Raw genomic sequence first — 57671 nt, forward strand, 5'->3', positions numbered from 1 at the left:
CTAGCAACGCACCTTTCGCGGCGTCAGCTTGCCCGCTTCGCGGGCCGGGCGCGCAGCGCCCGGCTTCCCGGGTGGCGATTGGGCCGTGAAAGGCGCGTTCGCGGCATCGGCGGGTACTGCGAAAGGCGCGTTCGCGGCATTGAGCGCCGGTAACGCACCTATCGCGGCATCACTGGTGCTGGCAACGCACCTTTCGCGGCGTCAGCTTGCCCGCTTCGCGGGCCGGGCGCGCAGCGCCCGGCTTCCCGGGTGGCGATTGGGCCGTGAAAGGCGCGTTCGCGGCATCGGCGGGTACTGCGAAAGGCGCGTTCGCGGCATTGAGCGCCGGTAACGCACCTATCGCGGCATCGCCGGTGCTAGCAACGCACCTTTCGCGGCGTCAGCTTGCCCGCTTCGCGGGCTGGGCGCGCAGCGCCCGGCTTCCCCGCGACGGGTGGCGCGTTCGTGGCATTGGGGTGTGCCGCAGAAGGCACGTTCGCGGCGTTGAGTGCTGGCAACGCGCCTCTCGCGGCGTGGGCCTTGCCCGCTTCGCCGGGCCGGGCGCTTCGCGCCGGCCCGGATGTCCTGCTCTCCGGTCGGCGCTAGGTCCCGGCCGAGTCAGCCCCGCACGGCGGCGGGCCGGGCGCGCAGCGCCCGGCCCGCCGAAACCCGCGAGTCACGCCGTGGCGTTCTCCGACAGTGTCCAGTCCGGGCGCACGTAGTGGCAGGTGTAGCCACCCGGGTGCTTGACCAGGTAGTCCTGGTGCTCCTCCTCGGCGTCCCAGAAGGTGTCGGCCGCCGTCACCTCGGTCACGACCTTGCCCGGCCACTTGCCGGACGCGTCGACCTCCGCGATCGTCGCCTCCGCGACGCGTTTCTGCTCGTCGTCCAGGTAGAAGATCGCCGAGCGGTAGCTGTCGCCGATGTCGTTGCCCTGGCGGTTCTTGGTGGTCGGGTCGTGCATCTGGAAGAAGAACTCCAGCAGCGCACGGTAGGTCGTCTTCTCCGGGTCGTAGACCACCTCGATGGCCTCCGCGTGGCCCCGGTGGTTGCGGTAGGTCGGGTTGAGGACCTCGCCGCCGGTGTAGCCCACGCGGGTGGCGACCACCCCGGGCTGCTGCCGGAACAGGTCCTCCATGCCCCAGAAGCACCCACCGGCGAGAATGGCGCGTTCGGTCGTCATCGGTCACCTTCCCTTTCTCTGGCCCTACCCCTCTCAGCGCGGACGACCGGGGCGTCCTTACCCGGAGGTGGGTCACCTCACAGTCATTCTCACCACCGGTGCAACCCGGCGGCACCCCGAGCCGTGGGAGGAGATCGGGCGCGCTCGCTCGGCGGCACCTTTTTGTCGGGGGTGTGCGCCAGAATGTCCCCGTGGCAGTTCCAGACAGTCAGTTCCTGCGGATGGTGGACCGGCTCGCCGACGTCGAGCGGGCGCAGGCCCGCGACTACACGTCCTTCAGCGTGCGCGGCAAGCGGTTCGGCTACTACTGGCCGCGCACGAAGACGGTCGGGCTGAAGCAGACGCTGTCGGAGCAGGAGGCGCTGGTCGCGGAGCGGCCGGACGTGTTCGAGGTGCAGTTCACGGCGGGCGGGTTCGGCTGGGTGGTGGTGTACCTGCAGGGCATCGACGGGGACGAGCTGACCGAGCTGGTCTACGAGGCGTGGCGGCTGTCCGCGCCCGACGACCTGGTCGACGCCAACCCGCTGCGGAGGGTGAGCCGTGGCAGGCGGTGACGTCGAGGTCCTGGCGGTCGCGGGCCACGACGTGCGGATCACCAACCCGGGCAAGGTGTTCTTCCCGGAGCGCGGGGAGACGAAGCTCGACCTCGCCCGGTACTACCTGGCGGTGGCCGAACCGCTGATGGCGGCCATGGGCGGGCGGCCGGTCATGCTGCAGCGGTTCCCGAACGGGGTCGGCAGCTCGTCGTTCTTCCAGAAGCGGGTGACCCCGACGAAGGCCGACCCGTGGCTCACGACCACCCGCGTGTCCACACCGAACGGCACGGTCTCCGACGCGCTCGTGGCGGTCGACCTCGCCCACGTCCTGTGGGCGGTGAACATGGGCTGCCTCGGGTTCCACGTGTGGCCGAACACCGCCGCCGACCCCGAGCACGCGGACGAGCTGCGCATCGACCTCGACCCGAGCCCCGGCGTCACGTTCCCGATGATCCGGGAGGCCGCGGCGGAGACGAAGGCGCTGCTCGACGAGGCAGGCGTCGCGAGCCACCCGAAGACCACCGGCAACCGCGGCATCCACGTCTACGTCCGCCTCGAACCGCGCTGGGACGGCTACCAGGTGCGGGCCGCGGCCGTCGCGGTGGCCCGTGAGCTGGAACGCCGCCGCCCCGACCTGATGACCGCCGCGTGGTGGAAGGAGGAACGCGGCAGCCGCGTGTTCATCGACTTCAACCAGAACGCCCCGCACAAGACGGTGTTCGGCGCGTGGTCGGTGCGCGCCAACCCGCACGCGCAGGTGTCGGCGCCGTTCACGTGGGACGAGCTGACGGCGATCGAGCCGCGCGAGCTGACGATGGCGACCGTGCCCGCCCGGGTGGCGGAACACGGCGACCCGTGGTCGGCCATGACACCGCAGTCGCTGGACCCGCTCCTGGCGATGTCCGAACGCGACATGGCCGCGGGTCTCATGGACGCCCCGTGGCCCCCGGTCTACCCGAAGATGCCGAACGAACCGCCACGCGTCGCCCCGAGCCGCGCCCGCAAGGAGCCCTGACGGACGGTCACCGGTCGGCGATCGCGGCCACCGCCTCGACCTCGATCAGCAGGTCCGGCCGGAACAGGCCCGCCACCTGGACGAGCGAGCTGGTCGGCGGGCGGTCGACGTCGACGAACTCGTCCCGCACCGCCCGCACCGCCGCCAGGTCCGAGGTGTCGACGACGTAGAAGGTGAGCTTGACGACGTCCGCCCACGTGGCGCCCGCGGCGGCGAGGGCAGCGCCGACGTTGCGCATCGCCTGGCGTGTCTGGGCCGCCCAGTCCCCGGCGGGCGCGGCGGTGCCGTCCGCGGCGATGGGCACCTGACCGGACGTCCAGACGAGCCTGCTGCCCGGTCCGATGCTGACCACGTGGCTGTACCCGTTGGGCTGGGGCAGCGTCGGCGGCGTGGAGAACTCGATGTCGGGCACGGCCGACATCCTAGGGCCGCCGATCACCGGTCATGGCCGAGACCGGGGCCTCGGCGTCGTCGGCCGCGTCCAGGAAGCCGCCCGACTGGTGTGCCCACAGGCGCGCGTACACGCCGTCCGCGGCCAGCAGTTCCTCGTGGCTGCCCTGTTCCAGGATCCGCCCGCGGTCCATCACGATCAGCCGGTCCATCCTGGCCACCGTGCTCAGCCGGTGCGCGACCACGAGCCCGGTCCGGCCCTCCATGATCCGCCACAGCGCCTGCTGGATCAGCACCTCGCTCTCCGAGTCCAGCGCGCTCGTCGCCTCGTCCAGCAGCAGGATCGGCGCGTCCCGCAGGATCGCCCGCGCCAGTGCCACGCGCTGGCGCTGACCGCCGGACAGCTTCACGCCCCGCTCGCCGACCAGGGTCTCGAAGCCCGACGGCAGCGTCTCCGCGAACTCGGTCACGTGCGCGGCCCGCGCCGCCGCCATGATCTCCGCGTCGGTCGCCGACGGGCGGGCGAACGCGATGTTCTCCCGCAGCGTGCGGTGGAACATCGCCGGTTCCTGCGGCACGTACGCGATCAGGCTCCGCAGGTCCGCCTGCCGCAGCCGCGCGATGTCCTGGCCGCCGACGGAGATGGTGCCGCCCTGGACGTCCATCATGCGCAGCAGCAGTTGCGTGAGCGTGCTCTTGCCGCCACCCGACCGGCCGACGAGCCCGACCTTCGTGCCGGCGGGCACCGCCAGGTCCAGCCCGTCGAACAGCACCGGCGCGCCCTTGTGGGCGAACCGCACGTCCGCGAACCGGATGTCCGCGGGCCCGGGCCGCAGCGGCTCGGGTGACGGCGGGTCCACCACGGTCGGCGGTTCGAGCAGCAGCTCGGTGAACTGCGCCGCCTCGGTCAGCGAGCTCTCGATCCGCCGGTAGATCTGGTTGAACTCGAACATGATCCGCGTGGCGCTGCTGAAGTACGAGAACGTCACGATGATCGCCTCGACGCCGAGCCCGCCGCCGGACAGGGTGATCGCCAGCACGAGGCCGGCCACGTTGGTGAGCACCGACAGCGGCGCGACCACCGTGTCGATCCGCAGGTTCGCGTAGTCCCACGACCGGATGGCGAGCCGCCGCTGCTCGGCGACCCGGCTGCGGTGCTCGGCCGCCTCCCGCTCCTCCGCCGCGAACGCGCGCACGGTCGCCATGTTCGTGAGGCTGTCCGCCACGTGCCCGGCCACCCGCGCGATCGCGGCCTCCCGCTGGTCGACGAGCGCCTGCCTGCGGCGCACCAGCGGCGCGATCACGCACCCGGTCACCACGATCAGCAGCACCAGCACCAACACCAGCACGGGGTGGTAGCGCCACAGCACCACCGACGCGAACCCCAGCGGCACGAGCGTCGCGATCACCGAGAACGCCATCGTGTCGACGAACTCCTCGAACCGCGACGCGAAGCTCAGCACCCGCTTGGTGAGCGAGCCCGCGAAGTTGTCGTGGAAGAACGCGGCGTCCTTCGCGAGCAGCTCGTTCATGCCGAGCACGTACAGGTTCTCGATCCCGCGCCCGTCCGTCCTGTTGAGACAGTGGATGCCCACGCGCCAGAACACCTCGGTGGCGAGCAGCGCGGCGGCGAACGCGAGCACCGACGGCAGCACGGTGGCGACCGTCACCGGCGCGCCGTCCGCGATCTTCCCGGCCAGGTCCGCGACGACCAGTGGCGCCACGTACAGCACGCACGTGTTCCCCAGCGCGGGCAGCAGCAGCGCGGGGATCGCGAGTCGTTTTCGGCGGCCCAGCTCCCGCCCGTAGCAGCGCAGCGCGAGCAGCACCGCGGTCTTGCGATCGGACACGGCGACCCTTCCCACAGAGTTCCCCCGGAATCACGCCGATGCCCCATGCTGCCGCACGGTCAGCCGCGCGGCGACCGAATATCGTGCGGGAGTCCAGTGCGGGTCGTCATCCTGTCCGGTGGGAGAGGGAGGTTCCGGTCATGCGATATGTGCTCGTCGGCGGTGGGGTGGCGGCCGCGGCGACCGCCGCCGCGCTGCGCAGGCGCGGGTTCGACGGCGAGATCGTGCTCGTGTCCGACGAGCCGGACGCGCCCTACGAGCGGCCGCCGCTGTCGAAGGACGTCCTCACGGGCGGCGACGTGGTGCCCGCACGCAAGCCCGAGTGGTACGCCGAGAACGACGTGGAGCTGCGGCTGTCGACGAGGGCGACCGCCATCGACACCGGTGCCCGCACGGTCCGGCTCGGCACCGGGGACGACCTCGGCTACGACGCGCTGGTCCTCGCGACCGGCATGCGGGCACGCAGGCTCGCCGGGTTCGACGGCGACCGGGTCCACTACCTGCGCACCGCGGCCGACGCCCGCGCGCTGCGGGCCGAGCTGGCCGCGGCCGAGCGGGTCGTCGTGCTCGGGGCCGGGTTCGTCGGCTGCGAGGTGGCGGCGTCCGCGGTCGCGCTCGGCAAGCAGGTCACGATCTTCGAGCCGGAGCCGGCCCCGCTGGCCCGTGTGCTCGGCGTGAAGATCGGCACGGCGGTGCTGGACATCCACCGGTCCCGCGGCGTGGTCGTGCGGACCGGCGAGTACGTCGAGTCGTGCACGCCGACGGCAGGCGGGCTGGTCCTCGACTCGAACCTCGGCGACCGCGTCGAGGCGGACCTCGTGCTGGTCGGCGTCGGCGCGCTGCCGAACGTCGAGCTGGCCGCCGAGGCGGGCATCGCGACCGGCAACGGCATCCACGTCGACGAGTACGGCCGCACCTCGGCGCCGGACGTGTGGGCGCTCGGCGACGTGGCCGCCCAGCTCCACCACGGCAGGCGGGTCCGGGTCGAGCACCACGACAACGCGCTGCGGCAGGGGCAGGTCGTCGCCGCGAACCTGACGGGCGAGCGGAAGCCGCACACCGACCCGCACTGGTTCTGGTCCGACCACTACGAGCACAAGCTGCAGTCCGTCGGCCACGTGCGCGACCTGGACGACCTGGTGCTGCGCGGGTCGGTCGAGGAGGGCGTGTTCTCGGCGTTCTCGCTCACCGACGGCCGCATCGACGGCGTGATCTCGCTGGGGCGGCCGGGTGACGTGCTCGCCGTCCGCCGCGCGCTGCACCTGCCGCACCACGTGACGGCCGACGAGCTGCGGGACGAGTCGCTGCCGCTCAAGCAGCTCCTGTCACGCTGAGGGGACCTTCTCCGCACCGCGGCGCCACGCCCGTCGCACGACCGGCAGCACGGCGACGACCACGAACGCGGCCAGGAGCGTGCCGGCGATGGGCCGGGTGAAGAACCCGGTCGCGTCGCCGTCGAAGATCAGCAGTGAACGGCGCAGCGAGTCCTCCAGCAGCGAGCCGAGCACGAACGCGAGCACCAGCGGCCCGGGGTCGAAGCCGAGCTTCTTCATCAGGTAGCCGACCGCGCCGAACACGATCACCAGCACGATGTCGAACACGTCGTTGCCGACCGTGTACACGCCGACCAGCGTGATCAGCACGGTGATCGGGGCGAGCACGGTCGCGCGGACCTTGAGGATCCGCACGAACAGCCCGACCAGCGGGATGCTCATGATCAGCAACAGGATGTTGCCGAGGTACATGGAGTTGACGACGCCCCAGAACAGCTCCGGCTCCTGCGACACGAGCTGCGGGCCGGGGCTCACGCCCTGGATCAGCAGCGCGCCGAAGATGACCGCCATGGTGGCGTTGGCCGGGATGCCGAGCGTCAGCAGCGGGATGAACGACGACGTGGCGGCCGCGTTGTTCGCGGTCTCCGGCGCGGCGACGCCCTCGACCGCGCCCTTGCCGAACCGGGACGGGTCCTTGGCGCGGCGCTTCTCCAGCGCGTACGCGGCGAGCGAGGACAGCACGGCGCCACCGCCGGGGAGGATGCCGAGGACGAACCCGATCACCGAGCCGCGGCCGATGGCACCGGAGGACTGCGCGAGGTCCTTCCTGGACGGCCACGCGTTGGCGACCTTGGCGGGTGCCTGCGCGGCGCGGTGGCGTTCCTCCAGGTTGTAGAGGATCTCGCCGAGCCCGAACAGGCCCATCGCGATCGGGACGAAGTCGATCCCGTCGGCCAGCGAGAGGTTGTCGAACGTGAACCGCTCGGCCGAGGTGAACCCGTCGCGGCCGACGGTGGCGAGCAGCAGGCCGACGCACGCGGCGACGAGCGCCTTGACCCGGTGCCCGCTGCTGACCGTCGAGACCAGCAGGATGCCCAGCAGCGCGAGCGCGGTGTACTCGGGCGGCCCGAAGTCCAGCGCGAACCCGGCGACCACGGGCGCGAGCAGCGACAAGGCGATGATCGACACGGTGCCGCCGACGAACGAGCCGATGGCGGCGATGCCCAGCGCGGTGCCCGCTCTCCCCTGGCGCGCCAGTTCGTGGCCGTCGAACACGGTCACCACGGACGACGCCTCACCGGGCAGTCGCAAGAGGACGGAGGTGATCGTGCCGCCGTACTGGGCGCCGTAGAAGATGCCGGCCAGCATGATGATCGCGGTCACCGGCTCGATGCCGAACGTGACCGGCAGCAGGATCGCGATGGTGGCGGCCGGGCCGAGGCCGGGCAGCACGCCGATCAGCATGCCGATGACGACGCCGATGAGGCAGTGGAGCAGGTTCGCCGGCTCGAGGACGACGCCGAAGCCGTCGATCACCGGGGACAGGTCCATCGTGCTCCTAGAACAGGTGCGGGATCGGCACGGCCAGCGCGGCCACGAACACGAGGTAGAACGCGACCACCACGCCGAGCGACGTGAGGATGGCGGCGCGCAGGCTCTCCCGGCCGAGGAACCGCAGCCACACGAAGCACAGCAGCGCGGCCGGGATCTCGAACCCGATCACCTCGATGACCGCGACGAACACGACCATCGTCGCGAGGCCGGCCAGCACGAGCCACGCGGCCGGGGTGAACCGCTCCGCGTCGTGGCTCCGGCGGACGGTGGCGAGCAGGACGAGCCCGAGCACGGTGAGCACGGCGCTCACGAGCAGCGGCCACGTGCCGGGCCCCGGCCTGCTCGCGGAGCCCGCGCCCATGGCCAGCGACCCGATCAGGGCGGCGACGCCCAGACCGGTGACCACGAGGGCGGTCACGGCGTTGCCGAGCACGCCGGCCGCGGGCGGCCGGTTCTCGTGCTCGATCTCCTCGACCTCGTGGATCGCCTCGTCGAGCGGGTGCCCGTGGGTGTCCCGCCCGGTCACTGCTCGGCGCCGAGGTCGATGCCGTGCTCCTCGACCACCGCCGTGTACTTGTCGAGGTTGCCGGTCCACTGCCCGCGCAACTCGTCGCCACCGACCTCGTTCGGCGTCAGCTGGTTGTCCTGGTTGAACTTCTTGTACGCGTCGGTGCCGAACGCCTTCGTGAACGCGTCGTTCAGCCGGTCGAGCACCTCCTTCGGAGTGCCCTTCGGCGCGAACACGGCACGGGACTGCTGCACCGGCACGTCGTAGCCCTCCTCGACCGCGGTCGGGGTGTCGGGCAGGTACGCCGGGCGCTGCTCCGCGAACGTGACGATCGGCGTCAGCGCACCGGCCTCGATCTGCTCGACCGCCTCGCCGAGCTGGATCGCGCCGACGTCGACCTGGCCGCCGAGCACCGCGGTCAGCGTCGGGGAGCCGCCGTCGAAGGGCACGGCGGTGGCCGTGATGCCGGCCTGCGCGAACAGCAGCGCCTGCGCCAGCTGGCTGCCGGTGCCGACGCCGGTGGTGCCGTACTTGATGGTCTTGCCCTTGAGGTCCTCGACCGTCCTCATGCCGGAGGACGGCGCGGTGACCAGCACGTAGTCGTCCTGGGAGATGCCGGTGACGATCTCGTAGTCGGCGATGTCCGGGGCCTCGCCCTCGCCGACGGCGAGCGGCGTGATGTAGGCGAGGCTGCCGTTGTAGATCATGAGCGTGTGGCCGTCGGCCTTCCTGCCCGCCAGCTCCTTGGCCGCGAGCGCACCGTTCGCGCCGGGCTTGTTCTCGACGGTGACGGCCACGCCGAGGTCGTCGGCGACCGTGTCGGCGAGCGCACGCGCGATGAGGTCGGTGCTGCCGCCGGGGTCCTGGCCGACGTAGATGGTCACCGGGTCGCCGCCGGGGTACGCCGAGCCGTCCCCGGAACCACCGCCGAGGTTGCCGCCGCAGGCGGTGAGCGCGAGCGCCAGCCCGACACCGGTCACCGCCACCCTGCCGACGCTGGTCTTCATGTTCTCTCCTTCGAGAAGCCCGACTCGGGACACCGGATTCGGGGAGCGTAATTTTCGGTGTCGATGCGTGTCCAAAACCCTTGAGGCATGGTCCTATACCTTTCCTGCATCGATGCCGTTCAGGTATCGAGCCATGCGCAACAAGCGTTGGACAGGCATCACGCGACGTTATTGCATAGTTGGCATGACCCCCGCCGCTGTTCTCGACCGGATCTCCTCGGTGACGCTCTCCTCGGTCACCCTGCCCCTGCCGACCGGCATCAGCGACGCGAAGGTGCTGACCGGCAGGCAGCGGCCGATGACCGAGGTCGCGTTCCTCGTCGCCGAGATCGGCACGGAGGAGGGCCACCAGGGCGTCGGGTTCAGCTACTCGAAGCGCGCGGGCGGCCCGGCCCAGTTCGCGCACGCCCGCGAGGTGGCGCCGGACCTGCTCGGCGAGGACCCGAGCGACATCGGCAGGTTGTGGACGAAGCTCGTGTGGGCCGGCGCGTCGGTGGGCCGCAGCGGTGCGTCGACGCAGGCGCTGGCCGCGATCGACGTGGCGCTGTGGGACCTGAAGGCCAAGCGCGCGGGCCTGCCGCTCGCGAAGCTGCTAGGCGCCCACCGCGACTCGGTGCGCTGCTACAACACCTCCGGCGGCTTCCTCCACGAGACGATCGAGCAGGTCAAGGACAACGCGACCCGCACGCTCGCGTCGGGCGTCGGCGGCATCAAGATCAAGGTCGGGCAGCCGGACTGGCGCGCGGACCTGCGGCGCGTCGCCGCGGTCCGCGAGCACATCGGCCCGGACGTGCCGCTGATGGTGGACGCGAACCAGCAGTGGGACCGGCCCACGGCCATGCGCGTGAGCACGGCGCTCGAGGAGTTCGACCTGGTGTGGATCGAGGAGCCCCTCGACGCCTACGACGCGGAGGGCCACGCCGAACTGGCCCGCGCGCTCACGACGGCCGTGGCGACGGGTGAGATGCTGACGAGCGTGGCAGAGCACGACGAGCTGCTGCGCCACCGCGCGGCCGACATCCTGCAGCCGGACGCGCCGCGCATCGGCGGCATCACCCAGTTCCTCAAGCTCGCGACGCTGGCCGACCACGCCCGCGTGGGCCTGGCGCCGCACTTCGCGATGGAGATCCACGTGCACCTGGCCGCCGCGTACCCGGCCGAGCCGTGGGTGGAGCACTTCGACTGGCTGTACCCGTTGTTCAACGAGCGCCTCGAGATCAGCGGGGGCCGCATGCACCTGTCGGGCAGGCCGGGGCTGGGCATCACGCTGAGCGAGCAGGCCCGCGCGTGGACCGTGGACAAGGTGACCGTCAAGGCGTGAGTTCCGTCCTCGCCGGCTTCGGGGCCCTGGTGGCGGTCATCGCGGTCGGCTGGCTCGCCGGGCGGGTGCGGGTGCTCGGCGACGGCGCGTCCGAGGTGCTGTCGCGGCTGTCGTACTTCGTCGCCACGCCCGCGCTGCTGCTGATCACGCTCGCCGAGGCCGACGCGGGGGTGCTGGTCTCGCCCGCGCTGGTCGCGACCGCGGGCAGCGCCGTGCTGTGCGGGCTCCTGTACGCGCTGATCGCACGCCAGCGGTGGCGCAGCAGGCCGGCCGAGCTGGCCACCGGCGGCCTCGCGTCGTCCTACGTGAACGCGGGCAACCTGGGTGTGCCGATCGCGGTCCACGTCCTCGGTGACGCCTCGTACGTGGCCCCGGTCCTGCTGTTCCAGGTGCTGGTGCTGGCACCGGTCGGGCTCACGGTGCTCGCGGGCTCGCGGGCGGCGTCCCCGTCCCGGCTGCGGCTGCTGACCCAGCCCCTGCGCACGCCGGTGGTGATCGGCTGCGCGCTGGGCCTGCTGGTGGCGGCGCTCGGCGTGCGGCTGCCGCCGCTGGTGTGGCAGCCGATCGAACTGCTTGCGGCGCTCGCCGTGCCCGCGGCGCTGCTGGCGTACGGCATGAGCCTGCACGGCGCGCCCCGCCCGGCGACGGGCGACGGCGCCGGGCCGGTGTGGCTGGCGGTGGTGTTGAAGACGGTCACGCAACCGGTGCTGGCGTACGTGCTGGGGCGGTGGGTGGCGGGGCTGGAGGGCACGGCGCTGATGGCGGTGGTGATCACGTCGGCGCTGCCGACCGCGCAGAACGTGTTCGTGTACGCGACCGCCTACGACCGCGGCACCCGCCTGGCGCGGGACGTGGTGCTGCTGTCGACGGTCCTGTCGGTGCCGGTGCTGGTGGCCGTCGCGGTGCTGCTGGGGGCGCGATGACCACCCCGCGGGAGCGGCTCCCGCGGCGGCCGACGAGGTCGTGTAACGGAACCGTCACGGCCACGCCCCGCCCGGGCAAAGGGCGGCGGCGAACCTGGACGGCATGAGTGCCAGACCCAGCTCCTGGACGCACGAGCTCGTCGAGCTCGCCGCCCTCTTCCTCGCCGTCGCGGCGGCCGACCTGTTCGCCAACTCGGTCGCACACGTCTCCCGCGGCGTCGTCGTGCTCACCGCGCTGGCCGTGCTGCTCCTGGTGTGCGCCGTGGTGCACCACCGGGTCCGGCACCGCCCGCGCCCAGCCCGCGCACCGGAGCCGGAGCCGGAGCCCAGGTCGGACACCACCACCTGGCGGGTGCGCGCCACGGTCCGCGACACCCCGGGCAGTCTCGCCGGTCTCGCGGCCGGGCTGGCGAGCCGGGACGTGAACATCCTGTCCGTGCAGGTACACCCGGTACCGGACGGCGTGGTCGACGAGTTCCTCGTCGAGTCCCCGGCGCCGGCGGCCGAGATCGCCGGCGCGGTCGGGCTCGGCGGCGGGCGGGACGTCACCGTGACCGCGGCCGACACCCACGACCTGGTCGACATCCCCACCCGGATCCTCACGATGATCACCGAGGACGTCACCGACGGCGTCGACCTCGCCCGGTCCGTCCGCACGCTCGTCGGCGAGTGCGCGCTGCGCTGGGACCCCGACGGCGAACCCACGGACGGGCCGGACGGCGCGACCATGCGGTTGCGCGACCCGGAGGGCGGCGTGCTGACGGTGACGCGGCCGGGCCCGGCGTTCACCCCGGCCGAGTACGCGCGCGTGCACGCCCTGCTCGACCTGGACGGCGAGTTCGCGCGCTGGCTGCGGGCGCAGCACTCCGCGCTGCTGCTCGCGTCGGGCGAGGAGCTGACCGTGCGCCAGGCGTCCGCCGACGACGTGCCCGCGTTGCTGGCCATGCACTTCCGGTGCAGCAGGCGGTCGCGGCGGCTGCGGTACCTCGGCGGCGGCGCCCGGCCCACCGCCGCCGACCTGACGAGGATGGTGAACCGCAGGCACGGCCGCACCCTGGTCGTCGCCCACCCGGACGGCGACCTCGTCGCGATGGGCAACCTGATGCACGACGGCGACGACTCGGAGGTCGCGCTGCTCGTCGAGGACGCGTGGCAGCGCAGGGGCATCGGCTCGGTGCTGCTGCGCAGGCTGCTGGCGACCGCGCCGGACGGGCGGCCGACAGTCGCGGTCACCGAGCACGACAACGCCCCGATGCTGGCCGTGCTGCACCGGGCGGGCGCCGCGCTCGACCACGTGGAGACCGGGGTCGCGCACCTGACGCTGCCGGGCCGCTGAACGGGCCCGGACATGGGAAAACCCTGCGGTGCTGCCAGGTCGGGGGTCCGCCAGCACCGCAGGGTCACTCAGATCATCGCACCGGCCCCGCCCGTTGTTACAACCTCCTTGTCACGCGGCGGGAACTTGGCCACCCTCGTCGGGGTGCCGACCACCCACGCCATCGACCTCGAGACCGTGACCGTCGCCCGGCTGCTGCGGCTGCTCGCCGACGGGCACGTCACGAGCGCGGACCTCGTCCGGGCCTGCACCGACCGCATCGCCGCGCTGGACGGCGCCGTGGGCGCGATCCGCGCGCTGAACCCGGCCGCCGCGGACGAGGCGCGGGCCGCCGACGAGGCCCGCGCCCGCGGTGTGCGGGACCGGCCGCTGCTCGGCGTTCCCGTGCTGCTCAAGGACAACGTCGACGTCGCGGGCATGCCGACCACCGCGGGCTCGGTGGCGCTGGCGGCGTCGTACCCGGCGGCCGACGCCACGCTGGTCACCGGCCTGCGGGCGGCGGGCGCGGTGGTGCTGGGCAAGACCAACCTGACCGAGTTCGCGAACTTCCTGGCCGACGGCATGCCCGGTGGGTACAGCTCGCTCGGCGGCCAGGTGCTCAACCCGTACGACACCGCCGAGTCGCCGAGCGGCTCCAGCTCCGGCTCCGCCGTGGCCGCCGCCATGGGGTACGCGCCGCTCACGGTCGGCACGGAGACGTCCGGCTCGATCCTGTCCCCCGCCGCGTCGAACTCGGTCGTGGGCATCAAGCCGACGGTCGGGCTCGTCAGCCGCACCGGGGTCGTGCCGATCGCCGCCGGCCAGGACACGGCCGGGCCGATGACGAGGACCGTCGCCGACGCGGCCCGCCTGCTCACCGCGCTGACCGGCGTCGACCCCGAGGACGCCGCGACGGCCGCCAACCCCCTCGCGGACCACGACTTCACCCGTGACCTCCGCGCCGATGCCCTGCGGGGCGCCAGGATCGGGGTGGTGCGCGACCAGGTCCCGCCCGGCACGACGGACAGCCGCGTGCTGTGGGACGCCGCGGTGGCCGTGCTGCGGGAGCAGGGCGCCACGCTGGTCGAGGTCGACCTCGACACCGACGAGGGCTTCGACTCGACCGTGCTGAACTACGAGTTCAAGCGCGACCTGAACGCGTACCTCGCGCGCCTGCCCGCCGGCGCGCCGGTCCGCACGCTGGCCGACGTGATCGCCCACAACGAGGCACACGCCGGCGTCGCGTTGAAGTTCGGGCAGGCCCGTGCGCTGGCGGCGCAGGCGATGGACCTGTCCCCCGGCAGTGCCGACACCGCGCGGCACGACGCCGACCGGGCGCGGGACCTGGTCGAGAGCCGCGATCGGCTCGACGGGATCATGGCCGGCCACGACGTCACGGCGCTGCTGTTCGCGGGGGCGGGCGGCGCGAGCATCGGCGCGAAGTCCGGGTACCCGTCGGTCAGTGTGCCGGCCGGTTACCTGGCCGCGAATCGGCGGCCGTTCGCCATCGCCCTGCTCGGATCGGCGTGGAGTGAGCCGGAACTGGTCGGCTACGCCCACGCCTACGAGCAGGCCGCCGGTGTGTGGCGGCCGCCTTCCGTGATCAATCCGACGTTGTTCCGGCGTGGTGCCCGGACAGGCGCGTCCAGGACACCCGGCATGTCCTGAACGGCGCGTTCAGGTCACCGGGCGACATGAACGCGCCGTTCAGGACAGCGGCCCGCGGCCGAGGTCGAGGCGCTACGACAGCGGCTCGATCCAGATGTTGCGGAAGCGGGGGTTGGCGCCCGCGTCGCCGTGGTCCTGCAGGCGGATCGACTGTGGGGTCGCGTCCTCCGGGAGGCTGTCGCCGGTACCGCCGTCGACCTCCACGTCGTTGTGCACCAGCACGCCGTTCCACACGACCGTGACCCGGGCGTTCGCGACCTTGGTGCCCGCGCTGTCGAACCGGGCGGCGCGGAACGTGATGTCGTAGGTCTGCCACGTGCCGGACGCGGTCGCGGCGTTGGTGCTCGGGGCGCGCTTGTTGTAGATCGAGCCCGCCTCGTTGATCGCCGGCGGCTTGCCGAACGACTCCAGCACCTGCACCTCGTACCGTTCCTGCAGGAACACGCCGCTGTTGCCGCGCGCCTGCCCGGTCACCTCCGGCGGGTACTGCGGCTCGTACCACTCGACGTGCAGGCGGAAGTCGCCGAACTTCTGGCGGGTGCGGATGTCGCCGCCGAGCGACTCCATCGAGCCGCCCGAGACCGGCCACGTCGCCGCGCCGCCGGCGCGGGCCTCCCACGCGTTCAGGTTCGTGCCGTCGAACAGCACGATCCGCTGCCCGGGCGCGACGGTGAGCTTGTCGAGGTTCACGTTGCCACTGTCGCCCGTGTCGTAGCGGTAGACCACCGTGTTGGTGCCCGCGTTCAGCGTCACCGGCTCCGTGTGGGTGGCCCACGTGTCCCAGTTGCCCGTGCTCGCCAGCGGCACCTGCTTCACCTTGGCGCCGTTGACGTACAGGCTCACGGTCTTGGTGCCCGCGAACGGGTTCGGGCCGTTGGAGTACCGCAGCGCGAGCGTGTGCGTGCCCGCCGCCGCGGCGCTGACGGCGAACGACGTGGTGGCGCCCGCGTTCCAGTACCCGTCGACGAAACCGGTGCCGGAGTAGCCGGTGTGGTCGGTGTTCACGGACGCGCCACCGGACAGGCCCGCGGTCTCGGCCTCGTAGTCGGTGGCCCGCCCGGCCGTGCCCGCCAGCGCGTTCAGCGTGTACCAGGCCTCGGTGCTCCACAGCGACGCGCCGGACTCGGCCGCGAACGGCCGGGGCGACCGCACGTGCACCACGTGCCCCGCCAGCAGCCCGGAGATCTTCAGCGTCACCTTCCTGCGGTCCGCGGACGGGGTCGCCGAGGTGACGGTGAGGGTCCGCTCGTCGACCTTCGGCCCGCCGTAGGCCGCGGTCGGCACGTACCGCCACTGCCGCACCTGGTACTTCGCCACCAGGTCCTGGACCGTCGCGGCGGACAGCGGTTGCGTGTACTCCAGCTCGAAACCGCCGTCGACCGCGCGCATGGCGAGGATGTCGAACGCGGTGGTGCCGTTCGGCGTGAGCTTCTGCAGCCCGTACGACAGCTTGCCGGGCTGGCCCCAGTTGCCGCCCGCGCCGATCCCACCGGTGTAGATGGCGCCGTCGGGACCGAGGCTGATCCGGCTCACCCCGGCCTCGAGCCCCTGCGTCATGCGGAAGACCGCGCCCTGGTACTCGCCGTTGACCTTCTCCAGGTACCCGCGCTGCAGGCCGCCGTAGGTGACGTCCCCGAACACGAGCTGACCGGCGAACGGACCGGTGGTGAGCTGCACGGGGTTGCTCGGCGAGTTCGCGATCTCGTTCTGCGGCAACCACAGCACCGGCTGGGTGACCGGCCGGTCGTCGAACGGGCCGTCGGGGTTCATGTAGTGGTTGAAGAACCGGTCCTGCTTGATGTGCAGCAGCTTCGACGACGGCAGCCAGCCGCCCTGGTTGTCGGTGACGAACACGTCACCGTCGGGCCCCCAGCCGATGCCGTGCGGCGTGCGCAGCCCGCCGGCCACATAGGACACCGCACCGGTGGCCTTGTTGACCTTGATGGTGGTGCCGCGGTTGGGCGCCGGCTGCGGGTCGGTGGTGGCGCCGCCGAGGTTGATGGCGACCGACAGGTTCAGGTAGAAGAAGCCGTCCCGGTACAGCAGCCCGAACGCGAACTCGTGGAAGTTGCCGCCGAACGGCCAGGTCGCGATCGTGCGGTAGTTGTCGGTGACCCCGTCGCCGTTGGTGTCGTTCAGCTCGGTGAGTCCGTCTTTTTCCGAGACGTACAGCTTGCCGTCGACGTACTTGATGCCCATCGGCTCCTTGAGCCCGGACGCGATGCGCTGGCGGGTGACGCGGGACGGGTCGGTGTTGCCGGTGACGCCGCTCAGCAGGTAGACCTCGCCGAGCTCGTTGTCCGAGCCACCCCAGGTCGCGATGGCGAGGCGGCCGTCCGGCAGCCAGTCCATGGCCGACACCTGCGGCTCGAACCCGGCGGGCCGCAGGTTGGTGAGCGTGTAGCCGGGGTGCACGCCGGTCAGCGGGAGCCCGTCACCTGGTGAGTCGCCGCCTGCCTCGCACTCCTTGCGGCCCGGCGCGGTCACCCGCACGACGCCCGCGTCGGTGGACAGGACGCTGTTCGGCACGACCGTGTACGCGGACGCGCCCGGTGGGCGCCACTCGAGGGTGATCTGCTGGCCGCCCGCGTTGTCGAAGTGGTCGATGCGCAGGGCGTGGTAGCCGGTGGTGAGGGCGACCGAGCCCTCGGCGGACGTCGGCGCGTGCAGCCCGTCGTGGTTGACGACGGTCGAGCCGTCGATGCGCAGGCGCGACCCGTCGTCGCTGGTGATGCGGAAGGCGTACGTGCCGGCGGTGGCGATGTTGATGTTGCCGATGACCTCGGACTGGAAGAAGTCCGCGACGCCGAACTCGGTGCCGCTCCAGTTGATGGTCGGCATGAGCTTGTCGACGTTGGGCGTCTGCCCCGCTTTCAGCGTGCAGAGCTTGGACAGTTCTGTCTGGAGGTCGTAGACCCGGAGCGTGACGCCGGGCTCCTGGGGCGGCACGGCGGCCGCCGACGCGGAGCCGGGCAGGACCGCGAGACTGGTGAAGGTGACGAGGGCAGCAAAAAGCCCACCGATGGACCGGCGCATGTCTTCTCCCGAAGGGCTGGATGCAGGGGGTCACAGCCGCGTTACGAACCGTAGGACCACTTTTGTAGACGGTCAACGAAAGTCGGTCGAGGACATGCAAAGTTACGTCAAACGGACGCAATAGTCCGACGGGTAGCCAAATACCCGGCGATCAGGACGGCGTGAAGCCTTCCTCGGTGTGCTCGTGGAGCGGCTCCGGAGGTGCGGTTTCGTCGGTCTCCGTCTCCGGTTGCCTCACCTCGCGGGCGTACTCCTTGGCTTCCTTGATCTTGCGGTCCACCTCGTCCAGGTCCGGCTCCGGCATCGCCCCTCCTCGGTTCGCGGGTCGTCCCGGCAGGGCTACCACGCCCGGAGGGCGCGAAACTGCCACCGGCGGTGGTCGATCGACTACCGGCCGGAGCGGTCGTTCAATCGTCAACCTTCTCAGGTTGCAACCTGTTCCACCGGCCAGCGATTGGCGGTCAGCCGGAAGCTCGGCATGTCGTCGAGGGAGAACACCGCCTCGTAGGTCCGCTCGTAGCCGGTGTGCGCGATGCGCCAGCGGCCGTCGTCGTCAAGGCGGTACCGGTCCTCGTAGAACGCGGCGCCCGTGATCACCACGCGGTGCGCCACGGCGATCACGGTGTCCTGGAACGCCCACCGCCCGGTCGCCTCCCCGCCGTCGACCGCGATCTCCGGATGGGTGGCGAAATGCGTGGTGACCATGCCCGCGCCGAGGTTCTCGCGGAGGAACGCGACGAGCGGCGCCCTGCCGTCGAAGTGCAGCGGGCCGCCGCGGACCGGGGTTCCGTAGTCCGCGGTGGCGTCCACGCACAGCGTGTCGGCGAGCCCCTCCCAGTCCTTGGTGTCGACGCAGCGGAGGTAGCGGTACTTGAGGCGCTTGATCTCTTCCAGCACGACGAGGTCCATGCGTCCAGCTTCCGCCGGAGGCCGCCGCAACACAAGAACGTGTTCTTGTTTGATCAAGCAAGGTACTTTTGCTGTTGATCAACGAAAGTATGCACGTATTCGCAGAAAGCGTGCGATACTTCACGCCGAAGTCTTCACGCAGCTGTCACAAGCAGCTCACACACCGGTCTCCACAGGACGTCCGTTCACGCGGGCTCAGCGCCCCCTTCCTCCCTTTGCCCTGGCTGAGCCCTGCCCGCAGAAAGGTGATCCTCCCCATGAGCGACAAGCACGACAGACGTACGTCCCGGTTCACCCGGCGTGACGTGTTCAAGGCCTCGGCCGGCGCGGCCGCGGTCCTGGGTGCCGCCGGGCTGCCGGTCCTCGCGACCGGCACCCCCGCCCTCGCCGACGAGGGCCACAAGAACGGGCACCGCAAGGGACTGCACGTCGAGCCGCTCATCCCGAGCCGCAACCGGGGCATCATCCTCTACAGCGTCCGCGACCGGATCTCCGCTGCCCCCGACGACAGCGGCATCCCGTACGGCTTCGAGCGCGTGCTCGCCCGGCTCGCCGAGATCGGCTACTCCGAGATCGAGTTCGCCGGGTACAACCAGCACACCTCGATCCTCGGCCGCCAGATCACGCCGCGCGAGATCCGCAAGATCCTCGACGACAACGGCCTGGTCGCCAACGGCACGCACACCCAGATCAACCCGGCCACGTTCGAGCAGCAGATGGACATCGCCGAAGAGCTGGGCATGCGCAACATCGGCACCGGCAGCGACCCGACGAGCAGCGCGTACAAGGCGGACTGGGACGCCGCCGCCGACACGTGGAACGAGCTGGGTGAGCGGGCCCGCGCCCGCGGTCTGCGCCTCTACACGCACAACCACGACGTCGCCTACAGCTTCCTGCTGGACTCCGGCCCGCTCGACGCCAACGGCAGGCCGACGCGTTCGTCGGGTGTCCGCCGCCTGGAGTACTTCTTCGAGAAGACCGACCCGCGGTACGTGTTCTTCGAGATGGACGTGTTCTGGGCCTACGTCGCCCGGTTCAAGCACCAGACCTACACCGACCCGCGCGGCAACCAGAAGACGGACCTGTTCGACCCGATCCTGACCGTCGCGCCGCGCACCACCCGGTTCCCGCTGTTCCACGCCAAGGACGGCAACAAGAACCCGGCCGTCGGCAACGGGTACGACATGGTGCCGCTCGGCGAGGGTGACATCAACTTCCAGCAGTTCTTCCAGACCATCGGCGAGCAGGACTTCCACCACGCCAACTGGGAGCAGGACACCGCGCCCGGCGGCGCCGCCAACCCCGGCCAGTCCCTGAGCTTCGCCGACCTGAGCTACACCAACATGTCCGAGCTGACGATCTACAAGAAGCACTGATCCCGAGTAGACGCCTGGAGGGAACCATGGCAGTTTCCCGAAGACGCCGGTGGCTCGCCGGTGCGACCAGCTTCGTCGCCGCCGCGGCACTCGCCGTGCCCGGCGCCACCCCGGTCGCGGCGGCGCCCGCGACCGGGGACGTCCCCACCTCGACCGGTGCCGAGAACGGCCCGGCCGCGCTCCGCTCCGACGCCCGCGCACCCGAGAGCTACCGGGTGCTGGTCTTCACGAAGACCGACGGCGAACGGCGTCCGTCCATCAAGGACGGTGTCGAGACCATCAGGACCCTGGCCGCCGCCAACGGTTTCCAGGTCACGGCGACCCAGGACGCCGGCGCGTTCACCGAGGCCAACCTGGCGCGGTTCCGCGCGGTCGTGTTCCTCAACACCACCGGCAACGTGCTGAACTCCGCACAGGAGAGCGCGTTCGAGGGCTACATCCGCGCGGGCGGCGGCTACGTCGGCGTCCACGCGGCCGCCGAGACCGAGCCGGACTGGGCGTTCTACCAGAACCTCGTCGGCACCAGGGTGTCCGGCGTCGCGAGCACCGGCCGCGGCACCGTGGCCGTCGCCGACCGGGCGCACCCGTCCACCGAGACCGTGCCGAGGACGCTCACGCTGACCGAGGAGTGGTACAACTTCGCGGCCAACGTGCGTGGCAAGCAGCACGTGCTCGCCACGGCCGACGAGAAGTCGTTCACCGGTGGTGCCATGGGCTTCGACCACCCGGTCGCCTGGTGCCAGGACCACGTCGGCGGCCGGAGCTGGTACACCGGCCTCGGCCACTCGATCGAGTCCTACCGCAACGCGGGCGTGCGCAAGCACCTGCTGGGCGGCATCCAGTGGGCCGCCGGTGTCGTCGAGGGCGACTGCGGCGCGACCGTGCTCGGCAACTACGAGAAGGTCACGCTCAACGACGAGCCCGGCGAGCCGATGTCGCTGGCCGTCCTGCCGGACGGGCGGGTGCTGCACAACACCCGCGGCGGCGAGGTCCGGCTGTACGACCCCGCCTCCGGCGCGAGCCCGGTCATCAACACCATCCCCGTCTACAGCCACGACGAGGACGGTCTGCAGACCCTCGCGATCGACCCGGAGTTCGCGACCAACAAGTGGGTCTACATCTACTACTCGCCCAGGTTGAACACCCCGGTCGACGACCCGTCGACGCCGGGCGTCAACGAGGGCGACGCGCCGCTGTCCAGCACGGACCCGACGGTGTGGGAGAAGTTCAAGGGCTACAACCAGCTGTCGCGGGTGAAGTTCGTCGACGGGGAGAACCCGCGGCTGGACATGGCCACCGAACAGCAGATCCTGCGCGTGCCCGTCGACCGCGGCATCTGCTGCCACGTCGCGGGCAAGGTCAAGTTCGACGGCAAGGGCAACCTGTTCCTGATCACCGGTGACGACACCAACGCGGGCGGGTCGGACGGCTTCACGCCGATCAACGACGGCCCGAACGCGGCACCGGGGCTGGACGCGCGCCGTTCGTCGGCCAACACCAACGACCTGCGGGGCAAGCTGCTGCGGATCAAGGTGCGGGCCAACGGGACCTACACGATCCCGAGCGGCAACCTGTTCCCGGAGTCCACCGACTACGAGAACAAGACCCGTCCCGAGATCTTCCTGATGGGCCTGCGCAACCCGTTCCGGTTCGACGTGGACCCCGCCGGCCGGGTGTACGTGGCGGACTACTCCCCCGACTCGCGCACCTCGAACCCCACCCGGGGACCGGAGGGCACGGGCCGCTGGTTCAGCACGAACAAGGCGGGCAACTGGGGCTGGCCCCTGTGCGTCTCGCCGAGCCTGCCGTACTTCGACTACGACTTCGACACGAAGACGTCGGGGTCGGCGTTCAACTGCGGCGCGCCGGTGAACGACTCGCGGCACAACACGGGCCTGCGGGTGCTGCCACCGGTGCAGCAGGCGCAGTTCTGGTACACCTACGAGGCGCGGACGCCGTGCGCCGGGTCCTATCTGGACAACCCGCCGACGGCGTGCGACTTCAAGTGGCCGGTCATCGGCACCGGTGGTGTCGGGCCGCACGGTGGTCCCATCTACTCCTACGACAGCGAGAACGCGTCGGAGACGAAGTTCCCGGAGTACTACCACGACTCGGTGGTGTTCGGGGAGTTCACGCGGGACAAGCTGTTCATGATGCGCACCGACGGCAAGGGCAACCTGACCGGTGTCGAGCAGTTCCTGCCCGGGTTCGTGTTCGACAACCCGATGGAGATGGAGTTCGGGCCGGACGGCAGCCTGTACGTGCTGGAGTACGGCGACGGGTTCTTCCGCCCCAACCCGGACGCGCAGCTGTCGGTGATCCGGTACGTGAAGGGCACGCGGTCGCCGGTCGCGGTCCTGAACGCCTCGCCGACGTCGGGCCAGGCGCCGCTGACCGTGTCGTTCGACGCCTCGGGCAGCAGCGACCCGGACCCCGGTGAGTCGATCTCGTACGCGTGGGACTTCACCAACGACGGGACCGTCGACTCGGCGGACCCGGTCACGTCCCACACGTACACGACCAACGGGACCTACACCGCGAAGCTGACGGTGACGGACTCCTCCGGCAAGACCGCGGTGCTGACCAGGGTGATCACGGTCGGCAACACGGCGCCGACGGTCACGGTGACGTCGCCGGTGGCGGGATCGTTCTTCGACTGGGGCGACGACGTCCCGTTCGAGGTGACGGTCACCGACCCCGAGGACGGCACGATCGACTGCTCGCGGGTGACCGTGACGTTCGTGCTCGGGCACGACAGCCACGGCCACGGTGACGCGTCGACGACGGGCTGCACCGGTGTGCTGCCGAGCCCGGAGGACGGCGCCGACCACGCGGGCGGTTACCTGTACGGCGGGATCAGCGCGCAGTACTCCGACCTCGGTGGTGGCGGCCAGCCGCCGCTGACGACGATCGGGCAGACGGTGATCCAGACGCCGCGCCAGCAGGCGGAGTTCGCCCAGGTGCGGCAGGGCGTCGAGATCGCGAACACCTCCGACACGGGCGGCGGGCAGCAGCTCGGCTCCATCGACAACGGTGACCTCATCGCGTTCGACCCGATCAACCTGGGCGACGCGACGGCGGTGACGTTCCGGTACTCGGGTGGGTCGGCCGCGACGGCCGGCCAGCCGAGGGCGGCGGTGGAGCTGCGGCTCGACTCGCCGGCCGGGCCGCTGGTCACCACGGCGACGCTGGCCGCGACGAGCGGGAACAACGCGTGGGCGAGCCAGTCCGTTCCGGTGTCGCAACCGGCGGGCGGGCACCGGCTCTACCTCGTGTTCCGCTCCGTCACGGGCGGGCCTGCCACAGGGTTGGTCAACCTGAACTGGGTGGAGTTCACACCCGCGGGATGACCAGGGGATGGTGATGCGGGGGCCGGTGCGCGCACCGGCCCCCGTAGCATGTCCGCACGTGACCCGTCCCGAACCACCGTTGACCGGCGGCGAGCGCGAGACGCTCCGCGCCTTCCTCGACTTCCACCGCGCCACACTGGCGATGAAGTGCGCCGATCTGTCCGATGAGGACCTGCGGAAGCGGTCCATGCCACCGTCCACTTTGACCCTTCTGGGCCTGGTGCGGCACATGGCGGAGGTCGAGCGCACGTGGTTCCGCAAGGTGATCAACGGCGAGGACCTGCCGCTGGTGTGGTCGCCCGACGGCGACTACCAGGTCGCGTACGACGCGTCGGGCAGCACGCGTGCCGAGGCGTTCGCCGCGTGGGAGGCCGAGGTCGAGCACTCCCGGCGGATCGAGCGGGAGGCCGAGTCGCTGGACGTCACCGCGTACAACCCGCGCTGGGACGCCGACGTGTCGCTGCGCCTGGTGATGCTGCACCTGATCCACGAGTACGCCCGGCACAACGGCCACGCCGACTTCCTGCGGGAGGGCATCGACGGCGTCACGGGCGCCTGACCCCTCAGCGGCCGGCCAGTGCCCGGCGCAGGACCTGCGGTGTGAGCGGGGTGGCGGTGACGCGGTCGGCGATCTCGGGCAGGGCGGCGGCGATCGCGTTGCCCACGGCGGCGGGTGCGCTGATGGTCCCGGACTCGCCGGCCCCCTTCGTCCCGCCCGGTGTCACGGGGGACGGCGTCTGCCGGTGGACGACGCCGATGTTCGGCGCCTCCCGGGCGGTGGGCAGGTGGTACCCGGCGACGGGCCGGCCGTCCGGTGCGTAGCCGACCTGCTCGTGGAGCGCCATGCCGATGCCCTGCACCACTCCCCCGCGGATCTGCCCGTCCACGATGGCCGGGTTGACCAGGACGCCGGAGTCGTTGACCACCCAGTACCCCTCGATCTCGACGGCGCCGGTCGCCGGGTCGACCGCCACGGCCGCGGCGTGCGCGCCGGCGGAGTACACGTAGGCGGGCGGGTCGTAGGTGGCCTGCTCCTCCAGGCCCGGCGGCACCCCGGCCGGCAGGTCCCAGCCACGCCACGCCGACGTCGCGAGGTCGGCGAGATCGACCGAGGCGCCCGGCACGCCCTGGACCCGGACGGTGCCGTCCGCGATCTCCAGGTCGCCGGCCGCGACCTCGAGGCGGTGCGCGGCGATCGCGAACAGCTTGTCGCGCACGGCGGTCGCGGCGTGGACGAGCGCCCCACCGCCGACCGCGAGGGATCGGCTGGCGATCGAGCCGATCGGCGAGTACGGGGTGCCCTCGGTGTCCCCCAGCACGATCCGGACGCGGTCCAGCGGCACCCCCAGCTCGTCCGCGGCCAGCTGGGCGAGCGTGGTCTCGATGCCCTGCCCCATCCCGGTCAGTCCGGTGTGGACGACGACGGAGGCGTCCGGTTCCATGCGCACGACCGCGTTCTCGAAGCCGCCCGCCATGTAGCCGTCGTCCTTCATCAGCGCGGACGGCCCCACCCCGGTCATCTCGACGTGGCAGGAGAACCCGACGCCACGCCGGCGCCCGTCGTCGGCGTGCTCGCTCCGCACCTGGTCGCGCAGCGTCCGCAGGACGGCGGCGTAGTCACCGGAGTCGTACGTCTGTCCCATGGCCGCCATGACCGGCGCCTCGTGCGGGTCGAGCATGTTGCGCAGCCGCAGGTCGACCGGGTCCACGCCGAGCAGGCGGGCGGCCTCGTCGATGAGCCGTTCGCGCGTCCAGGTGACCTCCGGCTGGCCGAAACCCCGGTACGACCCGGTCGGGGCGGTGGTGGTGACCACGCCGCGCACGCGCGCGCCCACCGCGTCGAACCGGTACGGGCCTGCCGACATCAACGCCGACACCGCGAGCGGGCCGGGACCGGCGTTCGACGCGTGGGCCCCGAGGTCGCCGACGATGTCGCAGTGGAGCGCGACGAACCGGCCGTCCGCGTCCAGCGCGAGGCGGCCGCGGTGGACGGCGTCGCGTGCGTGCAACGTGGCGAGCAGGTGGTCGCCGGGTGCCTCGTCCCAGCGGACGGGCCTGCGCAGCCGGACCGCGGCCAGGCAGATCAGCACCTCGTCCGGGTAGACGTGTTCCTTGGCCCCGAACCCGCCGCCGATGTCACACCCGTGTACCCGCACCGCGTTGACCGGCAGCCCGAGCGCCGCGGCCAGGTGGTCACGCGCGTAGTGCGGTGCCTGGGTGCCCGTCCGGACGGTCAGTGTCTCGCCGTCGTAGTCGGCGACCACGCCACGCGGCTCGATCGGCCGTGGCGCGACCCGCGCGAGCCGGAACGTCATCGCCACGACATGGTCGGCGGTCGCGGTCGCCGCCGAGACGTCACCGAGCGGGAAGTCGGTGCCCACGTTGGTCCCCCACTCGGGGTAGAGCAGGGTGGCCTCCGGTGCCATCGCCGTGTCGAGGCCCACCACCGCGGGCAAGGGCTCGATGTCGACGTCGAGCAGGGCGGCGGCGGCGTGCGCGGCCGCCTCGGTCTCGGCGACCACCACCGCGGTCGGCTGCCCGACGTAGCGCACCGTGTCGTCCAGCACCGGGTAGCAGGTCGGCCGATCGGGTCCGAGGCCGGCGCACGGCAGCGCCATGCCGCGCGCGTCGTCGAGGGTGATGACGTCCACGACGCCGGCAGCGGCACGCACCTTCTCGAGGTCGTAACCACGCACACGTCCGTGGGGCACGTCGCTGCGCAGCACCACGGCGTGCGCCGAGCCCGGCGGCCGCACCCCGCCGACGAACCGCCCCCGCCCGGTGATGAGCCGCGCGTCCTCCCGCCGCGGCGCCGACGATCCGACGTGCCTGCGCTCCGCTGCTGACATCGGCCACCCCCCATGTAGCGACCCGTCCACGTGTAGCAGAGGCGGCGAGCCACGTCCATGCGTGCGGTGGTGCCGCTCTTCGGGCCGCGTGCTCGAATGATCGGATCGGACCGCAACGATCGGGCGCGGCCGGGGTGGCGTCCGGCAGGGTCGATGGCGAAGGGAGGTCGTGTGATCTCGGCACTCAACCGGCTCGTCGAGCTCGTCGAGGAACACCTCGGCGAGGAGTTCGACGTCGACGGGCTGGCAGGCGCGCTCGGCACGACCGAGTACCACCTGCGCCGGATGTTCTCGACGTTGGCGGGCATGCCGCTGTCGGAGTACGTGCGCAGGCGTCGCATGACCGTCGCCGCGGCCGACCTCGTCCGCGGCGAGGACGACCTGCTGAGCATCGCCGTCCGGCACGGCTACGGGTCGACGGAGGCGTTCGGCCGCGCCTTCCGGGCCGTGCACGGCGCCGGCCCGCGCGACGTCCGCCGCGACGGCGGCCCCCTTCGCGCACAACCACTGCTCAGGTTCCGCCTGACCGTCGAAGGGAGCACCCCCATGGACACCCGCATCGTCGACCGCCCCGCGTTCCGGCTCGCCGGCCACGCGGCCCGCGTGCCGCTCATCCACCGCGGCGTCAACCCGCACATCCAGCAGCACATCGCCGCCCTGCCCGCGGCGGAACACGCCCGGCTCAAGGCCCTGGGCGACACCGAACCGGCAGGCCTGCTGCAGGTCTGCGACGACGTCGACCCCGACAGCGCCGAGGGCAGCGAACTGACCTACCTGCACGGCGTCGCCATCTCCCGGGACACCCCGGTCCCCGACGACCTCGACGCCATCGAGGTACCGGCCGGCAGGTGGGCGGTCTTCCGCACCGCCGGGCCCCATCCACAGGCACTGCAGAACACGTGGGCGGCGACCGCCACGGACTGGTTCCCGGCCAACCCGTGGCGGCTGCGCCCCGGCCCGTCGATCGTCACGGTCCTCGAACGCGCCGAGGACTTCAGCAGTGCCACCTGTGAGCTGTGGCTGCCCGTCGAGCCGACCTGACGGTCTTGCGGACGCCCCGACGGCTCAGTGGCAGGTCAGGTTCTGGTCGGGAACCCAGCCGTAGTCCTTGCCGTTGCCGTTCCCGTACCACCACATGAGACCGTCCCCTGAGGACGGACCGGCGAGGATGCGGAACCCGGAACCGGCCTGGAGGGTGTACTTCGTGACGAACTCGAACCCGGGCCCGTACCTGACCCAGGTGTTCTGGTTGGTCAGGGGCACCATGCCGGGCGCGCACGCCGTGACGGTCGCGGGTGCGGCGACGCCGGTGGAGTCGGCCGAGGCGGCTCCGGCCCCGAACGCGGTGACCGCGGTCAGGGCCGCGGCGGCGACACCCACGGCGGCGGCTCGACGTATGCGGACAGCGGGCATGTGCGCTCCTGTTCCGGGCGGGTTCCCCACCCTGACGGTCTGCGATCGCACCAGCACGAGTGCGGGCGACAGTGTCGCCCACGCCCACACAGCGAAGCAATAAGCTCGCGCACCGTCACCACCGCCGGGGACGTGCCCACCGTCCGCCGGGTCGTCGCGTACCCGGTGCGGCCAGCACCGTTCGCCCGGCCGCGCGGTGACCGGGGTGCCGCGTCAGTTGGACAGGTCCAACTGACGCGGCGGGAACCGCCCTACTTCACCAGTGCCTGGACCTGCTCCCCCGCGGTCTTCATCGCGTCGGCCGGGGTCGCGCTGCCGATCAGCACGGCCTGTACCTGCTCGGCGATCACCGTCTCCATCTGCGCGTACTCCGGGAAGCGCCAGAACGGGTTCTGCGACGCGGTCTTCGTGATCCGCTCGCTGAACGCCGTGGTGAACGGGTCGTTCGCGACCGCGTCCGAGGCGAGGCCCCGCTCCGTGGTCGGCGGCAGCGCGAGCTTCGCGAAGAACTCGTCGGTGGCCGCCGGGTCGGAGGTCATCCACTTCGCGAACGACGACGCCGTGTTCGCGGCCTCGCCCTCGACGACGACGATCACGTGGCCCCACAGCTGCGCCTGCGGGTCGTCGCCTGCCTTGAGCACGGGACGGGCGACGGGGTCGAGCTTGTCGGCCAGTGCCTTGTCCGGCGAGTCCTTGAGCACGGCGCCCTTGCCGACGATGGCGTCGTCGTAGATCGCGGCGCGGCCCTGGCTGAACAGCGCGCGGGCGTCGAAGCGATCGACGTCCGGGGCGATGAGCTTCTGGTCGTACAGCTTCTTGTACCAGGTGATCGCGTCGACCGACGCCTCGTCGCCGATCGTGACCTTGTCGCCGTCGAGCAGCGTGCAGCCGAACGTCTTCATCCAGAAGAGGATGTCCTTGAGCTGCGCCACCTTCGTGGACGCCGCGTAGGGCACGACGCCGCCGCCGATGCCCTTCAGCTCGACGAGCGCCGCCTCGAAGTCCTCGACCGTCTCCGGGAACGTCGTGATGCCCTTCCTGGCGAGGAGTTCCTTGTTGGTCACCAGGCCGATGGCGCCGGTGGTCCACGGCAGGCCGAGCTGCTTTCCCTCGTACTGGCCGGACTTCAGCGCGGTGTCGGTGTAGCCGCCGTCCTTCGCCGCGTCGCCGAGGTCGCGCAGCTTGCCGAGCGCCGCGAGCGCACCGAGCCACGCGATGTCGAGCTGCGCCGCGCCGACCAGCTTGTCGCCGCGCACCTGCAGCGTCAGCTGGTTGAGGTACTCGTTGTACGGGTAGGACACCGGGTTGACGGTCAGCCCGTCCTTCTTCGTGATCGTGTCGAGGAGGCCCTGCACGACCGGCTTGCCCGCCTCCTCGTTCAACGTCCACGACGCGAACGAGAACGTCTTCACGTTGGCCTTCGGGTCGTCGGTGGCGAGCGGCGCGGTCTCCTCGGGCGCGGGCGCGCACGCGGCGAGCCCCGCCGCGCCGAGCCCGGCCGCGCCGAGGAACTGGAGCATGCGGCGACGGCTGTAGGCGGTAGTCATCGGTGACCTCCGGAGGAAGAAAGAAGGACGGGGAGTCAGCCCTTGACGGCGCCGGCGGTGATGCCGCCGACCAGGAAGCGCTGCAGGGCGATGAACGCGATCACGACGGGCAGTGACACGACGAGGGAGGCGGCCATGAGCTCCGGCCACGCCGTCTGCGCCTCGCCGAGGTAGGTGTTGGCGAGCCCGGGTGGCAGGGTCTGCTTGTCCGGTCCCGCCAGGGTGAGGGCGAAGATGAAGTCGTTCCAGCCGCGGACGAACGCGAACAGCCCGGCGGCCACCAGGCCCGGCCCGGACAGCGGCACGATCACCGAGTGGATGATGCGCGGCTGGGACGCGCCGTCGATGCGGGCGGCCTCGATCAGCGAGTCGGGGATGGTGTCGAAGAAGCCCTTCAGCATCCACACGCACAGCGGGAGCGTGAACGTGGTGAACGACAGCACCAGCGCGGTGTAGGTGTTGAGCAGGTCGTAGGCGTCGAACACCGCGTACAGCGTCACCAGCAGCAGCGCCTGCGGGAACATCTGCGACGACAGCACGAGGTACATCAGCGAGCGGCGGCCGCGGTAGCGGTACTTGGAGAACGAGTACGCCATGTAGGCCGAGACGACCACCGACAGCACCGCGGTGACCAGCGAGACGATCGCGCTGTTGACGAGGTAGTCGAACAGCTGCGGGTTCCCGGCGAGCGCGGCGAAGTGCTCGAAGGTGACGTCGGCCGGGAAGAACGACGGCGGGTAGGCGAACACCTGGCCGTCCGGGGTGAGCGCGGTCGCCAGCATCCAGTACACCGGCAGCAGGGCGAACGCGCCGAACACGACGATCGTCACCCACGCGGCGATCCGCACGGCGGGCCGTTCGCGGTCCAGTGGTGAGCGGCGGCGGGGCCGCGGCGCGGTGTTCTCCTGCGCGCGCACGGGCGCGTCCACGGTGGTCGTCACGCCTTCTCCTCCCGGTCCACCACGCGGAGGTAGCCGACGACGAGCACCAGCAGCAGCACCATCCACAGCAGACCGATGGCGCCTGCCCTGCCGAGGTCGTGTCCTTTGTAGAAGGTGTCGTACACGGCGACGGCGAACGTCTCCGTCGTCCCGGCCGGGCCACCGCCGGTCATCACGTAGATCGTGTCGAAGTGCTGGAAGTTCCAGATCAGCTCCAGCAGCAGCACCAGGCCGATGATCCCGCGCAGGTGCGGCACGGTGACCGACCGGAACCGGCGGACGGTGCCCGCGCCGTCGACCTGGGCGGCCTCGTGCAGCTCGGGTGGCACGGTCTGCAGGCCCGCGAGCAGCATGACCATCATCCAGGGGAAGCTGGCCCACGTCTTGGCGATGATCACCGCGGCCATCGCGGTGCCGGGGCTGGAGAGCCACGCCTCGGGCTCGTCGATGATCCCGAGCGCCTCGAGGACGCCGTTCGCGACGCCGTAGTTGGCGTTGAAGATCCACATCCAGAGGAAGGACGTGACGACGGCGGGCACGAGCCACGGCAGCAGGAACGCGCCGCGCAGGAAGCCCCGCGCCGCGATCCGCGTGTTGAGCGCCAGCGCGAGCGCGAACCCGATCACGAACGGGACGAGCGTGGTGCCGACCGTGAACACGAGCGTCTGCCGCAGCAGCGGGAGGAAGTCGGCGCCGAGCACCGCCTGGATGTTCGCCGGCCCGACGAACCGGCGGCCCGGTGCGACGAGGCTCTGCTCGAAGAACGCCGTGACCAGCGAGGAGATCAGCGGGTAGAGGACGACCGCGACGAGCAGCGCGAGCCCGGGCAGCACCAGCAGGATCGCGAACGCGCCGCCGGACAGCCCCTTCGCCGGGGTGCCCTTGCGGACCGCGGTGGTCATGACCGGCTCGCCGGGGTGTGCACCGGGCCCAGGTAGCCGAGGCCGATGCTGATGGAGTCGGCCACCTCGATCACGCGGCGGGCCAGCTCCTCCTCGCGGCGCTCCAGGTCCATGGCGGACAGGGGCCCGGAGATCGAGATGCCCGCGACCACCTCACCGGTGCGGTCCAGGATGGGCGCGGCGATGCACGCCCTGCCCAGCGCCAGTTCCTCGACCTCGGTGGCGTAGCCCTGCGTGCGGACCTGCTCGACGATCCGGTCCAGCTCCTCGTGCGTGGCCGGGGTGTTCGGGGTGTAGCGGCGCAGGTCGTCGCCGAGCAGTGCCCTGCGGTCGGGCACGCCGAGCAGCAGGCACTTGCCGATGCCGGTGGCGTGCAAGGGGTTGCGCTGTCCCATGAGGACGAACGACTTCGGCGCGAGCTTCCCCTCGAAGTTGCACAGGTAGAACATGGTGTCGCCGCGGCGTTCCGCCACGTTGGCGCCCAACCCGAGGTCGTGCGCCAGGTCCTGCGCGCGCTGCCGGGCCTCGCGGTGCACCGGGTGCTGGTTGACGGCGACGCCTGCGAGCGTGATCAGCGCGGGGCCGAGGCGATAGAGGCCGCTGACCGGGTCGCGCTCGACGTAGGCGATCTGCTCCAGCGTCGCGAGGAGCCGGGACGCGGTCGACTGGCCGAGCCCGGAGTGCTTGGCCACGTCCGAGACCCGCAGTTCGGCGCGTCCTTCCAGGAACGCGCCCAGCACGGTGGCGGCACGTTCGACGCTCTGGTTGGTGCCTGCTTCGGCGGCCACGTTGCGCACTCCCTTGATTGAACCGTCTCGCAACATGTGCGACTCTTGCGCACATGTTGACGGTCGTCAAGCACATGTTGGGATCGATATGCAGATAGTGGGTGTCGATACCTACATTCTGAAACTGCGGGCGGACAGCGCCTATCTGGGCGCGCTCGCGGACGGTTCGTCCCCGAGCACGGGCTACGCCGTCCGGCCGCCGTGGCGGAGCATCTACTCGGACCGCTACGAGACGCTGCTCGTCCGCATCACGGCGGAGGACGGGACGGTCGGCTGGGGCGAGGCACTCGCGCCGGTCGCGCCCGAGGTGCCGGCGGCGATCGTCGACCTGCTCCTCGCGCCGGTGCTCGCCGGCATGCCGGCGACCGCGCCGCGCCCGGCGTGGTCGCGGCTGCGTGACCTGATGCGGGAACGCGGTCACCTGGTCGGCCACCAGGCGGACGCGCTGGCGGCGGTGGACATCGCGCTGTGGGACCTGGCGGGCCGGGTGACCGGCCGCGGCGTGGCCGACCTGCTCGGCGGCGCGTTCCGGTCGGAGATCCCCGTGTACGTGTCGGGCCTGCCCCGCCCGGCCGACGCGGAGCGCGCGGCACTCGCCGAGGAGTGGGCGGCCCGCGGCGCGCGACGGGTGAAGCTGCACCTGGGCAACGGGGTCGACGCCGACCTGGCGACCGTGGACGCGGTGCGGGCCGCGGCCCCGTCGCTGCGGATCGCGGTCGACGCGCACTGGGCGTACTCGGTGACCGACGCGCTGCGGCTCGCGGCCGGGCTGGCGGCGCGGGACGCGTGGTTCCTGGAGGCGCCGCTGGCGCCGGAGGATGTGGCCGGGCACGCGGAGCTGGTCGCGCGGTCGGCGGTGCCGATCGCGGTCGGCGAGGCGTTGCGGACGCGCTACGAGTTCGACGACTGGATCACGCGGCGGGCGCTGCGGATCGCGCAACCCGACGTGGCCCGCACCGGCATCACGGAGGCGATGGCGATCACCGAGGTGTGCGCGGCCCGGCACGTGCCGGTGGCGCCGCACCACTCGGTCGGCCTCGGCGTCGCGCTGGCCGCGGGCCTCGCGGTGTCGGCCGCGGTCGAGGACCTGCCGTCGTTCGAGTACCAGCCGACGTCGTACGAGGTCGGCACGAGGATCCTCCGCGCCCCGGTCTCGGTCGGCGCGCACACCATGTCCCTCCCGGCAGGCCCCGGGCTCGGCGTCGAGGTCGACGCCGACGCGGTGGCCCGTCTCGCTGTCTGAAGGAGTCACGCCCAGTGCCGCACACCGTGCACGGTCTCGTCCCGATCCTCGCCACGCCGTTCCTGCCCGACGGGTCGCTCGACCTGCCCAGCCTGCGCGGGCTGGTGGAGTTCCAGCTCGCGTCCGGAGTGGACGGTGTGGCGGTGTTCGGCATGGCGAGCGAGAACTTCGCGCTCACCGCGGCGGAACGGGCGGTGATCCTCCGCGAGGTGACGTCGGTGGTCGCCGGCGCCGTGCCGGTCGTGGCCGGGGTCGCCGCGACGTCGACCGTCACCGCCCTGGAGCAGGTCGACGCGTTCGCGGACGCGTCGGCGCTGATGGTGCTGCCACCGTTCATGGTGAAGCCGGGCCCCGCGCAGCTGGTGGACTTCTACGCGTCGGTCGCGGCGGCGGGCCTTCCGGTGATGGTGCAGGACGCGCCCGGCGCAACGGGGGTGTCGATGCCGGTGCCGCTGATCGTGGAGCTGGCGAAACTGCCGGGCGTGACGTCGGTGAAGGTGGAGGCGCCGCCGACCGCGCCGAAGGTCGCGGCCGTGGTGGACGCGGTGGCGGATCCGGAGTTCGCGGTGCTGGGCGGGCAGAACGCGCAGTTCTGCCTGGCGGAGTACGCGGGCGGCGCGGTCGGCACGATGCCGGCGTGCGAGTTCCCGGACCTCCTCGCACCGGTGCTGGCGAACTGGCGCGCACGCGACGCACGGGCGGCGTTCACCAGGCTGCTGCCACTGATCCTGTGCGGGTTGCAACAGGGGGTCGCGTGGGCCATCCACAAGGAGGTGCTCGTGCGCCGCGGGGTCATCGCACACGCGACCGTCCGGTCGCCCGCGGGAACACCCGGGCGGGCGACGTTGGCCGAGCTGGACGCCGTGCTGGCGGACCTCTCCCTGCCACCGGCCCCGGGCACGACCCGATGAGGGGCGCGGCCTCCGGCCCCCGGTTTCCATCGTCCCACGGGGCACCGACAATCCCGGCGCGCGCGGAGAGGGTCCGGTCGTGTGAAGAACCCCTTCGTCACCTTCAGCGTTCCGAAGGGCCTCTCCGGAACGCTCCCCGCCGCGAAGGACCTCGTCAAGCCACGCCACCCTGTGGACAACCCGCACAGCGCGCCCAAGACTGTCGGTGCCCGGGCCTACGCTGGATTCCGGGGGCCGGAGGCCGCCCGTCCGGAGGCCGCCCGTCCGGAGGCCGCCCGTCCGGAGGCCGCCCGTCCGGAGGCCGCCCGACCGGAAACCGCCCGACCGGAAACCACCCGACCGGAAACCACCCGACCGGAAACCACCCCACCGGAAACCACCCCACCGGAAACCACCCCACCGGAAACCACCCCACCGGAAACCACCCCACCGGAAACCACCCCACCGGAAACCACCCCACCGGAAACCACCCCACCGGAAACCACCCGACCGCAAGCCACCCCACCGCAAGCCACCCCACCGGAAACCACCCGACCGCAAGCCACCCCACCGGAAACCACCCGACCGCAAGCCACCCCACCGCAAACCACCCCACCGGAAACCACCCCACCGCAAACCACCCCACCGCAAACCACCTCACCGAAGGCAGCGCCCGATGACCGGCCAGGGCGTGCTCGTCATCGGTAGCAGTTCCGACATCGGCCTCGCGATCGGGCGGGCGTTCACCGTGCGCGGGGACCGCGTCGTGGGTGTCTCGCTCGAGCGCCACGAGGACCCCGCCTTCGCGGAGACCATCGCCGCCGACTGTGCCGACCCGGCCGCCGCGACCGTGGCCGTCGAGTCCGCGCACCACCTGCTCGGACGCCTGGACACCGTCGTGCTCGCGGCTGCCGCCCAGCCCGTCGCGGCGGCCGCCGACACCACCGACGAGCAGTGGCGTGCCGCCATCGGGTCCACTCTGGACGCCGCGTTCTTCGTGGCGCGCGCCGCGCTGAGGCGGCTCCCGGCGGGCGGGGCGATCGTGGCCGTCTCCTCCGTGAACGCCACGCTCGCCGCGCCCGGGCTGCCCGGGTACGCCGCGGCCAAGGCGGGACTGGAGGGCCTCGTCCGGCAGCTCGCCCTCGAGTACGGGCCCGCGGGGATACGGGTGAACGCCGTCGCACCGGGCATGATCGGCAACGCCGGCCTGCCCGGCGTCGCCGAGGGGTACCCGCTGCGCCGCGTCGGCAGGCCCGACGAGGTGGCCGCCGCCGTCGTCTTCCTCGCGGGCGCCGGGTTCGTCACCGGCGCGGTGCTGCCCGTCGACGGCGGGCTGTCCATCGCCTCCCCCGCCGCCTGGCTGCGGCCGGACCTGCGGGCCCGCTGGCTCTAGCGTCCCGACCCGGACACTAGCGCCGGTACGGCAGCTCGGCGACGACCTCGAACTCCCGCGGGGTGCGCCGCGCGGTGAACCGGCCCTCGACGACCTCGACGCGGGCACGCAGGTTGGACAGTCCCTTGCCGGGGCACCCGTCCTCCTCGAGCACCCCGTCGTTGCCGATGCGCAGCCGCAGCACGTCGTCGTCGACCGCGAGCGCGATCGTGCAGTGCTCGGCCTCGCTGTGCCGGAGGATGTTCGTGACCGCCTCCCGCACGACGGTCGCCAGCACCACGTCGACCTCGCGGTCGATCTCCTGCTGGGTGGGCGGCGGCCGGTCCGGCAGCCGCACCGAGATGCCCGACGACGTCAGGATGTCGAAGGCCAGGCCCAGCTCGCTGGCGAACGACAGCCGCAGGCTCTCCGCCGCGACGAGCCGGGCGTCGTTGCCCGCCTTGTGGCACAGCCACAGCAGCTCGTCCAGCTCGTGCCGGACGCGGTCGTCGTCCCGGCCGATCAGCGCCGCGATCAGGTCGGTCTTCAGCGCCATCGCGGACAGCCCGAGCCCGAGCAGGTCGTGGGTGTCCCGCGCGAGCCGCAGCCGCTCCCGCACCGCGGCCAGCTCCGCCAGCTCCTCACGCAGCGCGACCAGCCGCACGGCGAGGTTCGTCAGCCGCGCCAACCCGTACACCAGCAGCCCGAAGGCCACGGCGGTCGCCGTCGCGTACCCCGTCCACCGCGCCAGGGCCGCCGTCCACGGCTCCCCCGACGCCAGCAGCACGAGCGCGGGCACGCTGGCGACGATCACCCCGAACCACACCAGCCGCGACCGCCCGCGGAACAGCAGCAGCGCCGACCCGGCCAGGAACCCGGCGAACGCCAGCCCGACCGACCCGACGAACAGGAACTGGACGTAGGTCAGCACGGCCTGTGCCGCGAACGTCCACGGCCACGCCCTCGGCCTGCCGCGCAGCCCGGAGTGCCGCAGCTGCAGCACCGGGATGGCGACGCCGGCGACCAGGGCGACCACGACGGCGGAGGTCGGGTACTCGACCCCGGACAGCACGACGTTGGCGAGGTTCTGCGCGGCGAACAGCACCAGCACGACCAGCAGCACCACGGTCGCGACCTTCGGCGCCAGCCGGACGCCCGGCTCCGGGGTGGTGGTGATCCGCTCGTCCGGGTCCGCGGCGATGGCGCGTGCCTCGGCCAGCATCTCGCGGGCGGTGACCCCGGCCGCGGCGATCTCGGCACGTGCCACGTCCGGGCAGTCCCCGAGCGCGTCCCGTGCCGCCGTGGCCCTGGCCGTGACGGTCCGCACCCGGTCCCCGATCATCGACTGCAGCCGTTCGGCGACCGCCAGCCGCTGCCGGGTGATCGCGGCGACGGCCAGTTCGTCGCGGGTCGACGCCACCTGCCGGACCAGCTCGGCCACCCAGGTCAGCCCGAACAGCGCCAGCCCGTTGTCCGCGAACGCGATCAGCAGCCACACCGCCGCGTGCACGACCGGCGCGTACGGCGGCCCGACCACGCCCAGCCAGAGCACGCCCTCGACGCCCATCAGCACGACGAACGCCACCCACGACGCCGGCGCCGACACGGTGAGCAGCACCAACCCGGCGAGCAGCCCGGAGATACCGCCGACCCAGCCGTTGCCGAACAGGACGAACGGCACGTACGTCAGCACGGCCTGCGCGCCGAGCAGCCACCAGCGCAGCCTGGTCCACAGCGGGCGGGCCACCCCGCTCGCGAACCACATGGGCAGCACGAACAACGCCACCACGAACAGCACGTACCAGAACTCACCGTGGTCGACGGCGTCCACTGCCCGGCCCGCCAGGAGCGCACCGAGGAAACCGAGCACGACGGCACGAGCGCCGCGTATGTCACGCCGCGCATCAAGTTCGTCGGTTCCGACCGTCCTCACTCAACGGGAGGCTACCGGGTTTCGGGGCGAGAGCGGCCACCAAACGGAGGACGCTCCCGCCCCGGCGAATTCAGACCCGGATGAACTTCACCGCGTCCGCCCGGGCACAGCCGGTGCCGCCCGCGGTCAGCTTCACGTAGCCGCCCTCCCCCGCGGCGAAGGAGTACGTGCCGAGCGACACCCACCCGCTGGTCCCGGCGGTGCCGTCCACCTGCCTCGTCGCGGTGCCACCGCTGTGGCCGACGTCGTAGCGGGCGTTCGGGTCGCTCCCCGAGTGGACGATCTTCCACACGTACACCTGGTAGCTGCCCTGGGCACGCAGCGTGGGCCGCCACGTCGCCGTGCTGCCCGCGGTGTGGCAGGTGGCGTAGCGGCTGGGCGAGGTGTGGTTCCAGCCGTCGAGGGTCGAGTCGTGCCAGCCACCGGACTCGCTGTACCCGTAGGCCGCGGGGCCGTCGTTGTCGAGGTAGTAGTCCTTCTGCCAGTACCGCACGTAGTCGAACTGCGCGGTCGACGGCCCGTTCGCCGTCACCGGGTAGGCGATGCTGGTGAGCCAGATGTTGAGGTGGTCGTGGGTCCACTGGTCCGGCGTGTACGGGGCGGTGTAGCGCAGCTGTCCGTCCACGTAGAACTTCACGGACGTCTCGGACCAGTCGGCGCCGTAGGTGTGCCACTGCCGCAGGTCCAGCCCCGAGTCGTACGTGGTGCCGGGGTGGTAGCCGCCGTCGCCGGTGCCGTTCCACGTGTGCACCCCGCTGTGGATGGTGCGCTGGTTGACGGAGTCGTTCTCCAGGACGTCGATCTCGGTGCGGCGGTCGGCGCCGAACGTGGTGCTGCCGTCACCGGCCATCATCCAGAACGACGTGTGCCACCCACCGGCGGACGGCAGCTTGGCGCGGGTCTCGTAGTAGCCGTACCGCAGGGCACGCTTGCTGACGAGCCCGCCGCCGCTCCAGTCCTTGCCGAGGTACTGCGGGGACTCGGCCTTCAGGTTGATGGTCATGAGCCCGCCGCCGACGGTCACGTTCTCCGGCCGCTGCGCGCTGCCCGCCTTGACGTCGGTGCGGTGGTTCCACACGGACGTGTCGGGCGCGGTGCCGTCGAACTCGTCGCTGAACACGAGCGTGTAGCCGGACGTGGGCGGGTCGGCCGCCGCGGGGACGGTGGCGACCGGGCCCGCGACCGAGGTGAGGGTGAGTGCGAGGGCGGTGAGCAGGGCGCTCCTGCGCATGGGGACCTCCGTTACCAGGGTGCGGCGAGGACGTGGAGCTGGTGGTCGGTGGGTGCGGTGAGGTACAGGTGGTCGGTGCCCGCGCGCCGGATCACGGCGAGGCGCTGCACGTGCACACCGGGCAGCAACGCGGTCTCCACCCAGGTGCTCCCCGAAGGACTGGCGGCGAACGCCTGGTCCCCGGAGGCGGTGGCCTTCTTCGCGTAGTAGACGCGCAGGCCGGTGCCCCACGCGGTCACGTCGATGGCGGCGTGGGTGTCGTAGGCGCCCGCGTACACGGTCCTCCGCTGCCACGCGGTGCCGTCCCACTGGGCGATCCGCACGTGCCAGCGTCCACCGTGGACGGTCCGGTACCGGTAGGCGACCACGGGTTTCCCGCCGGACAGCGCGAACTTCGCGCTCTGCACCCCGGGCGGCCCGGTGGTGTCGTCCCGGTCGGTCTGGTCCTCGGCGCCCTCGACCGGCTGGTACACGACGGGGCTGGTGACGGTGGCCGGCGCGGCGACGACGGTGCCGGCGGCGTTGTGGAACCGCCCGGCCGCGATGTCGTAGCGCAGGTAGGAACCGAGGTGCCGCAGGGCGTTCGTGCCGCCGTAGGCCCATTCCCACGAGATGTGCAGGTTGCCGCTCCCGTCCCCGGCGATGTCGTCCGGGTAGGCGACGTAGCCGGCCGAGCGGGCGAACACGGCGACGCGGGTCCACCGGTCGGCCGCGTCGTCCCACCGGTAGAGCCGGCCCTCGGGGTAGGCGCGGATGATCAGGTAGACGTCGCCGTTGTCGACGCGGGTGAGGTTCGGGTAGGTGTACTGGTCGCCCTGGTCCGGCATGTCGACGGACCGGTTGACCATGGTGGTGACGTCGCCGGGGGCGGACGACCGGTAGTAGATCCAGTTGTCGTTGTGCATGGCGACGAACGCGTGGATGTACCCGTCCCCGTCGACCGCGATGGAGGGCTGCTTGTGACCGATGTCGTCGGGGTAGACGGCGCAGGTGCCGTCGGCGGCCTCGAGGCAGCCGCGGGTCCAGGACCCGTCCGGCGCCTTGCGTCCGATGTAGACGGTGTGGGTGTCGGTGGCGCCGCCGTTGGCGGGGCCGGGCCCGCCCCAGGCGTTGTAGGCGACGTAGAGGGAGCCGTTCAGCTCGTCGAGCGGCCGCCACCACCCGGCCTGGTTGGAGGCGTCCACGCGATAGGGCACCTGCTCGGCGGCGGCCGTGGCGGGCAGCGCCAGCAGCAACGCCAGGCAGGCGAGGATGACACGTCTCATCGGGACTCCTTTGTCCGGTGCAGACGGGCGGGGATTCAGTTGGTGGTGAGCGCGGTGGCGGTGTAGCCGAGCGCGGTGCTGACGGTGTCGGCGGCCTCGATGACCACCTGGGCCAAGGACTCCCGCCGGTTGCCGAGGTCGAGCGCGGACAGGGACCCGGAGACGGAGATGGCGGCGACGACGGCCCCGTCGCGGTCCCGGATGGGCGCGGCCACGCAGGCGCGGCCCAGTGCCAGCTCCTCCACCTCCATGGCGTACCCACGAGCCCGGACGGTGTCCAGCTCAGCCTCGAGCGCACCGAGATCGGTGACGGTCTTGGCGGTGAACGCGGTCAGCTCGGTCAGGATGGAGCGCCGCTCGTCGCTGCCGCAGCCGAGCAGCAGGCACTTCCCGAGCCCGGTGGCGTGCAGCGGGTTGGTCTGCCCGAGCAAGGTGAACGACCGCGGCGCCAGCTCCCCCTCGGCGTTGATCAGGTAGACGAGCCGGTCCCCGTGCCTGCGGGCCACGTTCACCCCGAGCCCGAGCCGGGCGGCGAGGTTCTGGGCCACCTGCCGAGCCTCGCGGTGCACAGGTTGCTGGTTGGCGGCCGCACCCCCGACGCGCAGGGCGAGCGGCCCGAGCCGGTAGAGCGCGGTGACGGGATCCCGCTCCACGAAGGCGAGCGACTCGAGCGTGGCGAGCAACCGCGTGGCGGTGGACAACCCCAGCCCAGCGGCGGCGGCGAGGTCGGAGGCCCGGACACGTGTGTGCCCGGCGTCGGCGAGAGCCCGCAACAACTGCGCGGCCCGCTCGACGGACTGGTTGTTCCCACTGTCGACAGCCACAGGTCCTCATTCTGCAAATGGAGTTGCAATATCGACCAAAGTAGGCGCGAGCTTGCAACTCAACTACCGCCAAACGGCCGAAGCGGACTGGGCATACGAGGGTGGCACCGTCCTGAACGGCGCGTTCAGGACAAGGGGAGGGAGGCGGCAGGCAGCCCACCACCAAGGACTGCTGCCTGCCATCCCAGCCCCGTGCAAGACCCCTGTCATCCCGGAGACCAGCCGGTCCGGCGAGACCCCCGGAGGGAACTCACCAACACGAAACGATCAAGGCAGAACCTCACCCGCCGTACCGAGGGTCAGCGGCAGGCACAGCCTGATCCCCACGCCCGGCAAGAATCGCCGACATGGCAGAGAAGTAGGGCGGAGCAGCGACAGTCCCCCCGAAGGCGCCGCTCCCGCAGTCCCCCACGTGAACCGGCGGCCCAGGACACAACTCCCCCGGCCGCGGCCCGTCCGCGAACACCAGCGACGACACCGCATACCCGTCAGCCCCACCGACGAAGGCGACCGACTCGCTGTTCTGCGTGGTCCCCGTCTTCCCGATCCCCGGCCGGTCCCACCCGGCGACCCGGGCAGCGGCGGCCGACGTCCCCGACGTCGTGTCCCGCGACAACCCCGCCATCACCGTGTCCGCGAGCCCGGCGGGCACGACCTGCGAGCACCCGTCGCCACGCACCGGCACGGCATGCCCGAACCGGTCGGTCACCGACAGCACCGGGTCCGGCGGGCACCACACCCCACCGCTCATCAACGTCGCGGGCACGTTCGCCAGTTCGAGCGGGCTCACCGGGCTGTTGCCGAGCGTGAACGACGGCTTGTCCAGGAAGTACTCCGACTGCGGCTCGTCCCGCTGCGGGTCGTCCGACGTGTCGGGCGCGCCGCCCGCGTCGTTGGCCCGCAACGTCTCCCGCAGCCCCAGCCGGGACGCCATGTCGAGCACGGCGGGCATCCCGACCTTCGTCTCCAGCCCGACGAACGCGGTGTTGGGTGACGTCGCGAGCCCGTCGGCGAGCGTGATCGGGTCCGGGTAGTGCCCGTCGTTGTGCACGGTGTAGCACTGCCCGCCCGCCGACGCGAAGCAGCCGCTCGGCGGGTTGGGCAACGGGGTGTCCAGCCCCGCGGCCCCGCTCGCCATCGCGGCGGCCGCCGTGAAGATCTTGAACACCGAGCCCGCCCCGAACGGGTCGCTGACGTCGGCCACGATGTTCCCCGACGTCTCCCCGGCCGCGGCGTCCGTGCCGAGGTCGCGGTTGGCGACCATGGCGAGCACCTCGTGCCGGTCACCGCCGGGCGCGATGACGGCCATCGTGTTCGCGACCCCGTCCTGCGTCGTGGGCACGTTCGCCTCGACCGCCGACTTCGCCGCCGCGCTGACCGCCGGGTCCATCGTGGTGCGCACCGTGTAGCCGCCGGTCGCGAGGTCGTCGGCGGACAACCCCGCCGACGCGAGGTAGCTCAGCGCGTACTGGCACAGGAACCCGGCGTCCGGCGCGGCACCGGCACACGTGCCGGCCGGCACGGCAGGCCCGTCCGGCAGCACACCCAACGGCGCGCTCTTGGCGGCCTCGGCCGCGGCCCGGCCGATGGACCTCGTCGCGACCATCGCGTCCAGCACCTGATTCCGCCGCCGCACCGCGGCGTCCGGGTGTGCGTACGGGTCGAACAGCGTCGGGTTGTTGACCATCCCGGCGAGCAACGCGGCCTGCGGCACGGTCAGCTCCGCCACCGGCACCCCGAAGTACGCCCGCGCGGCCGCCGCGGCGCCGTACACGCGCCCGGTGAACTCGACGACATTCAGGTACGACGTGAGGATGTCGTCCTTGCTCGTGCCGCGGTCCAGTTCGACCGCCGACCGGGCCTCCCGGATCTTCCGGGTGAGGGTGTCGGCGCGATCCGCTCGCTGTGCGGCGGGATCGTCCCGGTCGACGACGTTGATCAGGTAGTTCTTGACCAGCTGCTGGGTGATGGTCGACCCACCCTCGGTGGGCCCGCCGCGGACGTCGTTGAGCAGCGCGCGGAGCACGGCGGCCGGGTCGATCCCGTGCTCGGTGTAGAAGTGCCGGTCCTCGACCGACAGGATCGCGGCCTTGAGCGTGTCCGGCACCTGCTGCGCGGCCAGCGGCAACCGGTACTGGTCGAAGATCGTGGCGACGACCGCGCCGTTCCGGTCGGTCACGGTGGTCACGAGCGGCACCCGCCCGGCGAGCGACGCGGGCGTGATCCGGGCCGCGCGCCCCGCCACCCTGGCCGCCACCAGCCCACCGCCGAGCACGACCGGGGACAACAGTGCGGCGAGGAGCACCCCGGCCAGCAGAATCCCCCCGCTGAGCCGCAGCACTCCCCGCCGCATCCGTCCTCCCCCGGTTCCCCGACCTCCCGACAAGGGAGATCCTCCGCGTCGAACCTGAGGGAATCGTGTGACAGGCCTGAAAGAACCCGGTGTTTCAGCCGCGGCCGGACCGGCGCGCGTACGCGCGGGCGGCGCGCACGCGGTCGCCGCAGCGCACGGAACACCACTGCCGACGCCCGTGCGTGCGCAGCAGGTAGCGGTTGCACGGCGGGGAGCCGCACGCCGCCAGCCGGTCGGCGTCGGCGCCGGTGAGCAGGTCGGCGGCGTCCCCGGCGAGGACCGCGAGTGCGTGGTCGAGGATCTGGGTCGCCGGGTGCTCGGGCGCGCGGCGGAAGCCGTGGGTGTCGTCCCAGCGCAGCAGCGCGGCGCTGGGCACGCGGGTCATGGCGTCGTTGACGGCCCGCAGGGCGGCGGCAGGCGCGGGGTGCCCGTCGATCCGGGCGGCCAGCAGGGCCCGCACCTGTTCCCGGAGCGCGCGGAGCTGCGCGGCGCACACCTCCCGCAACCCGGCGTCCTCGGGGGCGAGTTCGTGCCCGGCCAGCCACCGGTTCGCGGCCGCGGGGTCGCCGAGCAGGTCGAGGTACTGCCCGCCGGGCAGGGCGATGGCGCTGTTGGCGAAGTCCAGTGCGACGTGCTCGCCGGCGCCCGGCGCGGGCGGCAGCGCCACGCGTGCTGCCTCGGCGACCTCCATCACGCTCCTCATGGTACGCCTTGCATTTATCCGTGAGAACGGCCTAGCGTTGCTCACGGCAAACTCAACCCACATCCGTGAGGTATCCAGGATGACCGACATCCAGTCCACCGAGCAGATCCCCGTGCGCGTCGTCGGTGGACCGACCACCGTCATCGAGTACGGCGGTCTGCGGCTGCTGACCGACCCCACCTTCGACGCCCCCGGCGACTACCCGATCGGCCCCGGCCGGGTCCTGACCAAGACGGCCCCCGCCCTCGCCGGCCCGGCCGACCTCGGCGCCGTCGACGCGGTGCTGCTGTCCCACGACCAGCACCCGGACAACCTCGACACCGCGGGCCGGGCGCTGCTCGCCGACGTCCCGCTCGTCCTCACCACCGGCAGCGGCGCGCAGCGGCTCGGCGGCACCGCCCAGGGGCTCGCCCCGTGGGAGAGCGTCGACCTGACCCGCCCCGGCGGTGGTGCGGTGACCGTGACCGCCACCCCGGCGCAGCACGGGCCCGAGGGCTGCGAACCCGTCACCGGCGAGGTCGTCGGCTTCGTCCTGAGCGCCGCCGACCTGCCCACCGTCTACGTCAGCGGCGACAACGCGTCCCTCGACGTCGTCCGCGCCGTCGCCGAGCGCGTCGGCCCGGTGGACACCGCGGTCCTGTTCGCGGGCGCGGCCCGCACTCCGCTCTTCGACGGCGCGCTGCTCACCCTCGACGGGGCCGGGGCCGCCGAGGCCGCGCGGATCCTCGGCGCCCGCCGGGTCGTCCCCGCGCACTGCGACAGCTGGGGCCACTTCACGGAGGGCCGCGACGAGCTGGTGGCCGCGTTCACCGCGGCGGGCATCGCCGACCGCCTCGACGTGGGCTGACGCCGCTCAGCCGGTGACCCGGCCGACCGCGCCGTAGCCGAGCAGGCGGGCAGCGGACTCCTCGTGCTGCGGCCACGCGAGGCTGCCGTCGGACGACCGGTCGGGCCGCCACCGGTGCAGGAGCACGAGCCCGGGATCGACCAGCTCGGTCCCCGCGAACCAGGACGCGATGGTCGCCTTGTCCCGCGGGTAGACGCGTTCGTCGGCCATCTCGTAGAGCTTGAGCAGGCCGGCGAGCCGTTCCCGCGTCCCGGGGTCGGCCTCGTCCTGGCTCATGGTCGAGATCGCGAGGTAGCTGCCCGCCGGGCACGCGTCCCGGTAGGTGGCGACCAGGCGCTCGGGGTCGTACTCGTCACCGATGAACAGCAGCAGCCCGGCGCACAGCAACCCGACCGGCTGCGTGAAGTCGAGCAACCGCCGGGTCTCCTCGTGCTCGAGCACGGTGCGCGGGTTGCGGACGTCCGCCCACACGACGGTCGCGTTCTCGTTGTCCTTCAGCAGCTCGTAGCTGTGGTGCACGGCAACGGCCTCGTAGTCGACGTACACGACCCGGGTCGACGGGTCCTGCCGCTGCGCCTGCTCGTGCACGTTCCCGACGGTCGGGATGCCGGAGCCGAGGTCGAGGAACTGGCGAACCCCGTGCGCCATCAGGAAGTCCACCACCCGCCGCAGCCAGGCCCGGTTGATCCGCGCGATGTCCTTCACGAACGGCGCGACCTGCTCGACCTGCGCGGCGAGCGCCCGGTCGGACTCGAAGTTGTGGGAGCCGCCGAGGTAGTAGTCGTACATCCGGGCCGCGTTGGGCTTCGCGAGGTCGACCTCGCGGACGTTCGTGGGTGGCTTGGGGCTCATGGAACCGGCTCCGTTCCGTGGTCTTCGCAGGACCCGGCCGAGCTTACGACGGCCGGGTCCGGCAAGATCACACCGGCGTCAGCACCGGCGCCGGGCGCCTGCGCAACCCGGTCACCGCCACCGCGAAGGCGAGCGCCGCGGCGGTCACCGGCACGGCGAGCGCGTCGTGCAGTCCGGCCAGGCCGTGCGCGGCGACCGACAGCGACGTCGCCACCGCCAGCCCGAGCGCGGAGCCGAACTGGAACGACGTGTTCCACAGGCCGCTCGCGAGCCCCTGCTCCGCGTCGGCGACCCCGTCGGTCGCGACGATCGTCAGCGGGCCGTAGACGAGCGTGAACGCGATCCCCAGCAGCACCATCGTCGGGAACATGGCCGTCCAGTAGCCCGCGTCGGCGGGGATGGACAGGAACAGCGCGTACCCCAGCACCGCGGCGGCCACCCCGGCGGCGATCACCGGCGGGTTGCCGAACCGGTCGACGAGCTTCGGCGTGACCGTGGGCGCGAGCACCGCGTCGATCGCCACCACCAGCAGCGCGAGCCCGGTCTCGATGGCCGACCAGCCACGCACCTCCTGCAGGTACAGCACGGTGATGAACTGGAAGCTGACGAACGCGCCCGCGAACAGCACGGTCGCGAGGTTGGCCCGCACCAGCGCCACGTTCCGCAGGATGCCCAGCCGCACCAGCGGCGCGGGCGCCCGCCGCTCGACCGCGACGAACGTGCCCAGCAGGGCGACCGCCACCGCGCCGGTCACGACGCTGACCACGGCGGGCACCTCCGGCAGCCGCACCACCGTGTAGACGAGCGCGACCATGCCGGTCGTCAGGGTCAGCGCGCCGACGACGTCGAACCGTCGTGGCCCGTCGGCGGGGACGTCGGCGGGCACGAGCCGCACCGCGACGACGAGGATGACGGCCGCGAGCAGCACCGGCGCGAAGAACACCCACCGCCAGCCGAGCCCGGTGAGCAGCCCGCCGACGACGAGGCCGAGCGAGAACCCGCCCGCCCCGGCGGCCGCGTACCAGAGCACCGCGCGGTTGCGCAGCGGTCCCTCCGGGAAGCTGGTCGTGATCAGCGACAGCCCGGCGGGCGTCATGAACGCGGCGGCGACCCCGGTGACGAACCGCGAGACGATCAGCACCCAGCCGTCGCCCGCGAGCCCGCCCAGCCCGGAGAAGGCCAGGAACACCGCGAGCCAGAACACGAACATCCGGCGGCGGCCCAGCAGGTCGGCGGCCCGTCCACCCAGCAGCATGAACCCGCCGTAGCTCAGCACGTAGGCGGACACCACCCACTGCAGTTCCGCGGTCGACATGCCGAGGTCCGCCCTGATCGCGGGCAGCGCCATGCCCAGCATGGACACGTCGACGCCCTCCAGGAAGATCGAGCCGCACAGCACGAACAGCACGGCCCGTGCGCGGCCGTTCATCTTCTCCACTTCACGCTCCTTGGTTACCAAACAGAACTGGGTTCTCTCTTGTTATGAACCTCATCCTGAGTCACCATGGGGAACTGTGGAAGAAGGCACTTCGGAAGAACCCGGTTACTGCGAGGGAACGCAGGACTTCGACGTCTGGCAGTGGCACTCCCGCGCCGACTGCGAGGTGCGGCAGATCCTCGACCGCATCGCGGACAAGTGGTCGCTGCTGGTGATCGCGTTGCTGGAACGCCGCTCGCTGCGGTTCTCGGAGCTGCGCAAGGAAATCGACGGCATCAGCCAGCGCATGCTGACGGTCACGCTGCGCCAGCTCGAACGGGACGGGCTCGTGAACCGCAAGGTCTACCCGGTGGTCCCGCCCCGCGTCGACTACGAGCTGACGGACATGGGCTGCACCCTCCACGAGACCATCAAGGCACTGGTCACGTGGACGGAAGAGCACCAGTCGGCGATCGCGGCGGCACGAGCCGCCTACGACGCCCGCGCCACACAGGAACGCGAACTCCTGGGCCAGTAACCCCGGCGCTCCCCCCTCGCGAGTCACGCTCTGGCGCACATCGAGTTGTACGTTTCGTGCAGGTCCGAGGTGCACGAAACGTACAACTCGGCATGCGTGAGAGCGTGACTCGCGAGGTTCGGGCTGGATGACAGAACCGGACAGGATCGTGGGCAAACGGGCGACATCCGCTTCCGTGGCACCACGCGCGCTGGGAGCATCAGGCGGCGACAACGTTGTCACTCCTACCCTGCGGGAGTACTCATGTCGCGCACCGGCATGTCCGTTTTCGCTGCCGTCGCAACGGCTCTGGCGCTCGCCACGGCGCCCGCGTCGGCGGCGGCGCCACCGACGGCCCAGGTCGTGATCGACGACCCGGCCCAGTACGTCAACCCGTTCACCGGCACGCAGCCCGGCGGTCCCGACTTCGGGCACGGCGGCGGCGCGGGCAACACCTTCCCCGGCGCCGACGCGCCGTTCGGGATGCTCCAGTGGAGCCCGGACACGGTGACCCACCAGCACGGCGGCTACCACTACGACGACAACCGGATCTACGGCTTCAGCCTCACCCACCTGTCCGGCCCTGGCTGCAGCGACTTCGGCAACGTGCCGTTCATGCCGACGGTCGGCACGACCCCCGTCTCCTACTCGACGTTCTCGCACGCGAACGAGTCCGCGTCGCCCGGCTACTACTCGGTGGCCTTCGGGAACGGCGTCCGCACCGAGCTGACCACCACCCAGCGCGCGGGCGTCGCCCGGTTCACCTACCCCGCCGGGCAGCGGGCGTCGCTGTCGGTGGACGCGGCCAAGGCGTTCAACGCGGCGAGCGGGTCGATCACGGTCGGCGCCGACAGCCTGACCGGCTACACCGACAGCGGCGGCTTCTGCGGCGCGGGCAACCGCTACCGGCTGTACTTCCACGTCACGTTCGACCGGCCGTTCGCCACCGCCGGGGTGGTCACCACCGACGGCACGGTCGACACGTCCCGCCGCACGGTCAGCGGGAAGAGCGCGGGCCGGGTGCCGCCGTCCCCGAAGACGGCCGCGCAGCAGTCCGGTGTGGACACCCGCACGAGCACGGACCAGGGCGGCGGTGTGAGCGCGGCCGCGGCGGCCGCGTTCGTGTCGTTCGACACGAGCACCAGCACGACCGTCACGGCACGGGTCGGCATCTCGTTCGTCTCGCTGGACGGCGCGCTCGCCAACCGGAACGCCGAGGTGGGCACGCGCACGTTCGACCAGGTCCGCACGGGCACCCGGGCGGCGTGGAACGACATGCTCGGCCGCGTCGCCGTCGCGGGCGGCACCGACAACGCGCGCCGTGTGCTGTACACGAACCTGTACCACTCCTTGTTGCACCCCAACGTGTTCAGCGACGTCGACGGCCGCTACACGGGCTTCGACCGGCAGGTCCACACGGTCGCGGCGGGCCACGCGCAGTACGCGAACTTCTCCGGCTGGGACGTCTACCGCTCGCAGTCGCAGCTGGTCGCGCTGCTCGCGCCCGCGCAGGCGGCGGACATCGCGCAGTCGGCGGTGAACCAGGCGGCACAGGGCGGCTACTTCGACCGCTGGACCGTCGCGAACGGCGGCACCGGCGTGATGAACGGCGACCCGCTGCCGATCATCGTGTCGGGCACGTACGCGTTCGGCGCCACCGGCTTCGACGCATCGGGCGCGCTGTCCCGCATGATCGCCGGCAGCAGGGACGGCCGGGAACGCCCTGGTTACGCGCAGTACGACGCCTACGGCTACGTCCCCGTCGGCACCGGCGGCGTGTGGGGTTCGGCGGCCACGACGCTGGAGTACGCGAGCGCCGACTTCGCCGTGTCCGCGCTGGCCGGGCGGCTGGGCGACACGGCGAACCGGGACGCGTTCCTGCGCAGGGCGCAGAACTGGCGCAACCTGTTCGAGTCCGGCAACCGGTACCTGCAGCCGCGCAACACGGACACGTCGTTCCCGGCGTTCAGCCCGACGCAGCAGAACGAGTACGTCGAGGGCAACGCCGCCCACTACACGTGGCTGGTGCCGCACAACCACCGCGGCCTGTTCGACGCCATGGGCGGCAACGCGGCCGTGCTGTCCAGATTGGACACCTTCTTCACCGAGCTCAACGCCGGCCCGACGAAACCGTACGCGTACCTGGGCAACGAGCCGACGCTCAACACGCCGTGGGCCTACGCGTACGCGGGCGCGCCGTACAAGACGCAGGACGTGGTCCGGCGGGCGCTCACGTCGATCTTCAACGCGGGCCCGAACGGGTACGTCGGCAACGACGACCTCGGCCAGATGGCGTCGTGGGCGGTGTGGGCCGCGATCGGCATGTACCCGCAGGTGCCCGGCCGCGCGGAGCTGGTGCTGGCGAGCCCGCAGTTCCCGGCGATCACGATCAGCCGGGGCGGCGGCGTGACGATCGACATCACCGCGCCCGGCGCGTCGGACACGGTCAAGTACGTGCAGTCGTTGTCGGTCAACGGGACCGCGTCGAACCGCGCGTGGGTGCCGGAGTCGTTCACCAACGGGGGCGGCACGCTCGCGTTCACGCTGGGCTCGACGCCGAACACCGGGTGGGGCAGCGCGGCGGCCGACGCGCCGCCGTCGTTCGACGTGGGCCCGAACCCGCCGCGCACGGGCAGGCTCACCGCACTCGGCAAGTGCGCGGACGTGAACCAGTCGGCCACCGCCAACGGCACCAGGATCCAGCTGTGGGACTGCAACGGAACGGGCGCGCAGCAGTGGACGCTGGCGTCCGACGGCAGTGTCCGCGCGCTGGGCAAGTGCATGGACGTCGCGGGCAGCGGGCGCGCGAACGGCACGAAGATCCAGCTCTGGGACTGCAACGGGACCGGCGCGCAACAGTGGTGGCCACGGCCGAACGGCGCGCTGGTGAACCCGCCGTCGGGCCGCTGCCTCGACGTGCCCAACAGCGTGACCACCAACGGTACGCAGCTGCAGTTGTGGGACTGCAACGGAACCGCGGCGCAGAACTGGCAGTTGATCACCAATCAGTGAACAATTCCCGGTGGCACATCGGCTGCTCTTCGGGGAGGGCACATGCACGAGGTGACACGCAGGGACGTGCTCCGTGGCGCCGGTGTGCTCGCCGGCGCCACGGTGCTGGCCGGTTCCGCCGCCCACGCGGGCGCGGAAACCGGTGGCGTCGTGGGGATCGGCCAGGGCACCAACATCTCCGCCCAGGTGTCCCCGGACGGCAGGCACGTCGCGTTCGACCTGGTGACCGCGATCTGGACCGTGCCGATCGGCGGCGGCACGGCGGTCCGGCTGACCGGTGACGACGTCGACGCGACGCAGCCGGCCTGGGCGCCGGACGGGCGGACGCTGGTGTGCCAGGCCTACCGCGACGGCAACTACCACCTCTACACGCTGCGGCGCGACGGCTCCGGGTCGCGGCAGCTGACGAGCGGGCCGTTCGACCACCGCGAGCCGAAGTTCTCGCCCGACGGCAGGACGATCGCGTTCTCGTCCGACCGCGGTGGCAGCTACGGCGTGCACACCCTGGACGTGGCGACCGGCGCGATCACCGCGCGCACCGACACGGCGGCCGAGGAGGCCATGCCCGCGTGGTCACCGGACGGGCGGCGCATCGCGTACACGGTCGACGGCACGGCGATCGACGTGCTCGACCTCGCCGCGGGCACGACGTCCCGCGTGGTCACGGCACCGGCCGGGGCCACGCTGTACGGTCCGTCGTTCGCCCCCGACGGCACGCTCGCGTACGTGCGCGTCGCGGGCGCGACCGCGGAGCTGGTCGTCGGCGACCGGGTGCTCAGCGGGCAGGGCGAGGACGTGTTCGGGTTCGCGCCGTCGTGGCTGTCCGCCACGGAACTCGTGCACACCGCGGGCGGCCACGTGCTGCGCCGCACGCTCGACGGCGTGGCGACGGTCGTGCCGTTCACGGCGCCGGTGCCGGTGGTCCCCCGGCCGGACTACCACCGCGCGACGCGTGACCTGGACTCGACGCGGGAGCGGCGGGCACTCGGCATCGCCTCGCCGGTGGCGTCGCCGGACGGGAAGCGGGTCGCGTTCCGCGCGCTCAACGCGGTGTGGCTGCTGACGATCGGCGACCCCGTGCCGACGCGGCTCGTGGCCGACGGGTACTTCAACTCCGACCCCGACTTCGCCCCCGACGGTCGCTCGATCGTGTACTCGTCGGACCGCGCGGGTGACGCGGACCTGTGGGTGCGCGACCTGGCGTCCGGCGCGGAACGGCGGATCACCGGGCTGTCCGGCGCCCAGCTCGCGCCGCGCTTCTCCCCCGACGGCGGCCGGATCGCGTACTGCGACCAGGACGGTGTCGTGTGGGTGCTGGACCTCGCGTCCGGGACGCCCGAGCAGGTGACGCCGACCCTGTTCATGCCGGGCAGGCCGACGTGGTCACCGGACGGCCGCACGCTGGCGCTGGCGGCGGTGAAGCCGTACTCGCGGCGGTTCCGCGAGGGCACGAGCCAGGTGCTGACGGTCGACCTCGACAGCGGCGCGCTCACCTACGCCGAGCCGATGCCGCACGCGTCGATCGCGACCCGCGGCGACGACGGCCCGGTCTGGTCGCCGGACGGGCGGCACCTGGCGTTCACGGTCGAGTCGTGCGCGTGGGTGGTGCCGGTGGACGCCCGTGGCCGGTTCACCGGGCCCGCGCGGCAGGTGACGCACGAGGTCACCGACTCGCTGTCGTGGCTCGGGCCGGACCGGTTGCTGTACCTGCACAACGGCGCGCTCCGGTCGGTCGGCCTTTCCGGCCGCGGCGTGAAGGAGATCCCGCTGTCGCTGCGGTACCGCCCGGCCCGGGTGCGGCGGCACGACGTGGTGCGCGTGGGCGCGCTGTGGGACGGCAGTTCGACGCGCCTGCGCGGCCGGACCGACCTCGTGCTGGCCGACGGCAAGGTCGAGGCCGTGCTGCCCGCCGGTGCCCGGCCGCCCACGGTGGACGCCCCGGACCTGACGGCGATGCCGGGCCTGATCGACGCGCACGTGCACTGGCACCTGCGCGGCAGGCAGTGGGGTGACCGGCAGGGCAGGCTGTGGCTGGCGTACGGGATCACGACGACCCGCTCCCCCGGCGACCCGGCGTACCAGTACGCGGAAACGCGGGAGGCCCTGACGGCCGGTGCCCGCGTGGGCCCGAGGTACTTCGGCACGGGCGAGGCCGTCGACGGGTCGCGCGTGTACTACAACTTCATGCGCCCCACCCGGTCGGTCGCCCAGCTGGCGCTGGAGCTGGAACGCGCGCGGGCGCTGGGCTACGACATGATCAAGACGTACGTGCGCCTGCCGGTCGCCTACCAGCGGCGGGTCGTCGCGGCGGCGCACCGGGCGGGTCTGCCGCTGTCGTCGCACTACCTGTACCCGGCAGAGCGCATCGGCATGGACGGCATGGAACACACGGGCGCGACCAACCGGCTCGGCTACTCGCACACGGTGTCGCGGCTGGGCCGCGCGTACGAGGACGCGGTCACCCTGTTCACGCGGTCCGGGATGTCGATCACCCCGACGCTGTTCAACTCGGCGGCCATCTACGACAACGACCGTTCGCTCGTCGAGGACGTGCGCACCAGGACCCTGTTCCCGTCGTGGGAGTACGCCCAGTACGTGGCGAAGGCGGACGCGGCCAGGACCCCGGCGAACGCGACGACCCTCGCCCTGCTGGCGGCGAACGTGGACATGGTGCTGCGCATCCACCGGGGCGGCGGTTTCGTCATCGCGGGCACCGACGCGCCACTGGACAACCCGGCGGTGTCACTGCACGCGAACCTGCGCGCCAAGGTGCGGTTCGGCTTCACCCCGTACGAGGCGCTGACGACCGCGACCCGCAACCCCGCGCGCTGGCTGGGCCTGGCAGGCGAACTGGGCGAGATCCGCCCGGGCGCACAGGCGGACCTGTCGTTCGTGGCCGGTGACCCGCTGACCGACATCCGCGCGGCGGCAGCGGTCCGGATGGTCATGACCGGCGGCCGGCTCCACACGGTGGACGACCTGCTGGCCCCGTTCACCGCGCCCGTCGCGGCACCGGCAGCGGTGACCACCGCCCCGGCCCCGGTCCACCGGCACGACGACTTCTGGTGGCACGAACCGGAATGGGCGCACCGCTACTGCTGCTGAACCTCCGAGAACCGCGATCGCGGCCCGGTTGCCGGTGGGCGGGCTGTTGAACCCAGGACACCTCGCGAAGACAGCCGAGCCCGCCTCGACGAGGTCGTCAGGACCGGGTGCGCTGGTGGGCCGCCAAGCGGGCGGCGAGCCACAGCGGGAAGGCGGCCGCGATCGCGGTCAGCACGAGCAGGGCCACCGACAACGTGCTCGCGTAGCCGAGTTCGCCGTACTCGAAGGCGCGGCGGTAGATCAGCAGCGGTGCGGTCAGCGTGGCGTTCGCCGGGCCGCCGTCGGTCACCAGCAGCGCCGGGACGAACGCGTTCTGGACCACGACGACGATGTCCCGCACCGCCAGCACGAGCACGATCGGCGCCATCAGCGGCAACGTCACCCGCGTCATCGCGAACCACGGGGAGCCGCCCTCCACCGCGATCGCCTCGTGCAGGTGGGACGGGATGGCCAGGCGGGCGGCCAGTGCCACCACGAACGCCTCGCCCACCTGGAACGCCATGACCAGCACCAGCCCGAACCGCGCACCCCACGGCGTGGTCAGGAAACCCGGGTCGGGCACCCCGAACACACCGAGCAGCGCGGGCAGCGGCCCGTACAGCGGGTTGAGGATCCACAACCACAACAACGCCCACGCCGCGTCCGGGATGACCGACGGCAGGTACGCCGCCGCCCGGCCCAGTGCCGTTCTCGCGCCCCGGCGGCGGGCCAGCAGCAGCGCCGCGCCGACCGCCAGCAGCAACCGCAGCGGGACGACCACCGCCGCCACGAACGCGCTCACGCCCACCGCGTCCCAGAACGCCTCGTCGCCCGCCAGGCGGGTGAGGTTGTCCGTGCCGGTGAACGACGGCGGCCGGAAGCCGAAGTAGTCGGTGAACGCCAGCGCGGCGGCCAGCCCGAGCGGCGCGAGCACCAGGAGTGCCGAGCCCGCCAGGTAGGGCGCCGCCAGTGGCCACCTCCTCATCGGCGGGCACCGGTCGACGCGTCGAAGTGGTGTTCGTCCTCGGGGCGCCACGTGACCACCACGTGCTCGCCGACCCGCGGGGCGTCGGCCCACGGCACGCGCGCCAGCAGGTCGCCCACCCTGACCAGGCACTCCTCGCCCGCCGGTTCGACCGCGGCCACCGTCCCCGGACGACCATCGCCGGAGCGCGCCACCCGCACCCGTTCCGGCCGCACCCCGGTGACCACGCCGCCGGCCTCGGGCAGCAGGTTCATCGGCAGCGGACCGAACACCCGCGCGACCGTCGTCGTGGCCGGGCGCGCGTACACCGCCGCCGGGGTGTCGCACTGGAGCACGGTGCCGTCGGCCATGACCGCCACCCGGTCCGCCATCGCCATCGCCTCGGCCTGGTCGTGGGTCACGTGCACCATCGGCACGCCGAGCGACCGCTGGACGGCACGGATCTCGCCACGCATCCGCAGGCGCAGCTCCGTGTCGACCGACGCGAGCGGCTCGTCGAGCAGGCACACCCGCGGCGAGCGGATCATGGCGCGGGCGAGCGCCACCCGTTGCCGTTCGCCGCCGCTCAGCTCGCCCGGCATCCTGCTCAGCAGCGGCTCGACGTCCAGCACGCGCGCCACCTCGCGCACCCGGCTCTCGACGTCGGCGCGCCGGGTGCCCCTGGCCCGCTCCCCGATCCCGATGTTCGCGGCGACCCCGAGGTGCGGGAACAGCGCCGCCTCCTGGAACACCAGCGCCACGTCCCGCCGCCCCGCGGGCACGCCGGTGACGTCCCGGTCGTCGATGACCACGCGGCCCGCGTCCAGGGGTTCCAGGCCGGCGATCGCGCGCAGCAGCGTCGACTTCCCCGACCCGGACGGCCCCACGACGACGAGCAGCTCGCCGGGCTTGGCGACGAGGTCGACCCCGTCCAGGGCCACGACCCGCGCACCCCGGCGTGCCCGGTAGACCTTCCGCGCGCCCTCGACCGACAGGCTCATCCGGCCAGCAACGGATCGGCCTGTTCCCGGATCTCCGCGAGCACCTCGTCGAGCGGCACACCGTCGAGGAACGCGCGCTCCAGCTGGGTGCCGATCACGTCCTCCACCTCCGGCCACGACGGCGTCACCGGCGTGTGCCGCAGGTCCGGGATGGCGTCGAGGAACACCTGCGACGACGCGGGCGCCCTGGTCGGGCTCAGGAACGCGGGCGACGTGGCGACCGACCGCAGCGACGGCACCGTCCGGCCGCCGAGGGCGGTCAGCGTCTGCCCCTGCGTCCCGACGGCGAAGGCGACGAACTCGGCGGCCGCGGTGGCGTTCGGCGAGCCCGCCGCGACGCAGTAGGCGTCCGAGTGCAGCACCGACGCGGGCTCGCCCATCACCGGCAGGCCGGCGACGTCGAAGTCCAGCCCGCGCTGCTCCCGCAGGGCAGGCACCTCGACGCGGGAGCTGAGGAACATCGCCACCTTGCCCGTCATGAACTGCTCGGGCACGCCCTGTGCGGCGAGCTGTTCCTTGTCCGGGGTCGCGCCACTGGCGACGAGGTCCAGGACCTTCCGCAGCGCGCCGCGGGCCGCGGGTTCGTGCAGGGTCGTGCGGGTGGGCGACGTCTCGTCATCGACGATCGTGCCGCCGTTGCTCCAGATGAACGGCGCCATGCGCACGATCGACGGGTCGATGCCGACGCCCTTCACGCCGCCGCGCGTCAGTGCCTTGGCGGTCGCCACGAACTCGTCCCACGACCAGCCCGCCTTCGGTGCCGGAACACCGGCCTCGGTGAAGAGCGCGCGGTTCCAGTAGACGACGAGCGAGGAGATGTTCTGCGGCATGCACTGCAGCACGCCGTCGTAGGTGAACGCCCGCAACGGCTCCTCGTAGTAGTGCGCCGGGTTCGTCCCGGTCGCCATGAGCAACGGGCCGATCGGCTCGACGGCGCCGCGTTGCACGAACGGCGCGTACTGGCGGTAGTTGATCAGGAAGACGTCCGGCGCGTCCCCGGACGTGAACGCGGTGGAGAGCCGGGTGAGGTGGTCGTCGCGGCTCACGGTGACCAGCTCGACGTCGCCGCCACCGGACTCCTCGTAGGCGGACACGAGACTCCGGTAGACGGCCGCCTCCTCCGGGTCGGCCCCCACCTGCACGGTGATCGGCGCCGCCGGGTTCCCCCCTGCGGCCCCGCCGGCACCGGCGCCGTCCGAGCACGCGCTCAGCACCAGCAGCACGGGGATCGCGAGCAGTGTCCGTTTCATGAGCGCTCCACCGAGGAGAAGAACGACCGTTGGGCGATGCCGAACGCGAGCAGCGCGGGCGCCGTCACGAGCACCGCGGCGGCGAGGTAGATCGGGTACAGCGGGGCCTCCATCTCACTGAGGTTCCGCAGCCCGAGCGCCACCGGCCAGTTGCCGGGGGACGACACGAGGGTCAGCGGATCCATGAACGTGGACCAGTAGTACAGCCCGGACAGCGCCGCGACCGCCACCGCGGCCGGCCGGACCAGCGGCAGTGCGATCCGGCGCCACACGGCGAACGGGCTCATGCCCTCCAGCACGGCCGCCTCGAGCAGCGCGGCGGGGATGCGCGAGTACGCCAGCGCGAACAGCAGCACGTGGAACGGTGTCGTGCCCGCGAGCGCGAGCAGCGCGACCGTGAACGGCGTGTCCGCGAGGCCGATGCCGCGCAGCAGCACGACCCGCGGCACCCACAGCGCGGCGGCGGGCACCAGCAGCATGAGCACCGACACGCCGACGAGCAGGCGCCGCGGCACGCCGCGGGCGGTGACGATCGCGAGCCCGGCCATCGACGTGACGACGACGGTGACCGGGACCGCGACCACGAGCAGCAGCACCGAGTTCAGCAGCAGCTCGCCGAGCGGCATGAACCGCGGCACCGTCGCGAAGTTCGTCCACTCGACGGGGTCGGGCCACAGGTCGAGCCCGTCGGGCGGCGGCTGCAGCGGGCGCTGCAGCGCGCCGAGCACCATGACCGCGAGCGGCGCGAGGAACAGGGCGGACAGCACGACCACCCCGGCGGTCCACCAGGTGGTGGTCCGCCGGGGTGGTCGAGTGGTGTCGTGCCGGGCCAGTGGAGCGCCTGTCAGCCCGCGTCGGCGAGCGAGGTCGTCCAGATGCTCCGCCCGTAGGTCGCGGCGTAGAGCGTGTCGCTGCCGGCGGGCAGGTCGATGTCGTTGACCGGCACCAGCGGCAGGTTCGCCCCCACCTTGACCCACGTCTTCCCGAGGTTCGTGGTGCGGAAGACGCCGACGTCGGTGGCGATGAACAGCCAGTTCTTCTTCTCCGGGTGCCGGATGACGTCGTTGATCGGCGCCTGCGGGATCCGCTTGCCCGTGATGTCCCGCCAGGTCCGGCCACCGTCGGAGGTCATGACCAGGTGCGGGTAGGACTCACCGGAACGCCAGCCGGAGAAGCTCGCCCACGCCACCTTCGCGTCGTCGGGGTCGACGGTGATGCGGGTGACCCAGCGGCCGGGGAACACCGGGCTCTGCAGCTTCTCCCACGTCACCTGGTCGGC

At 72.1% G+C, this 57671-nt stretch carries 47 protein-coding genes (1 of these 47 only partly in view); 19 read left to right on the forward strand and 28 right to left on the reverse strand.

Annotated features, from left to right (window positions below):
- Positions 1 to 655 precede the first annotated feature (655 nt).
- Entirely contained in the window at positions 656 to 1162 is a 507-nt protein-coding gene (gene msrA / locus ACYQ77_RS26920) for a peptide-methionine (S)-S-oxide reductase MsrA (protein WP_459716079.1), read from the reverse strand.
- Between the two features lie 221 nt (positions 1163 to 1383).
- Here msrA and ACYQ77_RS26925 point away from each other — a divergent pair, with 221 nt between their 5' ends.
- Both ACYQ77_RS26925 and ligD read left to right on the forward strand, forming a co-directional pair.
- Positions 1384 to 1716, forward strand: coding sequence for an MmcQ/YjbR family DNA-binding protein (locus tag ACYQ77_RS26925; RefSeq protein ID WP_459716458.1), 333 nt, complete (start codon positions 1384 to 1386; stop codon positions 1714 to 1716).
- Complete coding sequence (gene ligD, locus ACYQ77_RS26930) at positions 1703 to 2713, forward strand: non-homologous end-joining DNA ligase (protein ID WP_459716080.1); 1011 nt, start codon at positions 1703 to 1705, stop codon at positions 2711 to 2713. The genes ACYQ77_RS26925 and ligD overlap by 14 nt, the downstream gene beginning before the upstream one ends.
- A gap of 7 nt (positions 2714 to 2720) precedes the next feature.
- On the opposite strand, the gene ACYQ77_RS26935 is transcribed toward ligD, so the two are convergent.
- Positions 2721 to 3125 (reverse strand): RidA family protein, encoded by a 405-nt coding sequence (locus tag ACYQ77_RS26935; protein ID WP_459716082.1) that lies wholly within the window; start codon positions 3123 to 3125, stop codon positions 2721 to 2723.
- A 10-nt stretch (positions 3126 to 3135) separates the two neighbouring features.
- Positions 3136 to 4953, reverse strand: a complete 1818-nt coding sequence (locus tag ACYQ77_RS26940) for an ABC transporter ATP-binding protein (protein WP_459716084.1) — start codon at positions 4951 to 4953, stop codon at positions 3136 to 3138.
- A 140-nt stretch (positions 4954 to 5093) separates the two neighbouring features.
- On the opposite strand from ACYQ77_RS26940, the gene ACYQ77_RS26945 reads away from it, so the two are divergent.
- A complete protein-coding gene (locus tag ACYQ77_RS26945) occupies positions 5094 to 6287 on the forward strand; it encodes an NAD(P)/FAD-dependent oxidoreductase (RefSeq protein ID WP_459716086.1) in 1194 nt (397 codons plus the stop codon).
- Here the strand turns inward: ACYQ77_RS26945 and ACYQ77_RS26950 are convergent.
- The 3 genes from ACYQ77_RS26950 to ACYQ77_RS26960 are packed head-to-tail and all read right to left on the reverse strand — an operon-like array spanning position 6279 to position 9296.
- Positions 6279 to 7778, reverse strand: coding sequence for a tripartite tricarboxylate transporter permease (locus ACYQ77_RS26950; protein WP_459716088.1), 1500 nt, complete (start codon positions 7776 to 7778; stop codon positions 6279 to 6281). The genes ACYQ77_RS26945 and ACYQ77_RS26950 overlap by 9 nt on opposite strands.
- A 7-nt stretch (positions 7779 to 7785) precedes the next feature.
- Positions 7786 to 8307: a tripartite tricarboxylate transporter TctB family protein gene (locus ACYQ77_RS26955; protein ID WP_459716090.1), complete on the reverse strand. Its 522-nt coding sequence runs from the start codon at positions 8305 to 8307 to the stop codon at positions 7786 to 7788.
- Positions 8304 to 9296, reverse strand: a complete 993-nt coding sequence (locus ACYQ77_RS26960; protein ID WP_459716092.1) for a Bug family tripartite tricarboxylate transporter substrate binding protein — start codon at positions 9294 to 9296, stop codon at positions 8304 to 8306. Before ACYQ77_RS26960 ends, ACYQ77_RS26955 begins: the two co-directional genes overlap by 4 nt.
- Positions 9297 to 9480: 184 nt before the next feature.
- Between ACYQ77_RS26960 and ACYQ77_RS26965 the strand changes: the two genes are divergently transcribed.
- The 4 genes from ACYQ77_RS26965 (at position 9481) to ACYQ77_RS26980 (ending at position 14523) form a co-directional block, all read left to right on the forward strand.
- On the forward strand, positions 9481 to 10617 hold the full coding sequence (locus tag ACYQ77_RS26965; protein ID WP_459716094.1) for an L-talarate/galactarate dehydratase: 1137 nt from the start codon (positions 9481 to 9483) through the stop codon (positions 10615 to 10617).
- The gene (locus ACYQ77_RS26970; protein ID WP_459716095.1) at positions 10614 to 11540 is read left to right on the forward strand and encodes an AEC family transporter; all 927 of its coding nucleotides are present in this window, start codon (positions 10614 to 10616) and stop codon (positions 11538 to 11540) included. Before ACYQ77_RS26965 ends, ACYQ77_RS26970 begins: the two co-directional genes overlap by 4 nt.
- A 103-nt stretch (positions 11541 to 11643) precedes the next feature.
- The gene (locus tag ACYQ77_RS26975) at positions 11644 to 12876 is read left to right on the forward strand and encodes a GNAT family N-acetyltransferase (protein ID WP_459716097.1); all 1233 of its coding nucleotides are present in this window, start codon (positions 11644 to 11646) and stop codon (positions 12874 to 12876) included.
- A gap of 144 nt (positions 12877 to 13020) precedes the next feature.
- A complete protein-coding gene (locus ACYQ77_RS26980) occupies positions 13021 to 14523 on the forward strand; it encodes an amidase family protein (protein ID WP_459716099.1) in 1503 nt (500 codons plus the stop codon).
- A gap of 72 nt (positions 14524 to 14595) precedes the next feature.
- Here ACYQ77_RS26980 and ACYQ77_RS26985 read toward each other — a convergent pair whose 3' ends face one another.
- The 3 genes from ACYQ77_RS26985 to ACYQ77_RS26995 form a co-directional block, all read right to left on the reverse strand.
- Entirely contained in the window at positions 14596 to 17559 is a 2964-nt protein-coding gene (locus ACYQ77_RS26985) for a family 16 glycoside hydrolase (protein ID WP_459716100.1), read from the reverse strand.
- A 151-nt stretch (positions 17560 to 17710) separates the two neighbouring features.
- Positions 17711 to 17863, reverse strand: a complete 153-nt coding sequence (locus ACYQ77_RS26990; protein WP_459716101.1) for a hypothetical protein — start codon at positions 17861 to 17863, stop codon at positions 17711 to 17713.
- A gap of 119 nt (positions 17864 to 17982) precedes the next feature.
- Positions 17983 to 18468, reverse strand: coding sequence for a nuclear transport factor 2 family protein (locus ACYQ77_RS26995; protein WP_459716103.1), 486 nt, complete (start codon positions 18466 to 18468; stop codon positions 17983 to 17985).
- Between the two features lie 257 nt (positions 18469 to 18725).
- On the opposite strand from ACYQ77_RS26995, the gene ACYQ77_RS27000 reads away from it, so the two are divergent.
- Genes ACYQ77_RS27000 through ACYQ77_RS27010 form a run of 3 tightly spaced genes read left to right on the forward strand, consistent with a single transcriptional unit; the run spans position 18726 to position 23753 of the window.
- On the forward strand, positions 18726 to 19844 hold the full coding sequence (locus ACYQ77_RS27000) for a sugar phosphate isomerase/epimerase family protein (protein WP_459716104.1): 1119 nt from the start codon (positions 18726 to 18728) through the stop codon (positions 19842 to 19844).
- A 26-nt stretch (positions 19845 to 19870) separates the two neighbouring features.
- Complete coding sequence (locus tag ACYQ77_RS27005) at positions 19871 to 23194, forward strand: ThuA domain-containing protein (protein WP_459716106.1); 3324 nt, start codon at positions 19871 to 19873, stop codon at positions 23192 to 23194.
- Between the two features lie 13 nt (positions 23195 to 23207).
- On the forward strand, positions 23208 to 23753 hold the full coding sequence (locus tag ACYQ77_RS27010) for a DinB family protein (RefSeq protein WP_459716108.1): 546 nt from the start codon (positions 23208 to 23210) through the stop codon (positions 23751 to 23753).
- 4 nt (positions 23754 to 23757) lie between these two features.
- Here the strand turns inward: ACYQ77_RS27010 and ACYQ77_RS27015 are convergent, their stop codons facing one another.
- A complete protein-coding gene (locus ACYQ77_RS27015) occupies positions 23758 to 26043 on the reverse strand; it encodes a xanthine dehydrogenase family protein molybdopterin-binding subunit (RefSeq protein ID WP_459716109.1) in 2286 nt (761 codons plus the stop codon).
- Between the two features lie 171 nt (positions 26044 to 26214).
- Between ACYQ77_RS27015 and ACYQ77_RS27020 the strand changes: the two genes are divergently transcribed.
- Positions 26215 to 27084, forward strand: a complete 870-nt coding sequence (locus tag ACYQ77_RS27020) for an AraC family transcriptional regulator (RefSeq protein ID WP_459716111.1) — start codon at positions 26215 to 26217, stop codon at positions 27082 to 27084.
- A gap of 24 nt (positions 27085 to 27108) precedes the next feature.
- Here ACYQ77_RS27020 and ACYQ77_RS27025 read toward each other — a convergent pair whose 3' ends face one another.
- The 5 genes from ACYQ77_RS27025 to ACYQ77_RS27045 all read right to left on the reverse strand — a co-directional run bounded on the left by ACYQ77_RS27025 (position 27109) and on the right by ACYQ77_RS27045 (position 31634).
- A complete protein-coding gene (locus ACYQ77_RS27025; RefSeq protein WP_459716112.1) occupies positions 27109 to 27456 on the reverse strand; it encodes a hypothetical protein in 348 nt (115 codons plus the stop codon).
- Between the two features lie 251 nt (positions 27457 to 27707).
- The gene (locus tag ACYQ77_RS27030) at positions 27708 to 29003 is read right to left on the reverse strand and encodes an extracellular solute-binding protein (protein WP_459716113.1); all 1296 of its coding nucleotides are present in this window, start codon (positions 29001 to 29003) and stop codon (positions 27708 to 27710) included.
- Between the two features lie 35 nt (positions 29004 to 29038).
- The gene (locus ACYQ77_RS27035) at positions 29039 to 29944 is read right to left on the reverse strand and encodes a carbohydrate ABC transporter permease (RefSeq protein ID WP_459716115.1); all 906 of its coding nucleotides are present in this window, start codon (positions 29942 to 29944) and stop codon (positions 29039 to 29041) included.
- Positions 29941 to 30846, reverse strand: a complete 906-nt coding sequence (locus ACYQ77_RS27040; RefSeq protein WP_459716116.1) for a carbohydrate ABC transporter permease — start codon at positions 30844 to 30846, stop codon at positions 29941 to 29943. The genes ACYQ77_RS27035 and ACYQ77_RS27040 overlap by 4 nt, the downstream gene beginning before the upstream one ends.
- The gene (locus ACYQ77_RS27045) at positions 30843 to 31634 is read right to left on the reverse strand and encodes an IclR family transcriptional regulator (protein ID WP_459716118.1); all 792 of its coding nucleotides are present in this window, start codon (positions 31632 to 31634) and stop codon (positions 30843 to 30845) included. Before ACYQ77_RS27045 ends, ACYQ77_RS27040 begins: the two co-directional genes overlap by 4 nt.
- Positions 31635 to 31722: 88 nt before the next feature.
- Here ACYQ77_RS27045 and ACYQ77_RS27050 point away from each other — a divergent pair, with 88 nt between their 5' ends.
- The 4 genes from ACYQ77_RS27050 to ACYQ77_RS27065 all read left to right on the forward strand — a co-directional run bounded on the left by ACYQ77_RS27050 (position 31723) and on the right by ACYQ77_RS27065 (position 35160).
- Positions 31723 to 32877, forward strand: a complete 1155-nt coding sequence (locus ACYQ77_RS27050; protein WP_459716119.1) for a mandelate racemase/muconate lactonizing enzyme family protein — start codon at positions 31723 to 31725, stop codon at positions 32875 to 32877.
- Positions 32878 to 32891: 14 nt separating this feature from the next.
- The gene (locus ACYQ77_RS27055) at positions 32892 to 33788 is read left to right on the forward strand and encodes a dihydrodipicolinate synthase family protein (protein ID WP_459716120.1); all 897 of its coding nucleotides are present in this window, start codon (positions 32892 to 32894) and stop codon (positions 33786 to 33788) included.
- 81 nt (positions 33789 to 33869) lie between these two features.
- Positions 33870 to 34475, forward strand: a complete 606-nt coding sequence (locus ACYQ77_RS27060) for a hypothetical protein (RefSeq protein WP_459716122.1) — start codon at positions 33870 to 33872, stop codon at positions 34473 to 34475.
- Positions 34444 to 35160: an SDR family NAD(P)-dependent oxidoreductase gene (locus ACYQ77_RS27065; RefSeq protein WP_459716124.1), complete on the forward strand. Its 717-nt coding sequence runs from the start codon at positions 34444 to 34446 to the stop codon at positions 35158 to 35160. The genes ACYQ77_RS27060 and ACYQ77_RS27065 overlap by 32 nt, the downstream gene beginning before the upstream one ends.
- 16 nt (positions 35161 to 35176) lie before the next feature.
- Here ACYQ77_RS27065 and ACYQ77_RS27070 read toward each other — a convergent pair whose 3' ends face one another.
- From ACYQ77_RS27070 to ACYQ77_RS27095, 6 genes are all read right to left on the reverse strand, one after another.
- Entirely contained in the window at positions 35177 to 37072 is a 1896-nt protein-coding gene (locus tag ACYQ77_RS27070) for a sensor histidine kinase (protein ID WP_459716125.1), read from the reverse strand.
- A gap of 70 nt (positions 37073 to 37142) precedes the next feature.
- Complete coding sequence (locus ACYQ77_RS27075) at positions 37143 to 38303, reverse strand: golvesin C-terminal-like domain-containing protein (RefSeq protein WP_459716127.1); 1161 nt, start codon at positions 38301 to 38303, stop codon at positions 37143 to 37145.
- Positions 38304 to 38314: 11 nt separating this feature from the next.
- On the reverse strand, positions 38315 to 39568 hold the full coding sequence (locus ACYQ77_RS27080) for a BNR-4 repeat-containing protein (protein ID WP_459716129.1): 1254 nt from the start codon (positions 39566 to 39568) through the stop codon (positions 38315 to 38317).
- Between the two features lie 35 nt (positions 39569 to 39603).
- Positions 39604 to 40392, reverse strand: a complete 789-nt coding sequence (locus tag ACYQ77_RS27085; RefSeq protein ID WP_459716131.1) for an IclR family transcriptional regulator — start codon at positions 40390 to 40392, stop codon at positions 39604 to 39606.
- A 280-nt stretch (positions 40393 to 40672) separates the two neighbouring features.
- Positions 40673 to 42745, reverse strand: coding sequence for a transglycosylase domain-containing protein (locus ACYQ77_RS27090; protein WP_459716132.1), 2073 nt, complete (start codon positions 42743 to 42745; stop codon positions 40673 to 40675).
- Between the two features lie 94 nt (positions 42746 to 42839).
- A complete protein-coding gene (locus ACYQ77_RS27095; RefSeq protein ID WP_459716460.1) occupies positions 42840 to 43436 on the reverse strand; it encodes a CGNR zinc finger domain-containing protein in 597 nt (198 codons plus the stop codon).
- A 91-nt stretch (positions 43437 to 43527) separates the two neighbouring features.
- On the opposite strand from ACYQ77_RS27095, the gene ACYQ77_RS27100 reads away from it, so the two are divergent.
- The gene (locus ACYQ77_RS27100; protein ID WP_459716134.1) at positions 43528 to 44295 is read left to right on the forward strand and encodes an MBL fold metallo-hydrolase; all 768 of its coding nucleotides are present in this window, start codon (positions 43528 to 43530) and stop codon (positions 44293 to 44295) included.
- A 6-nt stretch (positions 44296 to 44301) separates the two neighbouring features.
- On the opposite strand, the gene ACYQ77_RS27105 is transcribed toward ACYQ77_RS27100, so the two are convergent.
- Positions 44302 to 45147, reverse strand: coding sequence for an SAM-dependent methyltransferase (locus ACYQ77_RS27105; RefSeq protein WP_459716135.1), 846 nt, complete (start codon positions 45145 to 45147; stop codon positions 44302 to 44304).
- A 67-nt stretch (positions 45148 to 45214) separates the two neighbouring features.
- Positions 45215 to 46576 (reverse strand): MFS transporter, encoded by a 1362-nt coding sequence (locus tag ACYQ77_RS27110; RefSeq protein WP_459716461.1) that lies wholly within the window; start codon positions 46574 to 46576, stop codon positions 45215 to 45217.
- Between the two features lie 85 nt (positions 46577 to 46661).
- Between ACYQ77_RS27110 and ACYQ77_RS27115 the strand changes: the two genes are divergently transcribed.
- From ACYQ77_RS27115 to ACYQ77_RS27125, 3 genes are all read left to right on the forward strand, one after another.
- Positions 46662 to 47102: a winged helix-turn-helix transcriptional regulator gene (locus tag ACYQ77_RS27115; RefSeq protein ID WP_459716137.1), complete on the forward strand. Its 441-nt coding sequence runs from the start codon at positions 46662 to 46664 to the stop codon at positions 47100 to 47102.
- 243 nt (positions 47103 to 47345) lie between these two features.
- Entirely contained in the window at positions 47346 to 50093 is a 2748-nt protein-coding gene (locus tag ACYQ77_RS27120; RefSeq protein ID WP_459716138.1) for a lectin, read from the forward strand.
- Between the two features lie 42 nt (positions 50094 to 50135).
- The gene (locus tag ACYQ77_RS27125; protein ID WP_459716140.1) at positions 50136 to 53198 is read left to right on the forward strand and encodes an amidohydrolase family protein; all 3063 of its coding nucleotides are present in this window, start codon (positions 50136 to 50138) and stop codon (positions 53196 to 53198) included.
- 97 nt (positions 53199 to 53295) lie between these two features.
- Here ACYQ77_RS27125 and ACYQ77_RS27130 read toward each other — a convergent pair whose 3' ends face one another.
- The 5 genes from ACYQ77_RS27130 to ACYQ77_RS27150 all read right to left on the reverse strand — a co-directional run.
- Complete coding sequence (locus tag ACYQ77_RS27130; RefSeq protein WP_459716142.1) at positions 53296 to 54162, reverse strand: carbohydrate ABC transporter permease; 867 nt, start codon at positions 54160 to 54162, stop codon at positions 53296 to 53298.
- Complete coding sequence (locus ACYQ77_RS27135; protein ID WP_459716143.1) at positions 54159 to 55142, reverse strand: ABC transporter ATP-binding protein; 984 nt, start codon at positions 55140 to 55142, stop codon at positions 54159 to 54161. The genes ACYQ77_RS27130 and ACYQ77_RS27135 overlap by 4 nt, the downstream gene beginning before the upstream one ends.
- The gene (locus ACYQ77_RS27140) at positions 55139 to 56392 is read right to left on the reverse strand and encodes an ABC transporter substrate-binding protein (RefSeq protein WP_459716145.1); all 1254 of its coding nucleotides are present in this window, start codon (positions 56390 to 56392) and stop codon (positions 55139 to 55141) included. Before ACYQ77_RS27140 ends, ACYQ77_RS27135 begins: the two co-directional genes overlap by 4 nt.
- A complete protein-coding gene (locus ACYQ77_RS27145; RefSeq protein WP_459716146.1) occupies positions 56389 to 57165 on the reverse strand; it encodes a carbohydrate ABC transporter permease in 777 nt (258 codons plus the stop codon). The genes ACYQ77_RS27140 and ACYQ77_RS27145 overlap by 4 nt, the downstream gene beginning before the upstream one ends.
- A 71-nt stretch (positions 57166 to 57236) precedes the next feature.
- Positions 57237 to 57671: the final stretch of a WD40/YVTN/BNR-like repeat-containing protein gene (locus ACYQ77_RS27150; protein WP_459716148.1), read on the reverse strand. The gene runs 1905 nt beyond the window's last position; only the last 435 of its 2340 coding nucleotides appear in the window; the start codon falls outside the window, past its right edge — the gene reads right to left on this strand; it ends in the stop codon at positions 57237 to 57239.

It is taken from the genome of Actinophytocola sp. KF-1 (assembly GCF_054661535.1).

Bases quoted from the DNA above. Each gene is read 5' to 3' on its own strand.
- ACYQ77_RS27015 (WP_459716109.1), bottom strand. From the start codon at position 26,043: ATGTCAGCAGCGGAGCGCAGGCACGTCGGATCGTCGGCGCCGCGGCGG.
- ACYQ77_RS26950 (WP_459716088.1), bottom strand. From the start codon at position 7,778: ATGGACCTGTCCCCGGTGATCGACGGCTTCGGCGTCGTCCTCGAGCCG.
- ACYQ77_RS27110 (WP_459716461.1), bottom strand. From the start codon at position 46,576: ATGAACGGCCGCGCACGGGCCGTGCTGTTCGTGCTGTGCGGCTCGATC.
- ACYQ77_RS27075 (WP_459716127.1), bottom strand. From the start codon at position 38,303: ATGCGCAGGAGCGCCCTGCTCACCGCCCTCGCACTCACCCTCACCTCG.
- ACYQ77_RS27005 (WP_459716106.1), top strand. From the start codon at position 19,871: ATGGCAGTTTCCCGAAGACGCCGGTGGCTCGCCGGTGCGACCAGCTTC.
- ACYQ77_RS27030 (WP_459716113.1), bottom strand. From the start codon at position 29,003: ATGACTACCGCCTACAGCCGTCGCCGCATGCTCCAGTTCCTCGGCGCG.
- ACYQ77_RS27105 (WP_459716135.1), bottom strand. From the start codon at position 45,147: ATGAGCCCCAAGCCACCCACGAACGTCCGCGAGGTCGACCTCGCGAAG.
- ACYQ77_RS26985 (WP_459716100.1), bottom strand. From the start codon at position 17,559: ATGCGCCGGTCCATCGGTGGGCTTTTTGCTGCCCTCGTCACCTTCACC.
- ACYQ77_RS27025 (WP_459716112.1), bottom strand. From the start codon at position 27,456: ATGCCCGCTGTCCGCATACGTCGAGCCGCCGCCGTGGGTGTCGCCGCC.
- ACYQ77_RS27000 (WP_459716104.1), top strand. From the start codon at position 18,726: ATGAGCGACAAGCACGACAGACGTACGTCCCGGTTCACCCGGCGTGAC.
- ACYQ77_RS26925 (WP_459716458.1), top strand. From the start codon at position 1,384: ATGGTGGACCGGCTCGCCGACGTCGAGCGGGCGCAGGCCCGCGACTAC.
- ACYQ77_RS27090 (WP_459716132.1), bottom strand. From the start codon at position 42,745: ATGCGGCGGGGAGTGCTGCGGCTCAGCGGGGGGATTCTGCTGGCCGGG.
- ACYQ77_RS26945 (WP_459716086.1), top strand. From the start codon at position 5,094: ATGCGATATGTGCTCGTCGGCGGTGGGGTGGCGGCCGCGGCGACCGCC.
- ACYQ77_RS27095 (WP_459716460.1), bottom strand. From the start codon at position 43,436: ATGGAGGTCGCCGAGGCAGCACGCGTGGCGCTGCCGCCCGCGCCGGGC.
- ACYQ77_RS27010 (WP_459716108.1), top strand. From the start codon at position 23,208: ATGCGGGGGCCGGTGCGCGCACCGGCCCCCGTAGCATGTCCGCACGTG.
- ACYQ77_RS26995 (WP_459716103.1), bottom strand. From the start codon at position 18,468: ATGGACCTCGTCGTGCTGGAAGAGATCAAGCGCCTCAAGTACCGCTAC.
- ACYQ77_RS27130 (WP_459716142.1), bottom strand. From the start codon at position 54,162: ATGAGGAGGTGGCCACTGGCGGCGCCCTACCTGGCGGGCTCGGCACTC.
- ACYQ77_RS27100 (WP_459716134.1), top strand. From the start codon at position 43,528: ATGACCGACATCCAGTCCACCGAGCAGATCCCCGTGCGCGTCGTCGGT.
- ACYQ77_RS27120 (WP_459716138.1), top strand. From the start codon at position 47,346: ATGTCGCGCACCGGCATGTCCGTTTTCGCTGCCGTCGCAACGGCTCTG.
- ACYQ77_RS27050 (WP_459716119.1), top strand. From the start codon at position 31,723: ATGCAGATAGTGGGTGTCGATACCTACATTCTGAAACTGCGGGCGGAC.
- ACYQ77_RS27080 (WP_459716129.1), bottom strand. From the start codon at position 39,568: ATGAGACGTGTCATCCTCGCCTGCCTGGCGTTGCTGCTGGCGCTGCCC.
- ACYQ77_RS27125 (WP_459716140.1), top strand. From the start codon at position 50,136: ATGCACGAGGTGACACGCAGGGACGTGCTCCGTGGCGCCGGTGTGCTC.
- msrA (WP_459716079.1), bottom strand. From the start codon at position 1,162: ATGACGACCGAACGCGCCATTCTCGCCGGTGGGTGCTTCTGGGGCATG.
- ACYQ77_RS27065 (WP_459716124.1), top strand. From the start codon at position 34,444: ATGACCGGCCAGGGCGTGCTCGTCATCGGTAGCAGTTCCGACATCGGC.
- ACYQ77_RS27140 (WP_459716145.1), bottom strand. From the start codon at position 56,392: ATGAAACGGACACTGCTCGCGATCCCCGTGCTGCTGGTGCTGAGCGCG.
- ACYQ77_RS27040 (WP_459716116.1), bottom strand. From the start codon at position 30,846: ATGACCACCGCGGTCCGCAAGGGCACCCCGGCGAAGGGGCTGTCCGGC.
- ACYQ77_RS26965 (WP_459716094.1), top strand. From the start codon at position 9,481: ATGACCCCCGCCGCTGTTCTCGACCGGATCTCCTCGGTGACGCTCTCC.
- ACYQ77_RS27135 (WP_459716143.1), bottom strand. From the start codon at position 55,142: ATGAGCCTGTCGGTCGAGGGCGCGCGGAAGGTCTACCGGGCACGCCGG.
- ACYQ77_RS26975 (WP_459716097.1), top strand. From the start codon at position 11,644: ATGAGTGCCAGACCCAGCTCCTGGACGCACGAGCTCGTCGAGCTCGCC.
- ACYQ77_RS26990 (WP_459716101.1), bottom strand. From the start codon at position 17,863: ATGCCGGAGCCGGACCTGGACGAGGTGGACCGCAAGATCAAGGAAGCC.
- ACYQ77_RS26960 (WP_459716092.1), bottom strand. From the start codon at position 9,296: ATGAAGACCAGCGTCGGCAGGGTGGCGGTGACCGGTGTCGGGCTGGCG.